Raw genomic sequence first — 55,535 nt, 5'->3', positions numbered from 1 at the left:
AGATCGCCCAAGACCTCGGCGTCATGCTCAACAGTCACGTCCTGGAGCGCGTCGAGCAGCGCGCGGACCAGCCGATCGACGTGCTCGGCGGCATCGGGGCGTTCGGCCCTCGGCTCCTGATGAACCACGCGATCCACCTGACCGACGAGGAGATCGCCGCCGTCGCGGACCACGACGTACGGCTGGCGCACTGCCCGTTGAGCAACATGCGGCTCGCCTCGGGAGTCATGCGATTGCCGGAGCTCGGCCGGCGGGGCGTCAAGGTGGGGCTCGGCCAGGACGGCGGCACCAACGACAGTTCGGACTTCTTCGCCCTCATGAAGAGCGCCGTCGGCCTCCAACGCGCCCGCTCGCAGGACGCCGGGGTGTACCCGGGGGTCGAGGACGTGCTGCGGGCCGCCACGCTCGGCGGGGCCCAGGCGATCGGCATGGCCGACCGGATCGGGTCGCTGACCCCGGGCAAGCGGGCCGACGTCATCGTGATCGACCCTGCCACGCTCAACTTCGCGCCGCGGTTCGATCGGGTCAATCAGATCGTCTTCAACGGTCGGCCGGAGAACGTCCACGCGGTTTTCGTGGACGGCCGACCACTCGTCCTCGAAGGCCGACTGCTCGACGTGGACACCCGGAGTGTCGTGCGCGAGGCCGAGGAAGCCGCCTCCCGACTCCGATCCGCCGACTGACCCGGTTCGGTCGTCCCCCTCGCGCAACACGATCCACACAGAACATATTTGACTGATCGTTTCAGAATGTCCTAGGCTGCCCGACGTGGCCAGGACCAAGGAATTCGATCCGGACGTCGCGTTGCAGGCAGCCCTGGAGCTGTTCTGGCGGCGTGGCTACGAGGCGACGTCGATGGCGGATCTCGTCGAGTGCCTCGGGGTGGGACGGGCGAGCATCTACGCCACTTTCGGCAACAAGCACGCGCTGTACCTGAAGGCGTTGGACCGTTACGCGGAGAACCGTGACCCGGTACTCCTGTCGGAACTGTCCCGGCCGGGACCGGCCTTGCCGGCCGTGCGTGCGGTCGTGCGCCGCTTCGCCGACGAGGCCGGATCCGACGACGGACGCCTGGACGGCTGCTTCATCGTCAATGCCGCCGCCGAGTTGGGGGCGCGCGACGCGGGGGCCGCCCGCCGGGTCGAGGCGAGCTGGGCTCACTTCGAGACCCTGCTGCACTCGGCGCTCACCCGAGCCCGCGCCCAGGGCGAACTGCCCGAGGAGCGCGATCCGCGCGCGCTCGCCCGGATGCTCCTGGTGCTGATGCAGGGCTTGCGCGTGGTGGGCAAGGTCTCGGGTGATCCCGCCCGGGTGCGGGAGGCTGCCGAGCAGGCGCTGGAGTTGCTCGACTGAGGGGCTGCCCCGGATCGCGTCCACCCCCGCCTTCATTCTGGAACGTTCGGTCGAATGACAATCGACCCATCACTCGACAGGGAGCCTCACTCGATGCCCACACCCATGCCTACGCCCATGCCCGCACCCGTCTCCACGCGCTTCGTCGACAAGACCGTGCTCGTCACCGGCGCCGGCTCCGGCATAGGCCGGACCGTCGCCCTCGCCTTCGCCGCCGAGGGAGCCTCCGTGGTCGTGGCCGGCCGCACGGCCGCCTCGTTGGACGAAACCGTCGCGCTCATCGAGAAGCGGGGAGGCACGGCCGTCGCCGTCACCGCGGACGTGACCCGCGCCGAAGACGTCCGGGCCCTGGTCGACCGTACGGTCGAACGCTTCGGCAGCCTCGACGTCGCCGTCAACAACGCGGGGGTCTTCCGGGGTGGAACGCCCGTCGCCGACCTGCCCGAGGAAGAGTGGCGCACCATGCTCGACGTCAACGTGACCGGTGTGCTCCTGGGCCTCCAGGCCGAGGTCGCCCAGATGCGTCGTCAGTCGACCGGCGGGGCGATCGTCAACATCTCCTCCAATCTGGGCGCACACGCCCGCGTCCAGGGCGCGGCCGGATACATCGCGACGAAGGCGGCCGTATCCGCCCTGACCCGTGCCGCGGCCCTCGACCACATCGCCGACGGGGTGCGCGTGAACGCGGTCAGCCCCGGCCCGTCGGCCACCGGAATGTCCCTGGAGCCGGGCGAGAGCGACGAGGGCCGCGCACTTCGCATGAAGGACGAGTCGCCCCTGGGCCGGGTGTCCTCCACGGAGGAGATCGCGGCGGCCGTGCTGTACCTGGCCTCGCGGGACGCCGCTTCCGTGGTCGGCGCCGACCTCGTGGTCGACGGTGGTGCCTCCGCCTGAACCGTACGAAGCCCCGCCGGGTGTGCTGTTCGGCGCCTGGCGGGGCGGGTGGGGGAGCGCGCGAGAGGGTCAGTCCACGTCGAGGTGGTACACGCCCGCCTTGGCGTCGGCGAAGAGGGTGAACCGCACCTCGGGAGCCGTGTCGCCGCCCCGGGAGAGGACCGAGTCCGAGGAGTCGGCGGGGTACGAGGGGTCGTCGAGGTCCGTGAGGTCCGCGAGGTCGACCTCGACGGGTTCGGCGTCGACCAGGACGAACTCGCCGTAGGCGTCGAAGTCGCCCGGCGCGTCCGCCACGCCGACGTGGATCGGGGTGTCGTCGGGGAGTCCCGCGAGGACGGACCGGAGGCGCCCGGCGGTCCAGACCTGAGGTGTGTGCTCGAACGTGTCTGCCATGAGCCGAGGGTAGTGGCGCCGCCGCGGCGCCCCCGGTACCGCCGCGCCGAGCCCCCCGGTCGGGCGGGAGTGACACGGTGGCGCGCGTACGGTTCATCCGGCCCCGTGCGTGGCCGGCGCACCGCGCTCGACCGCCCGGGTCCGGGGGTTCACGATCACCGGGCAGGAGTTCCACAGGTCCACCCCGGCGGCCAGGAGCCCCCGTACCGCCCCTGCCTCGTCGGAAGTCCAGGTGGAGCACTCGCCCGCGAACAACTTCTCGTACGCGCCGTCGTGGATCGCCTCCTGCCGGGGCAGCCGATCGACGGCGCCCAGGCCGCGGGCCAGATCCTCGAAGAAGTTCCACGCCTCCAACACCGCACCCGACGGCGCCGCGCGACCCGCCGGATCGTCCAGCCATCGCTGAACCCGCGCCAGGTCCAGCAGACCGACCTCGTGGGCAGCCGCGAGCCCGCTTCCCCGCCGCTCCGCGTACGTCCTCGCCCGCCGGGCCGTCACGAACACCGGCAGGCGGCGGTGTCCGGCCGCCGGCAGGGCGAACACCCGGTCGGGGGTGTCGCCCCGTCCGCCGATCCACAGCACCACCGCGCCGCGTTCACGTCCGCGCACGCGGTACGCGTACGGCCGGCCGGCCCAGCGGTCCTGTTCGAACGTGCCCGGCCCGTCACCCTCGATCTCCGTCATCCGCCCACCCTGGCAGGTTCCGCCGAGGAACGGCACGGCGTCACCGAGGCGCCCACCTTCCGCTCCCTACCGCTCGATTCCTTCGAGAACAGCGCGTGACCAGGGCGTTTCCAAGCGGAATGCGGCCATTCAGGTGCTCACCCACACTGTGAGGATGAGGCGTACTCGCACGGTATTGCTCTCCCTCGCCGGCCTGCTCGCCGCGGTCGTTCCGGCCGGGACCGCCACGTCGGTCTCCACCGCCACCGCGCCGCGGGGTTGCACCGCCTCGCCGGGCCCCGCCCAGGGCCAAGCGCGGCAGGTTCTCGCCATCGCCGAGCGGGCGCGGCGCGAGTTCGATCTGAACTCGGTGATCCTGCGCGTCACCTCCGGCGACCAGGACGTGCTCACCACGGCCCTCGGCGAGTCGATGACGGGCGTCCCCGCCCGACCGGCGATGCACTTCCGCACGGGATCCGTGGGCATCGTCTACATGGCGACCGTCCTGCTCCAACTCGTCGAACAGGGCAAAGTCGCACTGGACGATCCGGTCTCCCGGTGGTTGCCCGACCTGCCGCACGGTTCGGAGATCACCCTGCGGATGCTCGGCGCCTCCACGTCGGGCCTCCACGACTACGTCACCGACCCGAAGTTCCTCGCCGCCCTCGAAGCCGCCCCCTTCCGCGAGTGGACGGCGAACGACGTGAACGAGTACGCCACCTCGCAGCCGCTCCTCTACGAGCCCGGCACCAACTGGAGCTACTCGCACGCCAACTTCCAACTGCTCGGCGCGGCACTGGAGAAGATCAGCGGCATTCCGTTGCAGCGCCTGCTCGCCGAACGCGTCTTCGGCCCCCTCGGCCTGAACCAGACCGGCAACCAGTACACCCCGGAGATACCGGCCCCCGTACTGCACGCCTTCACCTCTGAGCGCGGCAGGTACGAGGAATCCACCTTCTGGAACCCGTCGTGGACCACGGCCCGCGGCGCCGTCCTCACCGGCGACATCTGCGACCTGGCCCGGTCGGCCCGGGGCATCGGCACCGGTGAGTTGCTGTCCGCGCGGTCCTTCAAGACCCAACTCGACCCGGGCACGATCGGCTTGGGCCGCGCCACGGCCGACTGCCCGGCCACGGTCTGCCTGACGAACACCCCCGCCACGCACTTCGGATTCGGCGTCCTGGTCATCAACGGCTGGATCATGACGAACCCGTCGTTCTCGGGATACGCGGCGATCCAGGCCTACCTGCCGGCCGACCGCCTCTCCATCGCGGTCTCGACCACCAAGGGCTCCAAGAGCCCCGAGGGCAACCAGGCCGAGGAGATCGCCGAGCGCATCGCCGCGGTTCTCACACCCGAGCACCCCCTCAAGGCCAATTGACGCCCCCTCACACTGGTGGAGCAGCACTCTAGAGCGGTACTCTGGCGGTCATGACGGGTTCCGACACGTGTGAACGCATCCTCACCGCCGCGCTGGACTGCTTCCTTGAGAACGGTGTCCGGCGCACGACGGTGGAACAGGTCCGCAAGCGCGCGGACGTCAGCAACGGCAGCTTCTTCCACCACTTCCGCACCAAGAACGAACTCGCCGAGGCGGTCTACCTCCAAGGCCTCGAACTGCACCAGGCCGAACTGTCGGCCGTGTTGACCCCCACGGCCGGGCTGCGCGCCGGAGTGGAAGGGGTCGTGCGCCGCCACCTCGCGTGGGTCGAGGCCAACCCGAGGCACGCCGCGTTCCTGTTGGCGCCACCCGACTGGAGCGCGCCCCGCGACGCGCCCGTGATCATGGCCCACAGCCGGGAGTTCTTCCTGATCGTCGCCCGCTGGCTGCGGGCCCGAGGCTGGGAGGACACACCCGCACTCGGCGTGCTCGTCGCCGTGTGGATCGGCCCCGCGCACGCGTACACGCGCGACCGGCTGCCCGACGAGCCCGCCACACCCGCGATGGAGGCGACGGCGCTGGCCGAGGCCGCCTGGCACGCCCTGAGCCCGCACTTCCCGACATCCGGCCCGCAAGGCGGCCCGCAGGACGGCCCGCAAGGCCGCCCGGAGGACTCTCGATGAACCCGACCATCGCCCGGTACCGGAGGGCTCTGGACGGCGTCGGCGACGTCCTGCGCCGTATCCCGGCCGATCGCCTGCGCAGCCCCTCGCCCTGCCCCGGATGGACCACCCTGCACGTGCTGGGACACGTCATCGACGGGCAGCGGCAGATCGCGGCCCTGCTCACCGGGGACGGGCCGCGCGCGCCCCGACCGGATCCGCTCGAACTCGTCACGGGGGACCCGGAGGCGGACTGGCGCGCCGCGTACACGTCCATGCGGGAGTTGCTCGAGGTCACCGACCCCAACGGGCTCGTTCCCTCGCACCACGGCGAGGTGTCGGCCCAGTGGGTGCTCGCGACCGCCGTCATCGAGCCGCTCGTCCACACCTGGGACCTCGCGCGGGCCGGAGGCGTCGAGGTCTCCCTGGACGACGAGGCGGTGGACGCGTGCCTGGCGGCCGTCACCCCGATGGCGGGGCGGTTCGCCGCCACGGGCATGTACGCGCCCGCCGTGTTCCTCCCCGGGCACACGAGTCCTCGACAGCGGCTCCTGGGACTGTTGGGACGCCAGGACGACGTCTGATCCGACACCCCGGGCGCCACGGGAACGTGCGCGCCCGGGCTCCTACGGGGCGTCCAGGGGGTCGGGGCCTAGCAGTTGGAGTCCGGTGTCCTCGCCGAAGAGGCCCTCCACCCAGTTGGTCTGGTAGATCGTGTCGAGGTAACGCTCGCCGAGGTCCGGGGCGATGGCGACCGCGGTGAGGCCCGCGGTGTCGTGCCGGGCCAGCCACTGCGTCGCGCCGCCCACCACCGTGCCGGTCGAGCCGCCGAACAGGAAACCCCGTCGGGCGAGGAGGCGGCAGGTGCGGATGGTGTCCTTCTCCTCGACGCACACCGCCTCGTCCACGAAGGACTCGTCGAGCAGGGGAGGGCGAACGCTCATCCCCAGGCCGGGAATCATGCGGCGCCCGGGCGCTCCGCCGAACGTCACGGACCCGACGCTGTCCACCGCGACGACGGTCACCGGTCGGTGCCACCGGCTGAACCAGCGGGCACAGCCCATGAGCGTGCCGGTGGTTCCGGTCCCCACGAACAGGACGTCCAGGTTGGGGAAGGCGCGGGCGATGGCCGGAGCCGTCCGGTTGTAGTGGGCCCTCCAGTTGGCCGGGTTGGTGTACTGGCTCAGCCACACGTACCGCGGGTCCCGCGCGCACAGCCGGCGCACGTAGTCGAGCCGTGCCGTCAGGAAGCTGCCGTTGTCCTCGTGGCCGGTGATGATGTGGACCTCACTGCCCAGCGCCTCCATCATCAACCGGGTCGCCAGGTTGCAGCGGGAGTCCGTCACGCAGACGAACCGGTAGCCCTTGCTCGCCGCGATCACGCTCAGCGCCACGCCCAGGTTTCCGGAGGAGGACTCCACGAGTGTCGAGCCGGGTGTCAGGATCCCCTCTCGCTCGGCGGACTCCACCATCTCGGTCGCGGCCTTCAACTTGACCGAGCCGGCGAAGTTGAAGCCCTCGCACTTCAGGAACAGCGGGCATCCGAGGGTCGGTCGGAGGTCCACGTACAACTCTTCCTCGTTGAACGCCTGGGGGACGGATATGACGTGCACGATGGCCTCCTCTATCCGTACCTGCGCACTTCGTGGAAGAAGTGGTCGATGACCTGGAGTTCTCCGGACCGGTACACCTCGTCGTAGACGTACTTGCCGACGGCCAGGTCGAGCACGCCGAGGCCGAACGGGGAGAACACGGTCGGCCGATCCCCGGCCACCGTCACCCGACCGGCCATCACGTCGTCCAACGTCCCGCGGATGAAACGGCGGTCGCCCGTGAGCTGTTCGGTCAGATGCGGGGACGTGGCGGCCCGGAGACAGTGATCGACGTCGTCCACGATGTTGGTCGAGGCCAGCAGGACCCGCGGCGCGAGGTCGCGCAGCGAGATGTGCAGCACCACCGGAGCGTGGGCGAACCACGCGGGGTCCTCCACGTGCGGCCGGTCGGCGACGGTCGCGAAGACCACCAGGTCACTGAGACGGATCAGGTCCTCCGGGTCGTCGTGGACGGTGATCCGGCCCGGCACGCCGGACTGTTCCAGGTACAGCCGGAAGCCCGCGCAACTGCGGGCGCTGAGGTCGTGGACCCCGATCTCGTCGAAGGTCCAGCCCGTGGCCGCCAGGAACGTGTGCACGTAGCGCGCGATCAGTCCCGTGCCGAAGAACCCGACGCGCGGCGGCCGGGGCCGCCCGCGGGTGAGCCAGTCGGCTGCCAGGGCGGCGGAGGCCGCGGTTCTGCTCGCGCTGATGATGGAGCTCTCCAGACAGGCGAACGGGTAGCCGGTGACGGGGTCGTTGAGGATCAGTACGGCCGAGGCCCTGGGCAGGTCGGCCGACACGTTCCCCGGGAAGCTGGAGATCCACTTCAGCCCGTCCACGGGGTCCGCTCCGCCGATGGAGGCGGGCAGCGCGATCATGCGGGACGTCGGGCGGTCAGTGAAGCGCAGGAACGTGGAGGGCGGGTTCACCGATCGGCCGGCGCCGTGCAACCGGTACGTCTCCTCGACCACCTTCACCAGGTGTTCCTCGCGCCCCTGGAGGGCTCGCTGAACCTGCTCTCCCGGGATCACGGCGAACGGGGGGACGGAGAGCGGCTCGGGCGACGCGCCCCGGCGAGCCACCGGTGTCGGGGCCGGTGTCGGTGTCGGTGTCGCGTGCGCCGCCGGACTCCGAGCCGGAGCCCGGGTCGGTGTCGCCGTCGCGTGGGCGTCGATGGTGGTCATGGGACGGTCACCTCCATGGTCGGCGCGCAGTCCGGCAGCCGCAGCGGACCGGCCATGGCCACGACCACGTTCCTCGGACCCCGGAAGGGTTCCCTGGCGTGAGCGGTGCGGAGGTTGTCCAGCAGCAGCAGGTCCCCTGTCTGCCAGGGCCGACGGACGGTGTGGGCCTCGTACACCGAGTTGATCCGCCGGACGGTGTCCTCGGTGAGGGGTTCGCCGTTGCCGTGAAGGGTGTTGAAGGGAAGTCCGTCGGCGCCGTACTCGTCGGCGAGGTACTCGCGGATCTCGGGGTCGAGCGTCCACTCGTTGAGGAAGGCGATCTGGTTGAACCAGCACCGTTGCCCGCCGATCGGATGGCGCACCACGGCACTGCGACGCTGTGTGGTGCGCAGCGTGCCGTCCGGCAGCCAGTCGAAGTCGATCGCGTTGTCCCGGCAGTGGCGTGCGATCACGTCCCGGTCCTCGGTGCCGAAGGCCTCCGCGACGGAGGCTCCGATCTCGTCGTTGTAGCTGCGGGTGAGGAGCCAACCCTCCCGTTCGAACCGGTCCGTCAGTTCGCCGGGCAGGGCTTCGAGGACCGCCGTCGAGTCGGCCACCGTGGTGGCCCCGCCCTCCTCGGGCGCCTGGACGCATCCGAAGAGCATCAGGGACGGGAACGCGTACGCGTAGCTGAGCTCGTGGTGCATGCACATGGGTTGGTTCGTGGGCCACTTCGTCGAGGAGTAGACGCCTTCCGCGTACGTGTGACGGGGGGCGAAGGCCTCCCTCTCGGTCACCGGCGGGGCGCCGAGCCGGTGCAGGATCGTGCCGACCCGCGCCGCGTCGTCGATGTCCAGACCGCGCACCAGGACGGCTCCGTGGTCGACGGTCGCCGCGCGCAGCGCGTCCCGGTGACGGGCCACCCATGCGGCGGGGTCGGCGGTCTCGACGCGGAGGATGGGGACCTCGTCCGGTCGGGGGCGGGTGTCGAGGAGCGTGGACGGGAGGGTGGCGGTCATCGGATTCTCCTGTCGATCGCGTCGGGCCGCCGTTCGGCCGGCGGTTCGGGGTGCGGTTCGGCCGAGGGGTCGGGGCTCGCGGTGCGGCTTTCGACCAGCCGGGCCAGGTCGGCGAGTACCGGGTGTCGGGTCAGGTCCTTGAGGGAGATCGTCCGGTCCAGGGAGACGGCGACCCTGAGGGCGGCCAGTGAGGTCCCACCGAGGTCGAAGAACCCGTCCTGGCGGCCGATCCGATCCGCCGGGATGCCCATGGCGCCGGCCCACGCGGCGGCGACCCGCCGTTCCGTGGGCGTGCCGGGTGTCCGGTGCCGGTCCTCGACCATCGGGTCGTGCGCGGACGCCAGGGCGATCAGGGCCCGCTTGTCGATCTTGCCATGAGGGGTCAACGGCAGGTCCGGACGCCACTGGATCACCGACGGGACCATGTACGCGGGGAGCCTCGCGCCCAGCCGGTCCCGCACCTCGCCCGCCGCGAGCGGGGCGCGCCCCGTGTAGTAGGCCGCCAGGTACCGGCCGCGGCCCGGGCGCCCCGCGGCCACCACCGCACCGTCGCGGATCCCGGGCACCCGCAGAAGGGCGTCGTCGATCTCGTCCATCTCGACGCGGAAACCGCTGATCTTCACCTGGTGGTCGCGGCGCCCGAGGAACTCCAGTTCCCCGCCCGGCAGCCAGCGGCCGTGGTCGCCGCTGCGGTAGAGGCGGTTGCCCGGCCGGTGCGGGTCGGCGCCGAAGGCGAGCCGGGTGCGCTCCGGGTCGTTGACGTACCCGCGGCCCACGCAGACGCCCGAGAACACGATCTCGCCGGGTGCGCCGAGCGGCACGGGTGCCAGGTCGGCGTCGACGACGTACACGCGCACGTTGTTCACGGGCCGGCCGAGGGGGACGCGAGCGGAGTCCGGTGCCCGGTCCATGACGTGGTGGTTGGTGTCGTCGGAGGTCTCGGTGAGCCCGTACGCGTTGACCAGCCGTACACCGGGACCGGTGACGAACCAGCGCTCGACGAGTTCTCGCTTCACCGCCTCGCCCGTGACGGACACGCAGCGCAGGTCCGGCAGTTCGCGGGGGGCACGCTCCAGACACGACAGGACCGCGTCGAGGTAGGAGGGCACCACCTGGAGCACATTGACCCGACCCAGGACGAGGGTGTCGAGGAAGCGCGGGACGTCCAGCACGGCCTCCTGTTCCACCAGCAGCGTCCGTCCACCCGTGAGCAGCGCGGAGAGCAGTTGCCACAGGGAGATGTCGAAACACTGGGGCGCGCTCTGGGCGACGACCGTCTCCCGGTCGATCCCCAAGTCGTCGATCTTGGCGTAGAGGTGGTTGAGCAGCCCGGCGTGCTCGCACATCGCGCCCTTGGGTTCGCCGGTGGAGCCCGAGGTGAAGTAGATGTAGGCCGCGGAATCCGGGGGGACGTGCACGCCGGGGTCCGTGGCGTCCAGGCTCTCGTCGCCCGCCGCCTCGATGGGCAGCAGCCGGACCTCCGCCATCGAGGCCAGCGCACGGTCGAGCGGGTCGGTGTCACCGGACCCGACCAGGGCGAACCGGCACGCGGCCCGGCCGAGCATCGCGGCGACGCGGTCGGCCGGGAAGCGCGGCTCGACGGGCAGGTAGACGCCGCCCGCCTTGAGGACCCCGAGGACGGCTGCCGTCCAGCCGAGGTCGCGCTCGCTGACGACGGCCACCACGTCTTGCGCGCGCAGGCCTCGGGCCAGCAGGGCGCGGGCCAGCCGGTTGGCGCGTGCGTCGAGTTCCCCGTACGTCCACCGTCGGTCGCCCCGTACGACGGCGACCGCGTTCGGGTGCGCCCTCGCCCGTTGCGCGAAGACCTCGTGCGCCCGCAGCGGCGGCAGGTCCCGCGGGGGTCCGGCGAGCTCCTCGATCTGGTGGTGGAGTTCGGCCGCGCCCAGGAGGCTCTGTGGCCCCGGGGCGGCGTCCGGGTCGGCGGTGAGCAGTTCCAGCGCGGTGCGGTGGTATCCCGCGATCCGTGCGGCGCAGTCGTGGTCGTACGCGTCCGTCCGGTGGCGCAGCCGCCACACCCGCCGACCGCCTTCCCGGCGCGTCACCGACATCCGCAGGGGCGGCCCGTCGTCGGGGCGGCCGGCGGGCCCGTCGTCCTCACCGTACGGATCGAACACGATCACCGGCACGTCGACGGCGATCCCCGGCACGGAACCGGGGACGCGCGCACGGGGTCCGTCGCGGTCGACGGACGGCTCGCGGCGGGCGGCCGGCGTACCGGGCATCGCGGACAGCGTCCGACGCACGTCGAGCACCAACGTCCGCCAGGAATCGGTCGTGATGGTCACACGGCAGGGCAGCGGGTCGCCGCCCGGGGCGGCGACGCAGGCCCCGACGACCTCGGACTCCCCGGACAGTGCGCCGAGGACCTTGAGGTGCGCGGCCGTCAGCACCGACGCCGGGCCCACGCCGAGGCGGTCGGCGAGGCGGTCGAGGTCGGCCAGCAGGCCGTCGGGGATCGGCAAGCGGTACTCGGCCGTGCCGGGTTCCGGCGCCCGCGTCCATCGCGGGACGGTCGTGAACCCTCCCGCCGAGCCCGTGCCCGTGCTCGCGGCCGTGTCGGCGTTCATGCCCGTGGGGTCGGGGAACCGCTCGTCCGTCGTCCCGGTCCTTCCCATCACTCCCACCTCCGCTGCTGCCCGTCGTCGTCCGGGCCGATCTGCCGGGCCGGGTTCCCGCCCCAGTACGCGTACGGCGGCACCGACTCGCCCTTCATGACGAAGGAATCGGGAGCGAGCACCGCACCCTCGCCGAGCGTCACGCCGTAGTGCACCAGGGCGCCGACGCCGAGCGTGCAGTGCGAACCGAGCGTGGTGGCGTCCGACTTGAAGGCGCCGTCCTCCTGTGAGTGGCACTGGACCACGCTGCCGGCGTTGAGCGTGCAGTGGTCCCCGAGGGTGACCATCGGCCGTTCGCTCAGACCGCAGCCGTCGTCGAAGAGTTCGCGGCCGATCCGCGCGCCCAGCAGACGCCACAGCGGGCCCTTGAACGGAGTGCCGTTGTAGAGCCGCAGGTACGCGTCCGACGGCACCTTCCAGTACCGTTCGCGCCGCCAGAACCGAACGTCGTAGATCGAGCAGAACAGCGGGCCGGGGGAGTGCAACGCCGTGACGGCCCGCTCGACGAGCACGAAGTACACCGTGCCGAGGAGCACGACGAGCACGTTGGCCAGCGCGATCACCACCGCGCCGAGCACGTCGTAGAGTTCCGCCGCGACCGCGAAGAGCAGGGTGACCAGGAAGAAGTACAGCCACCGCACGCCGAGGTACCACGCCATGGTGGCGGCGTTGTGCCGGTTCTTGGCGGGCAGCAGACGACGCAGGTCCGCTCCGCTCCGCAACTCGTCGAAGCCGCTGTCCCGCAGTACCGATCGGGGAATCTCGAAGCTCGGCGAGCCCAGCAGACCCACGCCCTCCCGGACCGCCCCGTCGACGGGCACCATGACCTTCGTCGCGAGCAGGCAGTTGTCGCCCGTCCTGCCCCCGGCGGGGTAGGCGATCCTGTTCCCGAGGAAGTTGCGGGGGCCGATCGCCACCCGGGACACGCGGAACGAACTGCCCGAGTATTCGGCGTTGTTGATCGACAGACCGTCGGCGACCATGGTCCCGCTGCCCACGGAACTGAGGTACGGGGAGTCCTGCTTCACCTCCGTGCCGAAGTTCGATCCGGTCTGCACGACGCGCGAGAGGTCGTACCCGAGGCACCACCGCAGATGATGGACGACGGCGGAACTGTCGCCGAAGAGTCGGTTCAGGAAACGCCTGTTGGTCATCAGCGTGATCACCCGGTGCACCCCGTGGTGGAACCCGTACAGCCGGTACACCCGACCCGCGGTGAGGGCGCGGCTCAGCAGCCGGGGAACGACGGCGATCACCAGGAGACCCAGGGGAACGGCTCCGAAGAAGACCACCACCGAGGCGGTCAGCGCCTCCGCGTAGAACGTCCAGGTGGACAGCGCGGTGGGACCCGGCGCCAGGACCGAGGCGAGCTGCGGTGCCTCGGCCAGCAGGAGGCCCACACCGCCGAACGTCAGCGGCAGGTAGACGAGCAGCACGGCCAGGACCTGGAGGACGCCGTGCAGCGCCCGGCGCCAGGTGCCGCAGTCGGCCGGACCGACCGTCCGGAAGTCCGCCGGGGCGGGCAGCGCGGGGGAGCCGTGCCAGTGCGCGCCGGCCGGCACCGTCTGCCCGCTGTGCAGGCTGGAGGCGTGGCCGAGCCGGGCGCGGTCGCCCAGAGCGGTCGCGATGTCCAGGACGGTCGCGTCGCCGACCACCGAGTCCGCGCCGATCGTGACGGGACCCGTCTGGATCAGACCGCGGTGGGCCCGGTAGCAGGTGAAGTAGGCGTCCTTGCGGACCACCGCTCCGGCACCGATCGTCAGCAGGTCCGTGCACACGGGCACGATCCGGGAGAAGACCGCGACGCCGGGGCCGATCCGTGCGCCCAGCGCCCTGAGGTAGAGGACGTAGAGCGGCGAGCCGACGAACAGCACCAACGGATCGGAGCGGACCAGCGTCTTGACCATCCAGAAGCGGACGTAGCGCACGCTCCAGACGCGGACCTGGGACGGTCGCCACCTGCCGATGAGCACCCACTTCACCAGGATCGGAAAGCCGCACAGCCACACGAGGACGACCAGGCCGAACAACACCGACCGCAGGTACACCCCGACGACTCCCGACCCCGCCGAGACCCACTCGTAGCCCAGGACACCCGCGAGGGCGACGAGGTAGGAGTAGCCGAGGAAGGCCAGCACCTGGAGTCCGCCGCAGAGCAGGTGACGCGGCACGCCGAGCGGGGGAGGGAGCACCGGTGGCCTCGGCTGGACGGACTCGAACGACCCGACGGGGGTATCGGGAGCGGGCGCCGAGAGCGCCGTCGCGAGGCTTCGGATCGTCGGATTGCGGTAGATGTCCTTCATCGACACGGGGGGCAGCCCCTCGGACTTGCGGACCCGCGCGCAGAAGTGCGCCATCACCATCGAGTCGGCGCCCAACTCGTCGAAGAAGTGGCTACGCACCGGTACCCGCTCGACGTGGGTGACGTCCGCCAGGATCGAGGCGAGCATCCCCTCGACGTCGGCGTGCGGGGCGAGGGGATCGCCCCGGGCGGACGCCCGGTCCTCTCGATCGGGGGTCAACGCCTCGGTGGGCCTTCCCGTCATGGTGGGCTCCCTCGGTTTCCGACGGCCACGGTCCGGTGCTCCTGGCATCCGGCCGGCGCGCTCATCGGGCTCCGGTGGACCGCGTCACGCGGTTCGCACTCACGGGCGGCTCATCGGGGACGGACCGGCTTCGCGGGCTCCGCTCCCCGTACGGGCCACAGCCCGACGTCATGCCCCTTATTCGATGCCGACGGGAGAAAAGATGGCGCGCATCGGGAATTGGCACGCATCCGTATCAAAGTGCGCGGAAAGCAGACTCTCCGTGGTCGCCCGCGCACACCCCGCAGCGGCTCACCCGACACCCGGATCGGGCGTCGTGTGAGCCGCTGCGCGGCGTGGGTGTGTGGGTGGGTGCGTGCGTACGGAGGCGGTGGGCGCGTGGCGGGTCAGGTGGCGGTGACGAACACGCTGTGCCACCCGCTGGCGCCGTCGGGGATGGTCCGGGCGCGCTGTTCCGTCTGCACCTGACCGGTGCCGTCGGTGGCGCGGACGGTGAGGTTGTGACCACCGGGTGTGGTCTTCCAGGGGTAGGACCACTGGCGCCAGGTGTCGGTGGTGTCCTGCTCCGCGAGCTGCGCATCCTGCCACGGGCCGTCGTCGACCCGGACCTCCACCCGCTCGATGCCCCGGTGCTGGGCCCAGGCGACACCGGCGACCATGACGGTGCCCGCCCCGGTCTGCGCGAAGGGCTTGGGGGTGTCGATGCGCGCCTGCGTCTTGATCGGCGCCTTCCGTGCCCACTTCCGCTTGACCCAGTACGGGTCGTAGGAGTCGAAGGTGGTCAGCTCGATGTCCACGATCCACTTGCAGGCGGAGACGTAGCCGTACAGTCCCGGGACGACCATGCGCACGGGGAAACCGTGGTCGAACGGCAACGGTTCGCCGTTCATCCCGACCGCGAGCATCGCGTCCCGTCCGTCCAACAGATCCTCGACCGGCGTGCCCAGGGTCATGCCGTCCACGGACCGGGCCACCAACTGATCGGCGGGGCCCCCCTTCGACGGCGCCTTGACCCCCGCCTCCCTCAACAGGTCGGCGAGGCGTACGCCGAGCCAGCGGGCGCTGCCCACGTACGGGCCACCCACCTCGTTCGACACGCACGTCAAGGTGATGTTCCGCTCGATGAGGGGTCGGTCCAGCAGGTCCTGGAAGGTGTAGGTGCGCGGGCGCGGCACGCCCTTGCCGTGGATCCGCAACCGCCAGGTGTCCGCGTCCACCTTCGGGACGACCAGAGCGGTGTCCACGCGGTAGAAGTCCTTGTTCGGGGTGGTGAAGGCGCTGATCCCGGGGATCCGCAGCGTCGCGCGGGCCGGGGTCGCGGCGGCCGGCGAGGCCGGGGAGGGGAGCTTCACGGCCGCCCGGGAGGCGGCCGCCCCCTGACCGCTGCGGCCGGTCAGCGTCCGGCCGAGGGCTCCCGCTCCGGTGGAGGCCAGAGCGGTGATGCCCGCGGTGATCAGGAAGCCGCGCCGGTTCCATCCAGGGCCTTGCGCGGCGGCCCGGCCGTCGGGGTCCGCATCCGTGGAGGGGGCTCCGTCCGGTCCGTTCAGCTTGCCGATCAGTACGTACAGGACGAGCGCCCCGGCCAGGGCGCCCAGCAGCGAGGGCAGGACGTCGCCCGCTCCGGCCGCGTCGGGCCGGGTCAGCGCGGCGCCGGCGCCGACGAGCCCGAACAACAGGACGCCGACCGATCCCGTACGCCGATGCCCCAGGGCGAACAGGCCCAGCAGGGCGGCCAGGAGGCCGATGGTCGCCAGGATCCCGAGCTGGAGCACCAGCTTGTCGTTCTGTCCGAACGTGCGGATCGCATAGTCCTTGAGCCACGCCGGTGTCCGATCGATGGCGGCTCCGCCGACCACGGTGACGGGGCCGGCCTGGGGCCGTACCAGGGAGGCGGCCAGTTCGCCCACGGCCAGAGCCGTGTAGCCGGCGAGTAGCCCGCTTGCCGCGGCGAGCACGCCGCGTTTGACGGTCCTTCGGTAGATCCTCACGACCTCCATTCGAGGCCGTGGCTCCCACGGATGGGTTTGCACGCGGATGCACCGTCCGGGGCACGCGCACCGATTCCGGCCAATCCGTGCGGGATCCGGCGCCGAACAAGCAGCGAGACGCCGGACCGGACGTCGTCCGAGGAGGGAGCCCCGGCAGTGACGTTTCCTCCCGTCTTCGCGCCGGTACGAACCGGATGCCCGACGAACCGGATGCCCGAAGAACCGTATCCACCGAGCGACCGCATGGGGGTGACCACGTGAAACATGACGACGAGCTGCACGCCCTCATCGGCGCCTACGCCCTCGACGCACTCACCGGTGACGAACACGACCGCTTCACCCGACACCTGCGGGACTGCGAGGCGTGCCGCACCGAACTACCCGGTTTTCTGGACACGGCCGGTCGCCTCGCGACGGCCGTCGCACACACCCCTCCCGAACATCTCAAGGAGGCGGTGCTCCACCGGATCGACTCGGTCCGCCGGCTTCCCCCTCGGGTACCGGAACCCGTCACGCCCACGGGGGCCTTCGCCCTCGCCCGGGGCAAGGCCTGGGGCTACGGGATCGCCGCGGGCATCGCCGCCGCGGCCGTTCTCGGGGGCGTCACGGTGTGGGAGGGCCGGCAGGCGGAGCAGGCCCACGAACAGGCGCTGCGACTGGACTCCCGCAACCGCGACCTGAGCGCGGTCATCACCGCGTCCGACGCCCGTACCGTGCGCGGCGCTCTCGGCACCGGGGCCACCGCCACGCTCGTGACCTCCCGGGAACGCGGTCGAGCCGTCGTGATCGCCGATCGGCTGCCCCCGCCCCCGCAGGGCAGGACGTACCAACTCTGGTTCTCCGACGGGGGAACCATGCGGCCGGCCGGACACATCGACCGCAGCGGCGCCGTCCTGTTGACGGGCGACATCGGCGCGGCCACCGCCGTCGGCGTCACCCTGGAACCCGCGGGCGGATCCCCGCGACCCACCGGCAGTCCGCTGCTCCTGCTGAGCCTCCCCGCCTGAGGGAAACAAGCGGAAAGCAACAACCGGAGCGTCCGTACCAATCCGCTCCGGCGGGGCCTCCGAAGAACGGAAGAAACTCCCCCCGACCCGTCCGCACCCGCGAAGGCCTCCCATGACGACCTCGACGCCCCGCCCCACCACATTCGTCCGCGGCACCGCGCCCGCTCACCCCACGACGACGTCCGCCACGGGCCGGCCCGCGGCGGACGTCCCGCAGCACCGACCGGGCGAACCCTCCCTCTGGCCGGACGTCCACCGTCTGCCACCGGCCTCGGCCGCGCGCACAGCCGTGGCCAAGGCCCTGTTGCGCCGCGCGTTCGATCGCATGCCCCTCTCCCTGAGGAGCGACACCTCCCCGACGAGCGATGCCCACGCCCCCCGGGGACCGGAGCCCTCCCTCGTCCTGCACGACCCGGACGCCTTTCACCGCCGGATCGGCGCCGACGGACTCATCGGATTCGGCGAGTCCTACATGGCCGGTGAATGGGACAGCGACGATCTCGTCGCGGCACTGACCGTGCTCGCCTCACACGTCGACGCACTGGTGCCCGCCCCCCTGGCGGAGTTGCGCCGCGCGTGGATACGTCGCCGCCCCCACGCACACCGCAACACCCCCGTGGGCGCCCGCCGGAACATCCAGCGGCACTACGACCTCTCCAACGACCTCTTCGAACTCTTCCTCGACCCGAGCATGACCTACTCCTCGGCCCTCTTCACCGCGTTCCCCGCGCGGCAGGAATCGCTGGAGGACGCCCAACACCGCAAGATCGACCGCCTGCTCGACCTCGCGTCGGTCGGCCCCGGGACCCGCCTGCTGGAGATCGGCACCGGCTGGGGCGAACTCGCCCTGCGGGCCGCCGCCCGGGGCGCCGACGTCGTGACGATCACCCTCTCCACCGAGCAGCGCGAACTCGCCCGCCGCCGCGTCGCCGCCGCCGGCCACTCGAACCGCGTCAGCGTCGAACTGTGCGACTACCGCGACGTCCGGGGCACGTACGACGCCATCGTGAGCGTCGAGATGATCGAGGCCGTAGGCGCCGAGTACTGGCCCGCGTACTTCGACACCCTGCGCTCGGCACTGGCCCCCGGAGGCCGCATCGCGCTCCAGGCCATCACCATGGCCCACGACCGGATGCTCGCCACCGCCCAGAGCCACACCTGGATCAGCAAGTACATCTTCCCCGGCGGCCTCATCCCCTCCCGCGAGGCCATCCGCACCGAAGCGGCGCGGGCGGGCCTGAGCGTCACCGCCGACCACGGTTTCGGCGAGCACTACGCCGAAACCCTGAGGCTGTGGCGCGAACGGTTCACCAGCCACGGCACCCGGGTCACGGAACTCGGCTTCGACCACGTCTTCCAGCGCATGTGGGAGCTCTATCTCGCCTACTCCGAGGCCGGGTTCCGCTCGCGCTACCTCGACGTACGGCACATCCTCCTCACCGAGGACGGCGCCCACTGACCGGCCCCACTGACCGGCCTGCGCGACATCGGCGCCACGTCGCCGTGCCCCGGGCCCTTCCGCGCCCCGGTCGACACCCCGGGGGACGCGGAGGACGATGAGGGAGACGGGTGCCTCACCGCCCGGTACGCCGGCCGCACGCACACGCTGTCGCCGGTGTACGCCGGTCGCGACGGCCGGCGAGCACGAGCGGGCGAGTGGGAAGCGGGCGAGGACGGGTGCCGGACGTACGGCGCCGTCCCGTCGGCCGCGGCACCCTGCCGAGGGGGTCATGCACGACGTTCCCTGACACCGCGGGAGAACCAACGATGAAATGCGCAGCGAAGAAGAGGAGCCGTGCCCGGGCCTGCCGTTCGCTCCTCGCGGCCCTGGTGTTGTCGGGTGGTGCGCTGGCCGGCGCGGGATCGGCCGTGGCCGCCGACCAGGCGACGCCTCAACGTGCCCCCGCCGCACAGTGCAAGGGCGGACAGCTGACGGTCAGCGCGACCTCGGGAACCGGTCAGGCACGGGTCACCGTCGTCAACAAGGGCCCCAAGGCGTGCGTGCTCTCGGGCTTCCCCACCATCGCTCTCGCCGGCCAGGGCGCACCCGACCGGAACAAGCCCCTCAACGTCTCCCGGACCGGCAGCGCGAAGCCCGTACAACTCGCGGTCGGCGGCCGGGCCGCGTCCCAACTCACCTTCCCACCGGTCCTCGGCGAGGCCGACGGCTACTGCGCCTCCGGCGCCAAGCCGTTCGCCGCGCCCACGATGGTCGTCGGCGTCGCCGGCGCCAAGACCCAGATCGCCCCGAGCGACGGCGGCAACTTCGCGATCTGCGGCAACAGCGTCCGCGCCACCGCCTTCCGCGCGGCCTGACGCAGAGCCGCCCACCCGCCCACGCTTCCCCCGCCCACGCCCCGAACGGCCGCGGGCGGGGGAAGCCCGTGCGTGCCCGTGAACGCGGGCGCGGTCAGGGTCTGTCGTGCCAGGAGAGCGCCGAGATCCGCCAGCCCGCCGGGGTGCGGACGAACTGGAGGGTCTTGGTACCCCCACCCTCGAACGGTTCGCCGTCCAGGATCCCGGACTTGCGGTACTCCCCGAACCGCGACGCGATGTCACCGGTGATCTCGGTCCGTTCGGAGGTCTCCCATTCGGAGAACTCCACCAACCGCCCGCCGCCCAGCAGTCTGCGGCGGGGTGCGATGAACTCCTCGACGGTGTAGACGGTGAACTCGGGACCGGTCTTCACGATCACACCGCCCGGGAGGACGAGCCGACGGATCCGCTCCACGTCGGCGGGCTTGCCGCCCCGGTTGTCGAAGGCGCCGAAGAACTCGGCTGTCAGCAGGTCGATCTCGATGCGCGACACGGTGCGACGGTAACAAGCAACAGCCCCCGCGCACAGGGGCCGTGCCCCCGACGATCCGCGCGCACGAAGCGCCGTCCCGGCCTGCCGGGAGGAGGCCGTCGACTCGCCGGGGGTGGGGCCGGTGGTGCGGTGGGTGCTTCCGGCCCCGGCGCCCCGGGTCGGTCCTCCCACCGTCGGGTGGGGCCTCAGAGCGAGCCGACGACCTTGCGCGGGGTCACGCGGAGGACCACGCGCGGGGCGTCGTCCTTGGAGGCCGGGTTGAAATCGGCGTACTCCTTGCCCGTGTACTTGCGGGAGAGCGCGTCGATCAGTTCCTGCCCGCCTTCGGTGGTGAGGGAGACGGTGCCCCGCACCTCGGCGTACGTGTAGGGGGCGTTGGGCGGGTTGATGATGACCGTGGCTCGCGGGTCGCGGCGAAGGTTCGCCTCCTTGCGACGGCCGACGGTGGTGGAGATCAACAGGTCGTCGCCGTCACGGGCCAACCAGGTGACGGAGAGCTGCGGGCTGCCGTCGGGCTGGATCGTGGCCACCGTCGCGAAGACCGGGGTGTCGTCGATCAGCTTCTTGAGGTCGTCGGAGAGTGCTTCTGACACGGGACGGGTTCCTTTCCCACGGTGAGCGCTGTCGTCGAAGATCAGCGAGAACAGCCTGCGGACGCCTGTGGTCCGCGGCAAGCCGGGCGGCGGCCGTGAAAGGCCGGTTGCCGGGTACGTGACGGGCGGTCGCCGGGCGGGTGACGGCCACGATCGCGCCCCGGGACCGGGCGGAGCCGTACGGGCCGGCGGACGCGCGCTGTTGCCCGGCATCCGCCGTGTTCACTCGGACGAGTGAGCGGCCCGCCGCCCCGAGGGACGCGGGCCGCCACCGCTCACGCCTGGATCAGCTGGGCGACGTTGTGCGGGTCCAGGCCGGTGAGCTGGACGATCCGGGGCGCGGGAATGCCGGCGGTCAGGGCCCGGTGGACGAGCGCTTCCCAGTCCTCGGTCGTGTGCTTGTACTCCAACAGCTCGGCTTCCATGTGCGTGACCGACGGGGACGCGCATTCCTGGTGCACGCGCGCCGTCTCGTCCTCGCTCAGCGGGACGGGAAGCCGCTCCGCGTCCTCGGGAATGAGCACGTCCGACCCGGCCGGCAGGATCCTGACGTGCTCCGAGGACTCCGACGTGCCGTGGGCCTGCAGCCATCCGTGGACGGCGGGAGTCTCGGCGCACTCCAGGGGCATGACGGCGGCCAGGGCCGCCCCGAGCCGCGGGTGTCGCTCGGGGAGCAGGAACAGGTAGGCGTCATCGGCCATTTCGCAATCTCGCTTTACTCTCGATCCGGCATACCGGGAAACGGGGGGAAACGGGGGAGCGACCTCGGACCTCGTGGTCACAGGGGCAGGACGGCGAGGATGGTCTTTCCCTCCCCCGGCACGAGGGTGACGGCCAGGGTGCGGCAGTAGTGGCGGACCATGTGCCAGCCGAAACCGCCTGTGCGTCCGGCGAAGTCGGGGGTGCGCTCCTGGGGGAGTTCGGAGCTGTTGTCACTCACCGCGACGCTCACACTGTCAGGCCCCGAACTCAGCTGGAGGGTGTAGTGGCCGCCACCGTGCCGCAGGGCGTTGGTGGTGAGTTCGGAGACCACGAGCTGGAGGGCGTCCGAGGTGTCCGCCGGCGCGGCGGGATCGAGACTGGCGGCGTAGACGCGGGCGACGTCGCGGGCCCGGGCGATCCCGGCCGCGCTGTCGTCCTCGATCACCAGATCAGCGGGGACTGACGTGTCTGTCGCCTTCATGTCGTTCATGCGCGCACACCCACCTTGTCGGTTCGACCGTCGGACCCTACGTGTTCCCCGAGTGAGATCCTTTACACACAGTGACGTCGGATTGCCGAACCGGATCGTTCACGGAACCACTGACCGCGGGGAGACGCGGAACCGACCGCCGGGGGTCGGGGCCGGTGGCCGACCGCACACGAAGTCTGCGTCCTGGCATCGTCCCGCCACCGGCCGGCGGTGTCGAACGGGCCCCGGGAAGCCGGAAGCCCCGCGACGCCGGTCGTTCGGCGACCGCGGGGCTCCCGGCGGGCTCGGTGTGCTCGGGGCTCGTCGTGCTCGGAGCCGGTGTGCTCGGAGTCGGTGTGCTCAGAGTCGGTCGAGCACGCTTCCCAGGTCCACGAACTTGAAGCCGGTGGCCTCCCGCTCCGTGTCCGCCGGGGTGTCCCGGCCGTCCTGGACGACGAGCAGACCGCGCGGGAAGCGCCTGCCCAGGGGGGCGTTGAGCGCCGCCGCCCCGTCACACTGCTCCGAGCCGTCGAGCGTGGCGTTCGCCGCCGACACGCGGAAGCCGCCCTCGTACGCGTTGTGCTCGTCGACCTCCCGGTCGTAGACCGCGAAGGTGTCGTCGCCCTGGCTGGACGCGAGCAGGTGGCCGTCGCCTCCGCGCCCCGTGACCAGGGTCAGTCCCTCGACGTCCGCGGCGAGCCGGCGGCCGCCGAAGCCCGGGTCGGCGCCTGCGACGCACTCCTCGGACTTTTCGTCGTACACCCCGGGGACGCCGTACTCGCGGACCTTGTCGATCAGCTTCGGCGTGCCGGTGAGGTCGGCGGGCAGCCGCCAGATGCCCACGTCCTCCTGGCCCGCGTACAGGACCCCGTTGGCCGGGTCGACGACCATGCCCTCGACCTGGGGGAGTTCCCCGGGCTCGGCGCAGGGGCTCCATGCCTTGCCGTTCGGCAGCCGGAACGTGGAGGGCAGGTCGAGCGTGCGGACCGTGCGGTAGGTAACGGTGCCGGCAGCCGTCGGGGTGAGTTCCAGGAGGGCGAGCCGGGTCTGGTTGCGGCGGCTGACCAGCGCGTACGAGCGACCGGTGCGGGCATCGGTCCAGGTGGCGAGACCGTAGGCGGTCCGCTGCTCGTTGATGTCGGCCTGATCCGTGGAGAACACCGGCGGGGCGCTCGGATCGGTCACGTCGACCAGCGGGCCGCCGGGCCGGCCGGCCCGCACCCGGTACACCCGCAGCCGGTCGTTCCCGCGGTCCGTGGTCACGGCCACGTCGGCCCGGCCGCCGGACAGGCGCAGGCCGTGCACGAGGTCGACGTTGTTGAAACGCCCGGGGGCGTCGCCCGGCGCGCCCGTGGAGGGCGCGGCGACCGCCTGGACCTGGCGGGCGTCGAGGTCGTAGACGCGCAGCCCGCCCTCCTTCGCGGTGGCGATGACCAGGCTCCGATCAGGATCGGCGGGGTTGCGCCAGATCGCGGGATCGTCGGCGTTGGCATTGCCGCCGGCCTCGTCGTCGTACAGGGTGGCCGTCTCCGACCGCGGGGTGACGGAGGGCAGGGGGCGCGCGGCCTGTGCCTGCTGCGGCGCCGCCGCGGTCAGGACGACGAGCGCGGCAGCGACGACGGATGCCGCGTGCAGACGGCGCGGAGGGGTCACGGGAACTCCAGACTGTCAGGTACATGAACAGGGTGAGGGTCGAACGGCCACACGACCTCGCGGCCTACGCGACCCGGCCGCCGGGCGTCCGCGCGGTGAACACGGCACGGCGTCCCCGACGGTCCCGCACACCACCGGATGACGGCGCTCCCAGCGGGTAGACGCCGGGGCGGAGGCCTACGACCGTGAAGCTCAGTGACTGGATGATCACCGCCGGTGAACGCGGCAACCCCGCGACCCGGCTCGACGCACGCCACCCCGACGGAGCCGCCTGGACCCGCGGGAACCAGGTACGCCCCCTGGTGCACGGCGCCACCTACTTCGCCGAACTGCTGGCAGGGATCCGGGCCCAGCGCGCGGGCGACCTGCTGCTGTTCACGGACTGGCGCGGCGACCCCGACGAGCGGCTCGACGGCCCCGGCACGGAGATCGGCACCGTACTGGGCGAGGCCGCGCGGCGCGGTGTCATCGTCAAAGGGCTGATCTGGCGCTCCCACCTGGACGGGCTCCAGTTCAGCGAGACCGAGAACCGACACCTCGGCGAGGAGATCGAGGAGGCCGGCGGCGAGTGCCTGCTCGACATGCGGGTACGTCCCGGGGGATCCCACCACCAGAAACTCGTCGTCCTGCGCCACCCCGGGCGCCCCCACCTCGACGTCGCGTACGTCGGCGGCATCGACCTCTGCCACGGCCGCAACGACGACGCTTCGCACGGCGGCGACCCCCAGGCGCCGCCCTTCGCCTCCGCGTACGGCGCCCGCCCGCCGTGGCACGACGTGCAACTGGCCGTCCGGGGCCCCGCCGTCGGCGACATCGAGGCCGGGTTCCGGGAACGTTGGTGCGACCCCGGACCCCTCAGCCGCAGCCCGACGGTCAGGCTGCGCGCGCTCCTCAACCGAGAGGACACGGTGGCGGACCGCCTCCCCCCTCAACTGCCCGACCCCCGACCGTGCGGAACCCAGGCCGTACAGATCCTGCGCACCTACCCCAACCGCCTCTGGCGGGGCTACCCCTTCGCGCCCGACGGCGAACGCAGCATCGCCCGCAGCTACCTCAAGGCACTGCGGCGGGCGCGGGCACTGATCTACCTGGAGGACCAGTACCTGTGGTCCCCGAAGGTGGTCGAGTCCTTCGCCCAGGCGCTGCGCGACAACCCGGAACTGCGCCTGATCGCCGTGATCCCCACGGTCCCCGAGCAGGACGGACGGGTCACGCTGCCGATGAACCTCGTCGGACGGCTCACCGCGCTGGAGGCGCTGCGAAGCGCGAGCGCCGACCGCGTCGCGGTCTACGGACTGGAGAACCACGCCGGGACTCCCGTGTACGTGCACGCCAAGGTCTGCGTGATCGACGACGTCTGGGCCTCGGTCGGATCGGACAACGTGAACCTCCGCTCCTGGACGCACGACTCCGAACTCAACTGCGCCGTGCTGGACGAGACCGCCGACGTCCGCCCGCCGCTCGACCCCGGAGGCCTCGGGGACGGTGCCCGCCGCCACGCCAGGGACCTGCGGCTGGAACTCTCGCTCGAACACCTCGACGCCGCGGCCCCCGACTCACGGTACTCGGCCGACCTCGTGTGTGACCCGGTCGCCGCCTTCGACGCGTTCGCTTCGAGCGCCGCCGCACTCGACGCGTGGCACGACGGCGGTGGCCGGGGCCCCCGGCCGGCGGGCCGCCTGCGGGCCTACCGCCCGCCCGACCTGTCGCGCACCACGCGTGGGGGCGTCATGCCGTTGTACCGCCTGTTCGTCGACCCCGACGGCCGTCCGTTCGGGCTCAGGCGCCGCAACGCGTACTGAGGGCGAAATGGCCCGAAGGCCGGCCTCAGACGCCCCGCGGCGTCCCCGACCCGGTGAGTGCGGCGTGGACCGCTTCCGGGTCCTCCTGGGCGCGGTATCGCAAGTGCCAGGTCAGGGCGTCGTCGTACGGGCGCCCGTGTCGTCGCCCATCGCGACGCCCGCCCGGGGCAGGACCACCTTCATGACGCCGCCCCCTCGGACCCGGCGCGCAGGCCGGTGGCCAGGCCCGGGTAGTGGCGGACCAGACCCTCGGCGTCGAACTCCACGTCGGCGGTGAACGAGCCGGAGGCGTAACGGACCCGGTGGCCGCCCAGCGGCGTGTACACCTGCTGCGACGGCGTCACGACGAGATCGGGAACGGACACCCAGGCCATCAGGAACGGCCGCTCCGGGGCGCCCGCGTCCGTGAGGTGGAGCCCGTGCCGCAGCACGGGCATGGTGTTCGTCAGCGGACACAGGCCGAGATCGCAGTCGAGGGCGCCGTCGAACTCCTCCCGCGGCTGCCCGTCGACCGTCCATCTCCCGGCCTCGTCCCGGCGCAGGTCGAGTTCACGCGTCGCGGCACCGGGACCGGGGCCGTCGACGGTGACGTGGAGCGCCCGGGTGACGAAGCGGGGACCGGTCACGAGCCGGTACGTGACCCAGTACGGCCCCTCCACCAGTCCCAGCGCCCGGCCCCGCGCCCGGAGGCGGTCCGCCTCGAACCGCCCCCACACGGTGTCGTATCCGCCGGAGGCGGTGACCTGCCAGGTGCGAGTGAAGTGTGCGGATTCGTCCATGGGGAAGATCCTCGCGCACGCCGCGACCGCGGTGCCAGGGCACCACGCGCGCGCCGGCCGAACCCCTTCCCGGCGGGGGAGGGTCCGGCCGGGGGAGTCCGTTCCGTTCCCTCACAGGGCGCCGGCCGAGGCGTGGGCCGGGGGAGGGGAGCCGCCGGGCGAGGCCGCGGCCTGCGCGTGCGGGAGGTCGAGTTGGGCTTCCATGTCGTCGAGCGCGCCGCGCATCGCCGCGATCCGCAGCCGCAGTGCATCGGCCGGCTCCGCCCCCGCGGCGCCGATCCCGACCGGTGGGCTCGACGCGTCGGCCGTGTGCGCGGCGCTCTCCCGCAGGGCCTCGGCCGCCTCCATCTCGCGTGCTTCCTCAAGGGAGTTGAGGACGACTCCGATCAGCACGTTGACGAGCACGAACGAGGCGAGCAGGACGTAGGAGGCGTAGTACAGGATGCTGAAGGGGGAGACGGCCAACCCGGCGTGCACGGCGTCGCCCAGACCCTCCAGCGTCATCAGGAGGAAGAGGGTCAGCCCGGCGCGGCCGAGGGAGCCGTAGTGCTGGGGGTCGTGCCCGGCGAAGCAGATCCAGCCGATCATCGCGTACACGTAGAGGATCAGCGCACCGACGAACAGGAAGCTGACGGTGCCGGGCAGGCTGCGGCCCACGGCGACCAACAGGACGCGCAACTGCGGCATGAACCGTGCGGTGCGCAGTACGCGCGCCAGCCGCAGGAGCCTCAGCAGGGTGGTGTTCTCCCTGAGGAACGGCACGAAGGCGGAGGAGACGACCAGCAGGTCGAACACGTTCCAGGGGTCACGGAAGAAAGCTTTCGGTCGATCGGCGTGCGCACCCAGGCGGACCAGCATCTCGAGGGTGAACGCGATCACGCAGAACTGTTCGGCCAAATGGAGTACGGGCCCGTAGTCGACGGAGAGGCCGCTGTACGTCTCGACGCCCAGCAGCGCGGCGTTGAGGAGGATCACCGCGAACACGCCGATCGAGAACGGCGGCGCCTCGCACACCTCACGGCACCGCGCGGCCAGTCTCCTGCGTCCCGCGTCCACCGCGGTGGGGTCGGTCATCGTGCTCCTCGTGCAATCCGGCGGCGCCCCGGCCGGCCGCCGCTTCGCGTCGCGACGAACGCCGGGGCGATGATCATGTTCCGGCTCGTGTAACGCCGGCCGGCCTGAATCGAGACGCCTTGGGGCGGCACATCGCCCGATCGGGGTGCGCGGGCCACTGCTCGGCGGTGGAGGTCACACCCAACCCGGGGCCGGGATCGGCCTGATGCGGGGCGGCGCCGGAGTCGTACGGGTTTGGCCCGGCGGTATGGGGTGAGACGAGAGGGGACCCCAGGAGAAAGGGAAGCGCAATGAGTGTGGTGGCTCTTCTGGTCGCACCGATGATCCTTGCCGCCGTCCTGGCCTACCAGGGCGGCAGTCGGGCCCGGCACCGGGCCCGCTGAGTTCCCCGGGTCGGCGCCGCGCCGTGCGTGGACCGCCCGATGTCCCATCGGTTCACCGCCGGCGCGTGAGACCTCAGGCCTTCGCGCGGCCGGCGGTGAACACCTTGGCCGACGCCGTCAGGCGAAGGCCTTCCAACGTGTCGATCTGTTCCTGGGCCCGGTCCAGCAGCCCCTGCAGTCGGTCCTCGTCGAGTCCGGGCTGCCCCGGCGCCACCACGAGGAGCGTCGCCCACAGGCAGGCCTTGCCCTCGGTGCCCAGCCTCAACGCCTCCACCTCGACCAGCCTGCTCAGGCCCGAGCGCCGCACCAGGCGCCCGTTGAGCTTCAGCCGCGCGACCCGCTCTCCCGCCCAGCCCGCGAGGACCTTGTGGCGGCGGGGTGCGTGACCGAGCGCGTGCATGATGGCCAGGAGGTCGTGCCGGTCCTGGGCGATCTCGTTCGCGAGCCGCGCCAGCTCCGCCCCGCGGGGCGAGCGCCGATGCGCGCGGGCGATGCGTCGGGCGAGCCCGACGCCGGCCGTGGAGCCCGCCAGGTGGTCGTTGAGGTAGATCCCGAGCATCTGCCCGTGCATGCGTGGTGCTCCTTCGGTCCGGGAACGGCCACGGCGATGCATGCCCACTGCGGCGGCCCGCGCAGCGCGGTACTGCGCCACCCGGTGCCGCTTCCACTCGAACGGCGGTCCGGTCGGAGCGCCGACCGGACCGCCCTCAGGCGTCGAGGTGTGACGCGGTCGGACCTATTTCCCCAGTTCACGCAGGGCCGCGGCCGGGGTGGCGCGCTCCGGGCCACCCTCTGTCGTGTGGCGCTGCCGCCAGTACGGATTGTCGTGCGGCAGCTTGCTGGAGACCCGCCCGTACATCCCGAACGTCATGATCAGCAGTCCCATGAGGAAGCTGAACACGACATTGCTCATGCCGAAGCCGAGCACGTTGGCCGGCTTGTCGAGCACGAAGAGGTGGGCGAAGCCGCTCAGCACGAACAGGCCGCCGACGATCATGTTCAGGATCGAGGCGAAGTTTCCCCCGATGAGGGCGCCCACGACCAGTGCCAGCCCCACGGCCAGCGAGATCGCGCTGAGCGTGGCGTTCGTCGTCATGCCGGCGATCCGCCCGCCCGAGGTGTCGAACGGACTCAGCGCGTCCGCGAAGCCGAGGGCGCTGAAGGCCAGCAGGATCAGACCACAGACGAGCGCGCCGTAGCGGTAGACCCCGGCGAGTTTGTGATCCACGGGTAGTTCGTCCTTGAGCTGCATGGTTCTCGCCTCTCGCGTGCGGGGAGCCGTGCGGGGGAGATGCCGACGGTCGGCAGTGGTCCCGAAACGTCTGTGCCTCAGCCTGGACCCCATGCGGCCGGCTGTCCACTTGCATCGATTTTGCCTAGGTTTGTTCGACCAGGCATGCCCATGACCCGCGCCGGCGCAGGGCCGTGCGGGGCACACGGGAAGCCGGATGACCGGCAGGGGTGGGATCAGAATCCGGCGATGCGGGCGGCGAAGAACGCCGCGAAGAGCACCGCCCCGAAGGCGATGAGGGCCAACAGGGCCCGCGGGTGCTCGAAGATGCCGCCGTCGGCCCGTTCCTGGTGGGCCTCGGCGATGGAACCCTCGCCGGGAGGGGTCTCTCCCGGGGGGACGCGTCGATCGGACATGGTGTCTTCCTGTCCAGGTGAGGACGGACCGGTGACTGAGGTCCCGGCTGTCGTCCTTGTCTCCACCATGGACGCCCGGGCCCCACCCCGCACACCGCGTCGATCGTGCAGCGGTTGAACCGACCGCAGGCCGGTGGCGCCGGGGCGGAAACAGTCCGGCCCCCCGACGCGAACGTCGAGGGGCCGGACCTTTCGTAGCGGGGACAGGATTTGAACCTGCGACCTCTGGGTTATGAGCCCAGCGAGCTACCGAGCTGCTCCACCCCGCGTCGGTGAACCCCACTGTACGCGACGCACGGCCCGCCCCCCGCCACGGTGCACCGCGGCAGCGGCGTCGTGTGCGGGACAGGCCGTGTTCCCGGGTGCCGGCGTCGGGTGGGGCGGACGGCGTGCCGCCGTCCCGTCCGTGCCCGGGGGCCGCTGGTTCGGACAGTGGCCGCCGGGGGCTTGGCCGAACTCCGGACGGGGGGAACACCCGGAGCCCGGCGCCGCGTGCGACGGGACGGCGGCATCGCGCCGGTCGGCGGGCGCGCGGCCGGGGGGACGGGCACGCGCGCCTACCGATCTCGACGGGTTGCCGCACCACTCGAGCGGCAACCCGCCGCACCACGCGTATGACCCGTCCGGCATGAGGTAAACCCGCTCGTGGGGCAAACACGTTCTCCCGCCCCCCACTTGACGGCCAGAGCGGCAGGAGCCGACCGACACGTGCCCGCCACCGGGACCGGACACCGCGACCCGGCAAACCCTCCCGGCCACAGCACTGGTGACGACGGGACGACGGGCATCGTCGAGCACGTCATCGCCGAGGACGCGGAACCGTCGCAGGTGATCGTCACCCGGACCCTGCTGTACTGACCGGACGCACCGCACTGATCGGACACCTCGCGGCGGCGCGCCCCCGGGCCGGGTCGCGCACGACGCCCACCCCGCCGGGCCGCGTTGACAGCCGACCGGGTGGCGTGCGACAAAGATCCCTGGTCGTGGACCCGGCAGACGCTCCGTCGCGCACCGCTCCACCCGCCGTGCGCGCCCTGTCCGCCCGAGCTGACAGAACGCGCGCAATCCACTGTGCCGACAGGCCCGGACACGGGAATGATTACCCCGACCGACTTCACCGCATCACCGAACGGACGTCTGACTTGACGATCATTCCCGGCTCGCGCGTCCCCGGTAGAACCTGGACGATCCGCCTCACCGGCCACGCCGACCACACCGTCACCCTCACCTGCAGCACCCCCACCTGCCGCATGCCTCCCCGGTCCCGGGACACCAACGCCATGCGCCGCTTCGCCGCCGAGCACGCCCGGGCGCACGCCCGGCTGGTCACCGTCCAGCCGCAGGCCGACTGCGCCTGCCGCGCGGCCGAGTGCTCGCTCCACGAGGACACCCGGGCGAGCTGTTTCGGCGCCCCCATGCTGTTGCTCGTCCACAACCCGGCCATCGGTCAGGTCTGGACGCTGGCCGAGATCTGCCAGGCCTGCGCACCCCTCATCTCCCATGTCGCCGTCCTCGGGCGGGCCGAGCGCCCCCTGACCGCAGCGGCCACCCCCGCGACCGCTCCTCCCGGCCCCGCGCCGACCCGGCCCGTCGTGCCGGGGGGATTCTCCAACCCGGAGCCGGCACCCGAATCGACCGCGAAGCGCCGCCGCCCCCGCTACGGCGGCCCCACCCGACTCCCGCGCTGACCGGCCGGCGCGCTCCGCCCGCCCGGGAGAGGCAGTACGCGCGTCTCGACCGGAACGACACCGCGCCGGCGCCGGACACCGATCGACGGCGCCGGAGATCCGACCGGCGCCCACGGAGCGCATGACTCGGCCCCGCCGGGTAACACGGCGTCAATGAGGAACGAACGCGGCGCTGCCGCCAGACGCGGCGGCATCCTGCTGCTTCTCCCCGTGCAAGTCGCCCTGATGACGGGCCTGGGCCTGCTCATCACCGTTCCGTTGGCAGGCCGGTGGCCGCTGTCGGCGGAGGACGGCGTCAACCGCGCCCTCGCCTCGCATCGCGGCGAACCCGCCACGGAGCTCTCGGAGTGGCTCTCCCTGCTGGCCAGTACCCAGAGCGTGATCGGTCTGAGCCTCCTGTGCGTCGCGGCACTGCTGTTGCTGCCCCGTGTGGCGTGGCGGAGGGAAGCGGCGTTCCTGGCCCTGTCCGTCGCGGCGCAATCGGCCGTCTTTCTCCTCGTCACGCTCGTCGTCGAGCGCTCCCGTCCCGACGTGCCCCATCTGGATCCGGCTCCGCCGACGTCCAGTTTCCCTTCCGGTCACGTCGGGGCCGCCACCGCGCTGTTCGGAGGACTGGCCACGATCGCGGCCACCCGGCTGCACGGCATCCGACGCGTCCTCGCGGTCGGCGCACTGGCCTTGATCCCCGTCGCCGTGGCCCTCTCCCGGCTGTACCGGGGGATGCACCATCCCTCCGACGTACTGGGCGGCCTGCTCAACGGCGCCTGCACGCTGTTCGTCGTGGGATACGCGCTGCTCCTCCCCGCCCACACCCGACGGCACGACGCGCCCCGCTCGGGTACGGCCCGCGGTGCCGCGCTCCCCGCGACCCGCACTCCGGCCGACGCCGCCATCGACACCGACACCGACGCCGAGGGTCTCGGGGCGGGGCGGGTCGTGGTGGTCCGCCATCCGCACTCCTGCGACGAGGAGTTGGCCGAGCGGGTGCGTTCCGTCCTGAGTCACCGGGGCCACGACGACCAGGTGTGGACACCGACTTCGGCCGACGACCCCAGTGGTGGGCTCGCCGCGCGGATCGGCGACACCGGGACGACCCTGGTCGTGGCCTGCGGTGGCGACGGCACCGTCCGCGCCTGCGCCGAGGTGCTCGCCGGTACGGACATCGCGTTGGCCGTCGTCCCCTGCGGAACCGGCAACCTCCTCGCCCGCAACCTGCGGCTCCCCGCGGATCCGGCGGAGGCACTGGACGCCGCCCTGTCCGGGAGGACCGCCCGCATCGACATGGGCAGGCTGAGCGGCGACGGGCTCGAACCCGCCCGCTTCACGGTGATGGCGGGCGCCGGCCTGGACGCGGCCATGGTCCGGGACGCCTCGGACCGGCTCAAGGAGCGGGTGGGCTGGGCCGCGTACGTGGTGTCGGCCTTCGGCCACCTCCGCGACCCCAGGATGCGCCTCTCGATTCGGCTCGACGACGGCGCCGAGCTGGAGCGACGGGCCCGCATGGTCGTCATCGGCAACGTCGGCACCCTTCAGGGCGGGCTGCCGCTCCTGCCGGACGCCCGCCCCGACAGCGGTCGCCTGGACATGGTGCTGCTCGACCCGCGCGGAGCCGCCGGATGGCTCGTCGCGGCCGGGCACGTCCTGTTCCGCACCCTGCCCGGCCGGGCATCCACCGTGACCCGCACACCCGCCGGCGCCGTGGCCGGCGGCGCCCTGGAGTACTTCAACGCCGCGCGGATCGACATCCGTTTCAGCAAGCCGCAACCGCGCGAGCTCGACGGCGACACCGTCGCCTCGGGTGCCCACCTGACCGCCGAGGTGGAACCGGGCGCGCTGCGGCTGTGCCTGCCGACACCGCGACCGCGCGTCGCCGCGAGCGTCTCGGAAGGCAGCGCCGTCACCACGGCCGGCTGAGCATGCGCGCGAGACGAAGACCTACGGACCTGCAACGGGGGGTTGGGACAGCATGGGCACAGCGACTCGGGTACCACAGCGCCGCGACGTGATGGCGGTGGAGGCGGAGCTGCGGATGGAGGGCGAGGAATTGTCCGCGGAGGAGGCGTGGGCCGCGTTGCGCCGCCACGGCGGATGGCGACTCGTACGGGACGCCTTCATGAGGTTCCGCTACGCCGACGGGTTCAGCCATTCCCGGGCGCTCGCGCTGCAGACCGTACTGTCGATCGTCCCCCTGGCCATCGCCGTCATAGGCCTCTCCAGCGTGCTGCACACCGAGGACATGGGTCGGATCGCCGAACTGACGATCCGGCGGCTCGCGAGCGGCCCCAGCCAGGACGTCGTGGACGACGCCCTGCTGCAGAGCCGCCGACAGGTCGGCGACGGCAGCCAGGCGGCGCTCTGGCTCGGACTGCTGTTCTCGGTGGTCAACATCACCACCAGCCTGTGCCAGGTGGAACGCGGGGCCAACCGCATCTACGGGGTGGAACGCGACCGCCCGTTCCTGCGCAAGTACACCCGGGGGCTGATGATGGCGGTACTGGCGGGACTGCCCCTCGGACTGAGCTTCGCCGTCACCGTCCTCGGCGCCGACCTCACCCGGGCCGTCGCGGAGGTCTACCAACTGAGTCCGACCACCACCCGGGTGTGGGAGATCCTGCGCTGGCCCGTCGGCGTCCTGCTGGCCGTGATCGCCACCAGCGCCATCTTCCGCCGCTCGCCGCGGCGCACCCAGCCCGGCTACACGTGGCTGGCCTTCGGCGCCGGCGTCTACCTGGCGCTGTGGCTGGCGGCGACCTGGGGACTGAGCCTCTACGTCGGGGCCAGCGGCTCCTTCAGCAACGTGTACGGACCCCTCAGCGCCTTCATGTCGCTGCTGCTCTGGTCCTACCTCACCTCGCTCGCCCTCTTCCTGGGCCTCGCTTTCGCCGCCCAACTGGAAGCGGTACGGGCCGGGGTGGCGGCCCCGGTCACGGACGACCCCGGGGTCTGACGAGATCACCCGCCACGCTTCCCGCACGGAAAGGAAACACCCCGACGATGGTTCAGCGCACCGGCCGAATGCGGCGACTTCTGGAGGGACTCACGTCCCGCCACTTCGGACCCGACACGAGATTCGGCGTGCGGCTGGTGGCGACGGTGGTCGTCACCACCGTGGTGGCCGTGCCCTTCGCCGTCGCCCTGGTCCTCGTCGAGTCAGGCTGGGCGCCCCTGTACCGCCTGGACCAGGCCACGGCCGAACGGCTCCACGACTCCGCGCTCGGCCGTCCCGGATGGGTGCGGGTGCTCGACTTCCTCACGAACGTCGTGTGGGGGCCGTTGACGATGCGTCTGTCGGTGGCCGTCCTGGTGGTGTGGCTCCTCCTGCGGGGCGCCCGGCGGCTGGCCGTGTGGGCGGCCGTCACCGCCATCGGGAGCGGCCTGTTGGGCCTGCTCACGAAGAACGTCGTCGAACGCGCGCGCCCCCACCTGCCCGACCCCGTCGCCGACGCGCCCGGCTTCTCCTTCCCCTCCGGGCACGCCATGACGGCGATGACCTCCTGCGCCGTGTTGCTGCTGGCCCTCCTCCCCCTGGTGCCCCGCAGGTGGCGGCCGCTGCCGTGGTTGCTCGCCGGCCTCACGGTGCTGGGCGTCGGCTACACGCGGGTCGCCCTCGGCGTGCACTGGGTGAGTGACGTGCTGGGGGGCTGGCTGCTGGGTCTGGCCGTGGTCACGGCGACCACGCTGGCCTTCGAGGCCTGGCGCTCCGACGTCGGTCGCGACCGCACCACGCCCGCGGAGGGCCTGGAACCCGAGATCGTCGGCGCCGACCCCGAACCGCCCGTGGACGTCCGACGGTTCTGAACGGGAGGCCCCGGGGACGCGCGTCGGCCCCGCCCGGGCGTTCCGGGCGGGGCCGAGCAGGACGGGCCGTACCGATGAGGGGCAGGCAGATGGGGTCAGGCCACGACAGCGGGGTCGCCCACGCCGTACGCCGTGTCCCACGGCGCCGGACCCGTGCCGGCCGACCAGTCGTCGAGCGCCTGCCGGTCGAAGCAGAGAATCCCGCACTGCTCGGCGTACTCGACGGCGGGCTGGGTGTACTCGCTCGTGGTCACCACAGCCGCGAGCTGGGCCTCGTGCACGGCGTAGCAGGTGCCGCCGAAGCGCTGCATGTCCTGGGAGCCGACCTTGTTGGTGGGGCCGTAGCGCTTGCACTGGATGACGACGCGGCGGCCGTCGGGGGCGGTGGCGAGGACATCGGCCCCCAGGTCCCCGGCCCCGCCCACGACCTGGACGTCTTGACACCCGTCCCGCTCGCAGAGGTCGGCGACGGCCTGCTCGAACTCGTACGCGTCCAGCAGGCCGTAGTCGACCCCGCGGACCTCGTACACCCGGGCCTGCGCGGCTGCCGCTTCCGCCGCCGCGGCGGCTTCGGCCTCGGCTGCCGCTGCCGCCGCTTCGGCCTCCGCCGTCTCGGCCGTCTCGACGGCGGTGGCGGCGGCGCACCGCAGGGTGCGCGCGGTGCGCCGTGCCGCCCTGCGGATCCGCAGGCGGCGCCGCGCGGGAGCCGAGCACCCGGCCACCGCCATGAAGGCGAGGACGACCAGTGCGGCGGCGAGGGGGTGCTCCCGGGCGGCGTCGGCCAGCACCCGCACGGTGAGGCCCGCGCCGCACACCGTCAGCGCGGCGATGACGAACCATCGGGCGGTGGACCGCGTGCTGAACCGGTACCGAGGTCTGGCGGTGCACTCGGGTCGGACGGGTATGGTCATCGGCGCGCGCCCCCTGGTCGTGGTCAAGATCGTTGGTGGCGTCTGCCCCACCCGCACCGCTTCAAGCGCGGGCCGGCCGCGATCACCGAGCGGGGGTCGAGGTCGGACCTGGTGCCGACACGGGCGGCGCGAGCCGCCATACTGGGGCGACTTTTAGGAGCATGGACATGACGGATCGAGATCTGGCACAGCACCCCGGCGGCGCGGACGTGGCGGGCCCGGACGTGGCGGACCCCGCCTCCCTCGCCGACCGGCGGATTCGTCGCATCCGCAGGCGCCTGGAGCGCCTCATCGGCGTGGCCGCGACCGAGGGGAACAGCGTGCTTCCCCTGCGCAACGGGGACGAGATCTTCACCGCGATGCTGGATCGGGTCGACTCGGCCCGCCACACGGTGGACATGATGACGTTCGTCTACTGGAAGGGCGACATCGCGCGCCGCTTCGCCGAGGCGCTCGCCGGCCGGGCCCGCGCGGGCGTCCGGGTGCGCCTGCTGCTGGACGGCTTCGGCAGCCGCCTCATAGAGGGCGAGCTGCTGGAGCGGATGAGCGATGCAGGCGTCGAGGTCGCCTGGTTCCGCAAGCCGCTCTACCTCTCGCCGCTGAAGCAGAACCACCGCTGCCACCGCAAGGTGCTGGTGGTGGACGAGGAGGTGGCCTTCACCGGGGGCGTCGGCATCGCCGAGGAGTGGTGCGGCGACGCGCGCAACCCGAAGGAGTGGCGCGACACCCACGTGGAACTCCGCGGACCGGCCGTCGACGGGATCGCGGCCGCCTTCGCCCAGAACTGGGCGGAGTGCCACGACGACCTCTTCGACGACCGTGACCGGTTCGTGGACCACAAGCCCGCCGGTGAGGCCATCGTCCAGGTGGTCCGCGGCTCGGCCAGCTTCGGCTGGCAGGACATGCAGACGCTGATGCGCGTCGTCCTGGAGTCGGCGGAGGAGCGGGTGCGTCTGGCCACCGCCTACTTCGCCCCCGACACCTATTTCGTGGAACTGCTGTGCGCGACGGCACACAGGGGTGTGGCGGTCCAGATCCTGCTGCCCGGGTCCCACACGGACAAGCGGGTGTGCCAGTTGGCGGGACAGCACCACTACGAGGCCCTGACCGCCGCGGGCGTGGAGATCTTCCAGTACCAACCGACGATGATGCACGCCAAGGTCATGACCATGGACGGCGTCGTCTCCCTGGTGGGATCGACGAACTTCAACCGACGCTCCCTCGACCACGACGAGGAGGTCATGCTCGCGGTGATGGACGTCGAGTTCACGAGTGTGCTCGACGCCCACTACGACCAGGACCTTGAGGTCAGTGACCGGATCAAGGCCGGCCGGTGGAAGCGGCGCTCGCTGCGTCAGCGCGCCCGCGAGACCGCCGTGCTGCCCATCCGCCGCTTCCTCTGACCCCGTCCTCGACGGCGGGGCCGGGCGGCGAGCGACGCCCTCTCGTCGTGAACGTCCGATCGGCGGGGGTCGGGTCCGCCCGGCCCCGCGCCGCCCGGCCCCTGTACCGTCCCGCCCCTACGTCGTCACGGCCCGACGCTCGGCGGCCACGATCGCGTCGAGGAGGCCGGGGAAGGCCTCGTCCGTCTCCGCGCGCCTCAGGGCGTTCATCCGTGAGGTGCCGGCGTAGTACTGCCGGATGAGGCCCGCCTCGCGCAGGATCCGAAAGTGGTGCGTGGCGGTGGACTTGGTCACGGGAAGGTCGAACGCCCCGCACTTGATGTCGGTGGGGGAGTCGCGCAGTTGTATGAGGATGCTCCGCCGTACGGGTTCGACGAGGGCTTCGAGCACCTGCTGCAGGGTGATCGTCCGCAGGTCGGGGTGGGGCGGGACGCGGTCGGTGTCCATGCCCCCATCGTACGACGGTCATAAAAGTTTGACAGTCATCGCACTTTGGGATGGGGTGCATCACGACCCTTCCCCAGGTGTGAGAGGACAACCCGATGACGGACCCGATGACCAGGACGGTGCTGTTCCACGAACTCGGCGGGCCCGAGGTGTTGAGATTGGAGAACACGCGAGTCGGCGAACCGGGACCCGGTGAGGTGCGGATCCGTGTGGACGCCATCGGCTTGAACCGGGCGGAGGCCCTGTTCCGCAGCGGCCTGTACATCGAGCCGGTGAAGCGCTTCCCCGCGCGCCTGGGTTCCGAGGCCGCCGGAGTCGTGGAGGCGGTCGGCGAGGGTGTCACCGGATTACGGCCCGGACAGTCGGTGAGCACCGTTCCCGGTTTCTCGCAGAACGACCACGGGGTCTACGCGGAGCGGGCCGTCGTGCCCGCCTCGGCGGTGTTGCGCCGCCCCGAGGGAATCGGAGCCGTCGAGGGCGCCGCGGTGTGGATGCCCTACGTGACGGCCTACGGCGCGCTCGTGGAGGTCGGTGGTATGCGGCCCGGTGACACGGTCGTGCTGAACGCGGCGTCCAGCAGCGTGGGCCTCGCGGCCATTCAAGTGGCCGAGCGCATCGGTGCCACGTCGATCGCCCTCACCCGCACCGCCGCCAAGCGGGAAGCCCTGCTCGAACAGGGCGCGGCGGAGGTGATCGTCACCGATGAGGAGGACGTGGTCGAGCGGGTGCTCGCGGCGACCGACGGTCGGGGCGCCGAGTACGTCTTCGACGCGGTCGCCGGTCCCGGCGTACGGGAACTGGGGAAGGTGGTCGCAGCAGACGGCATGCTCCTGGTGTACGGCGCCCTGAGTGGCCTGCCGACTCCCTACCCGGGCATCGACCTGGGCATGCCCGCGCTGAACATGCGGACGTACACCATGCTGGAGACGACCTCCCGGACCGAACGACTGCGACGGGCGGAGGCCTTCGTCGCCTCCGGCCTGCGCTCGGGCGCGTTCCGACCCGTGGTGGACCGGACGTTCGAACTGGACGAGATCGTCGAGGCCCACAGGTACCTGGAGTCGAACGCCCAGATCGGCAAGATCGTGGTCACCGTCTCCCACTGACTCACTGACCCGCTGACCCACTGACCCGCCTACGGGGATGCAGTTGGGTATCGGGGCGCCGGCGATCCCCTCTCACGGGTGAACTCCGCCAACGCCGTACACGGCCGCGACCGTGGTCCGCTCACCGCCGACCACGCTCGCGCCGCCGGCTCGTGGGTGCCCGTCCCGCGGTGGTGAACGCGGCCAACACGGCGGCCCGACAGACGACTTGGCGGCGCCGGCGGCCCCCGACGGCGCTCCCCGCGAGAGCGGGACGATGAGTGGTGCGGCCCCGCGCGGTGTCCCCTCAGTCGAACGGGACGTCGGCGTAGGGCGTTCGAGAACGGGTAGCAGTCAACCGGTCTCAGGTCAGCGGAATTGCCCACACCAACACACTTCACAGGCAGCGTGGGTAGAGTCCGCACCACACACATCGATCGAGGAGCCCTCATGCCCACGCAGGAGATTCCCACTCTCAAGTCCCAGTACGCCGACAAGGTCACCGCAGACCTTGATCTGAACACCGCCGAACAGGACCGCATCCGAGGGGAGATCACCTCCCTGCAGGAACGTCTGGCCGGCCTGGAGCAGGACCACGAACTCCTTGTCGGAATGCGTGCCGCGCTCGGCGACAACGCCCTGGCGGTGCCCGGTCCGCGCACCGGCAAGAAGCCCGCGGCGGTCACCGCGCCCACGAGGAAGCAGACAGGAGCGAAGACCGCGGCCACCGGCTCCGCGAAGAAGTCGACGGCGACGAAGACGTCGTCCGCGCCGAAGTCCACGGCGACCAAGTCCACCGCGACCAAGTCCACCGCGCCGAAGTCCGCGACGACCAAGGCCGCCGCGCCGAAGTCGACGGAGACGAAGGCCGCCGCCGTGGTGGCCGAGCCGAAGCAGTCCGCCGCCAAGCAGTCCGCCGCCAAGCCGGCCGCCGCGAAGAAGCCCGTGGCCAAGAAGGCGGCCTCGTCGGACAAGAACCAGGTTCCCCTGACGGAACTGATCCACCAGCACCTGACCGGTCAGACGGAGCCGAAGACGGCCGCCGAGATCTCCCAGGCCTTGGCGGTCGCGCACCCGGACCGCAGCCTCAACGACAACCTGGTGCGTACGAGCACCGAGCGTCTGGTCGCCCGTAGCCTGGCCGAGCGCGCCAAGCAGGGCTCCACGGTCTACTACACGGCCACCCGGCCCGACGCCGTGGCCGCCGTGACGCCGGCGGCGCCCGCCGACAAGGCAGTGGCGGCGGCCACCGTCTGATCCGAACCAGGCGTGGTGCGTCGGGGCTGTTTCCACCGGCAAGGCGGAGCCCGGCCGGGAGAACAGCCCCTCGCGCACGTGGACGCGCGGGACGTCGACGTGCGACCCGTGTGACCGGACGTGTCGTCAGACGGTGCCGGTGCGAGTCCGTGCGTGTTCGACGGCAGCCGCGGCGAATCCGCTGATCAGCGGGTGGGCGCGGGTGCCGTCGCCGTCGAGTTCGGGCTGGAAGAGCGTGGCCAGGAAGAAAGGGTGCGTGGACAGTTCGACGATGCGGACCTCACCGGACTCGTCGGTGCCCGGAAAGGTCAGCCCGTGTGCCCGCAGGAGTTCCAGGTGGTACGGATTGGGTCCGTAGGCACACTGGTAGCGCGCCCGGGTCCGGGCGGCCCCCAGCAACTGGGCCGCGCGCGAGTCCGGCGCCACCCTCACGGTCCCCTCGTGGCCCACCAGTGAACAGGACAGGGGGACGACGACGGCGTCCTCGGGTGCGGCCGTCGGATCGTTCTCGGTGTGTCGGGCGCGCTCCAGACCGCAGACGTCGCGGGCGAACTCCAACAGCGCGTGCTGGAAACCGCCGCAGGTGCCCAGGAAGGGAACGTCGTTCTCGCGTGCCGAACGGATCGCCTTCAGGACACCGCTCTCGCTGCGGTACGGGCTGCCGGGCAGGACCCAGACCGCGTCGAAGCCGTCCGTCCCCAGCCCGGCCTCCTCGGTGGGGATCCAGTAGGCGTCCAGGTCCAGCCCGTCCCGCAGGCGCAGCGCCTCGATCAAGCCGGGGACGCGAACGTGGGAGTGGACGGAGTCGGAACGGTCGCCCACGAGGGCGACGCGTGCGGTGGGGTTCATGGCAGCCATCCTGCTGAACAACCGGTCATCAGGTCCAACGATGATGTGCGGTACGCGCATCAGTGATACTGATGTGCATGGATCCGCATCTGCTGCGCACCTTCGTCGCGGTCCTCGACCACCGCTCCTTCTCCACCGCCGCCTCGGCCCTCGGCTACACCCAGTCCGCGGTGTCCCAGCACATCGCCGCACTCGAGACCGACTTGGGCACCAGACTGGTCGAACGCCGGCCCGTGGCGCCCACACCGGCCGGTGCCCGGCTGATGGAACACGTTCCCGCCCTGTTGCTGCGACTCGACGCCGCCCGTGCCGACATCGCCCGGCTGAACCAGGTCCCCACCAGCCGACTCGCCCTCGCCTGCTCGCCCGCCGCCCTCGGTACGGTGGTGGCTCGGGCTCTCGCCCGACTGCGGGCCGGCACCCGCGTGGACGTGGAGGTGCGCGTCCTGAGCCGGGAAGCGGTCATCGGGGACGTACTCACCGCACGGGCCGACCTCGGGCTGATCGACGGCATCACCGCCCCCAGCGACCCCCTGCCACTGCCGGACCTCGGCCCCACCACCACCACCCTTGCCGCGGCCGAGGAGCCCCTGGCGGTGATCCTTCCCCTCGACCACCCGCTGGCGGAGCGCCGATCGCTGCGGCTGCCCGACCTCACCCAGGCCCAGTGGATCGACGCCCCCGACAGCGCCGTACCGCTCGAGCGGCTGCGCACCGTGTGCCGCGCCGACGGATTCACTTCGCGGATCCGCCACCGCGGAACCGACCTGTTCGGCCTCGCCGCGCTCGCCGCGGCCGGCCACGGACTCGCGGCACTGCCCCTGTCCTCGGCCACCGCCCTGCCGGCCGTCGCGGCGGTCCGGATCGGCGCACCACGCCTGATCCACCGCACCGAACTCGTACACCCCGCCAACCCCACCGCTCCCGTGAGGCAGTTGATCGACCTCATCCTCGGGACCTCGCCGATCACGTGACGTGAGAGTGGAGAACGTGGAGGACGCCCACAGCAATGGGTACGCCACCTCAGGAGACGGCGTACCACTGGCTGGCCCAGCCGGTATTGATCGTGCTGGTGGATTGCTCGGCGAGGTTCACGGTGGCCGGGAGCGAGGTCTGCCCGGTCAGTACGGTGCTGTAGCGGAGGTTCGGCGGGGTCAGTCCCGCGTTCACCGAGATCCCGGCTCCCGTCGACTTGAGGGTGAGGCCGTTGGTGGCCCAATTCCCGTTGAGGAGCAGGGCCACGAAGTAGGTGCCGGGTTCGGCGGTGAAGGGCTTGGACAGGGGCAGCGGTTTGGCTATCGCGTCGGTCATGAGCTGCGGCGAGATGTCCGCGGTGGACGCGCGCAGGGCCCCGCGGGCGTCGTAGACACCGAGGTAGCAGTCGGAGAGTCGGGCGTTGGGGTCGACGCCGGCCAGCCCCAACCAGATGTTGGACCACGGCGTCCGCTCGCGCAGCACGATCCGCACCAGTGTGACCCGTCCGGCCACGCCCGCGACGGACTGCGCCGTCACGTGCCCCGCGTCGTTGGGGTCACCGGTCCAGGCCAGCAGATTCTGGTCCTGCGGCCGGGGACCCTCGTACCCTCCGGCGCCGCCCGGCACGGTGGACGCCCCGGGAGGGGGAGTGGCGGCGCCGCTCCCGCCCCCGCGGGGGCTCCCGTCGGGCGAGGTGCAACCGGCCAGGACGAGCAACGCCGCGAGGGCGGTGGCGAGGCCGGTCGAGACGGCGGTGGTACGGGTGCGCATGGTCCCCCCATGAGGTGCTGATGTGCCGAAGTGCCATGGTCACACGGCACCCTTCGCTCCCCGCGCCGCCCCCGGGCCCGGTACCGGGGCGTGCGTCGTCTCGGGCCGCCCCTCGTCGTCCGTCAACCGCCCGGCGCGGTGGAGGACGTCCGCGCCCAGCACGGCGGGCATGCGTGGCCGGTGCGGAGCGAGCACCAGGTCCCAGTAGCCCTCGTCGAGGTGACAGTGGTGGGTCCCTCCCGGGTCATGCTCGACCGACACCCCGGCCCGACGAAGGTGGCGGCATCTGCCGAGTCCCCGCCCTTCCCCGACGGCTCCTTCGACGCGGCCATGGCGGTCACGGCCCTCCACGCACACGGCCCCGCGTGGGCCGAACCAGACCTACCGTGCCGGGGCCCTACCGGGTCCGCCCCCGCTGCTCGGCGTACTCGGATCGGTCGGGCCGCTCGGAGCCGCCGACGGTCGCGCCGGCGGGACGGGCCAGACGTGGTCGGGCGTCACGATGGAGGTGACCGCGTTCCCGATCATCGAGGACAGGTTCTCGCCCTTGTAGTCGATGTCGGTGTTGATCAGTACCACGAGGGTCGCGTCCTCGGCCGGGAGCTGCGCGGCGATGGACTCGTAGCCGGGCAGCTCCCCGTTGTGGCCGAGCCAGCCGTTGAAGTCGAGGATGCCGAGGCCGTAAGCGGCTCCGGGAACGCCGACCGATCGGGTCTTCATCCGTTCGGCCTGTGTTTCCTCGGTGAGGAGCGTGCCGTTCGCCAGCGCGGGAGCCCAGGTGTGCAGGTCGTCGAGGTCGGAGATGGCCGCGCCGGCGGCCCAGCCCCACGAGGGATTCCAGTTGGTGGCGTCGGTGACGCTGTCGTCCGGCGTGAAGTCCGTGTACCCGTGGGCGTGCGGGTCGGGGATGGCGCTGTTGTCGGGCAGCGAGGTGTCGTTCAACTTCAGCGGCGCGAAGACGTGTTCCTCGAGGTAGTCACCGAGGTTCTGCCCGCTGACCTTCTCGATCATCATGCCGAGCAGCACGGTGTTGGTGTTGCTGTACTGCCACTTGGTGCCGGGGGCGAAGTTCGGCGGGTGACTGAAGGCGATGTCCAGGAGCTCGCGCGGGGTGTAGGCCCGATGCGGGTCGGCGCGCAGTCGCGCCAACCACGCCTTGTCCTCGGTGTAGTTGAAGAGGCCGCTGCGCATCCCCGCCAGTTGGCGCAGGGTGATGGAGTCACCGCCGGGGACACCGGTGACGTACCGGGAGATCGGGTCGTCGAGCGCGACCTTGCCCGCGTCGACCAACTGGAGGACGCCCGTGACGGTGAACGTCTTCGTGATGCTTCCGATCCTCGTGTAGAGGTCGGACTTCATGGGAGTCCCGGTCTTCGTGTTCGCGACACCGAAGGACTTCTCGTACGTCCCGCGCCGGGGGATCCACAGGCCGACGTTGAGACCCGGTACGTGGGCCTCGTCCATGATCTTCGTGATCGCCGCGTCCAGTTTCCCCACGGTCGCGGGATCGAGGTCCTGCCGCGCGGAGGCGACCGCCCGGTCCGGCGTGGTCCCCGCGCACAGGGCGGCGAGCAGGACGGCCGCCACGGCGGGTATGGCGGCCCGGATGGAGCGCCGAGCATGCGACGGGCGATACCTGCCCATGGTCGTTCACCTCTGGTCCGGGTCGATCGGACAAGCGTTTCCCGAGCCCCCGACGGTGTCTTCCACCATGGTAGGAGCGGCCCACCCGCCACGCGCGACGTCGAACCGACCACCGGACGCGCCGCCCGCCCCGTGCGCCCGCCCCGCGCGTTCACCGTCGGACCCCCGGGGCCCCCATCACGGCCTTCGGGCCGCAGCCTCGGGCCCGGGCCCCCGTGGTCGGACCACGTCGTTTTGGCCGCCGCGCCGCCGCAGACAGGAGCAGCGGGCCCGTACGTCCGGTGCGGCGCCGGACGAGGGCCGTATTGATCCGGTCTATCCGGCTGATGCCCGGCAGTTCCGCCAACTCGACGGCCGGGACCCGATCGGTTCGGTCGGGGCCGGTCGGCGCTGCCTGCTCCCTTCCATTCGGGGCTACAGCACACCCTTGCGGGTGATGGTTCGGAATGGTGTGCGGATATGTGCGGGGTGGGCGTGCGAGGTTCTCTCCCGGACAGGGCCATGGCCCACATCGTGGACGGAGACCTCGGCCTCCCGACACGGGTCGGCAGTCGGCGCGCGGATCGGGCGTCGGTCGCCCCTGTCCACGAACGCCTGCCCTCGCGTCATCGGAGGGCGGGCTCGCACTCACCGGAAGGAAACACATGAGGAAGCTCGCTTGGGCTGCACGCGGTGTCGCGGCAGTATCGGGGGCCATGCTCCTGGGAGCGCTGGCAGTGCCGTCCGCGGTCGCCGACGGCCCGGAATCCAAGGGCGCCCCGGCCTCGCCCGACAGCCGCAAGTGTCAGACGGACCGTGACGTCAGCTCGGCCGTGGTCGACTACCGCGGGAGTGTTCTGTTCGAGACCGTGTTCCGCGCGGCGACCGACCGTCAGGGCCACGCGTTCCTCAACGACAGCCGCAACCCGGGTGTCTGGATCAACCTCGGTCTGCTCGACGGCGCGCCCAAGTGCGCCCGCGGCACCGCCGTCTCGGTCACCGAGGAGGACCCCGGCCACCTCTACATCACCCTGCTGGGCGGCAACGGGAGGCTGCACCAGGCCCGCTGCGTCACCAGCAGCACGACGCCGTTCACCCCCGCGACCCTCCCCGCGGCGTGCGCCCCGGGCTTCACGACCCTCGCGGGCACGCCCGTCTAACCACTGCGCCCGGTCCTGCCCGTCAGCGCACCGGACCTGAGTGGATGTCCGCCGTCACGGCCGGCCGCACCGCGCGGTCGGCCGTGACGCGTGTGCGGCCATGATGTGTGTGCGGCCGTGGCCGTCCTTCCGCCGTGGTCAGACCGTCCCGAGGTCCGAGCTCACCCACCGCTGCGGGCGCATGTGGAACACGAGTTGCGCACCGTGGTCCTTCCAGGCGAAGTCGACGTAGCCGTCCACCTTCTCCGCCGGCAGGTACCGTGAGGCGATCTCCACGAGCTGTTCGCGTCGGGCCGGCGCCGTCGAGATGACCGGTCCCTCGACGGACACGTACCGGATCGTCGGCTCCAGGCGGTCCACCATGAGCGTGAACCGGCCTGCGGACCCGATCAGTTCGGCCTTTCGGGAGTCCCGGCCGGTCATGATCCAGAGGTCGCCGCCGGGAGCGTACTGGTACCAGATGGGGACGGTCAGCGGCGCGCGCCCACCGTCCGTGCCCGCGCTCACCGCGAAGGCGGCGACATGGGGCTCGGCGAGGAACTGCTCACGCTCGGTACGGGACAGGGCCACGGCACACTCCTTCGGTGGGGAAGACCTTCCATGAGAGGAATCTGCCCCGCTGCGCCCGCGTTCCCCGCTTCTCACCCGCATGGCGCAGGGGCCCACCCGAATCCCCGGCACCGGTCGCCGCGCGACGGACCCTCCGACAGCGGGACCTCTGTGTGGGTCTCGGTCGTGGCCCTGCTCGGCGCGGCGCGGCACGGCGCGGCACGGCCTTCGGCGGGGGAGACCTGACCAGGTCGCCCCCGCCGAAGGCCGTGAGATGGTGATCCGCCGAGGTCAGCGCGCGGCGCCGAAGTCCTGCGTCCAGTAGGAGTTCGGCTCCGCGAGGCCGACACCGATCTCCTTGAACGCGCAGTTGAGGATGTTCTCCCGGTGCCCGGGGCTGTTCATCCAGCCGTTCATGACCTGCTCGGGCGTGCTGTATCCGTAGGCGACGTTCTCGCCGTAGGTCATCCAGCTGTAGCCGGCACGGGTGATGCGCGCGCCCGGGTCCGAGCCGTCGGAGCCGGTGTGCGACATGTTGGAGTGCGCGGCCATGTCCTTGCTGTGGTTCAGCGCGGCGGTCGTCAGCTTCGCATTGACGGTGAGCGCCGAGCACCCGGCCTTGGCGCGCTCCTGGTTGACGAGGGCCACCACCTCGGCGGCCGGACCGGAGGACGGCACGGTCGGGCTGGTCGGCTGCGTCGTGGCGACGGGGGCCGTCGGGGGGGCCGGATACGGCTCCGACGGCCTCACGGGCTTCGTCGCCGTGGGGGGCTTCTTCGCGCCGGTCGACGGCTTCGTCTTGTGCGGACGGTGCGTGACCGGGGCCGGCGGCGCGGACGCCGTGGACGGTTCGACCGTCGCGATCGGGGTGCTCGCGTCGCCCGCCAGGTTCTGGAGCGATGCGTCGGGGGTGGGGGCACTGGTGGTGGGGACACTGTGGGAGGGGCGCACGTGCCGGCCGGTGGCGGTCGCCGCACCGGACTCCTGGGTGTCCAGGCACGCCATGGCGGCGGTGGGTATGCCCACGATGCCCAGGGTGACGGCGGCGATCGATATTTTCTTGTAGTGCGTCCTCTTGCGGTGCTTCATGCGTGACCTCACTTGGTTTCTGCGAAGCGTCCTGCGCCTGAGCTGCTGGAGCGCCGGGCGGGCCGCCATTCTTAGAAGCCTCGGAAGGGGCTGGCAAGTCTCGGCGTCGACTCGCGCGCCGGCGCCGCTCACCGGGCTTGAAATGGGCGGGGAGTCGTGCTGACCGGCCGGCCGACATGATCCGTGAGACGCGTGATGCTCCATCAGGAACCCATGGGGCAGGCCTGATCGCCTCGGTTCGTCTCATTCCCCGAGACGCCCATTTCGGTGGAGAGGGGAATGTCGATCCCCAACGGACAAATCTCTATATGTCCGGGAGCCGGTAGTGGACGTAATGGTTCCGTGATCTCTCGACGCCCCGTGACTCATGTCACTGTTTCGAGCGGAACCATGCGCCGTTCGGCGGCCGTGCGCCGCGTTCGCGCCCGGGTGCGTCGACCTGATCGTCGGACCGGCCGAAACGACCTTCGGGGGAGTCCCGCTCAGGCGTCGACGGACGTCCCAAGGGTCGAGGGCCGGCGATCTCCGCCCGCCCGCCCGCGCGGCAGGCCGCGACCACACCCCCGAATGTCCCCAACTTGCCCTGAGTTTCAACGTGTTGTGTGCCGCGGCGGCCGGTGAACACCTGTTGCCGGGACCCTTGCTGTGCCGTCGAGGTTCGCCAATGATGCTCCCGGCGCGCCGACCGACACGGTCGGGAACCACGCGTCACCCCCGAAATCGAACGGCCGGAGGCCTGTTGTGCGGACCAGTCATCACATCCGGAGATCATCCGTCGTCGTCGGCACCGCCCTCGCACTGGTCGTCGCCGTCGCCCAGACGGCCTTCGCGGCTCCGCCCCCGGCGCTCCCCACCAACGCCGATGCCGTCGAGCTGACCTTCCAACCGGCCTTCGACTACGACACGGACGGCTGCTACCCGACACCCGCCATCGGGCCGACCGGAGTCCTGAACGGCGGTCTCAAACCCAGCGGGGCCCTGAACGGCAACTGCCGCGATGCCTCGGACCTCGCCAACACCAACAGCTACTCCCGCGCCAAGTGCAACAACGGGTGGTGCGCCGTGGTGTACGCGCTGTACTTCGAGAAGGACCAGGCCATACCCGGCATCGGGCTCGGCGGCCATCGCCACGACTGGGAACACGTCGTGGTGTGGATCCAAGGGAACGAGGCGAAGTACGTCGCCACCTCCGCCCACGGTGACTTCAACCTCCACGCGCGCGACCGGATCCGCTGGGACGGCACGCACGCCAAGGTCGTCTACCACAAGGACGGCGTCGGAACGCACTGCTTCCGCGCGGCGAACACGAACGACGAGCCGCCCGAGAACCACCGCGGCACCTGGCAGTTCCCCGCGCTCGTGGGCTGGTCGGGCTACCCGGCGACGCTGCGGGACAAGCTCAGCCAGGCCGACTTCGGCAGTGCGCACTTCGGCCTGAAGGACGACTCCTTCTCGTCCCACCTCGCGAAGGCCAAACCGGCGGGCATCCCCTTCGACCCGTACCAGTAGACGCGACCCAAGGCGCCCGGCCACGAGGACCGGGGCGGGGCCGACGAGGGAGACCCGAGCGGGTCCGGCCGGGCCCCGGTCGTCACGGCCGCGGTGTCGGCACGCGGCGTGGAGCCGGCTCCCCCGGGATGCCCACCGGCGGGCCGGAGCGGCTGCGGGCCGGGACGCCCCGGTCGAAGCCGACGGACGTGAAGCGCCCGCGCAACGCGCGGTCGAGGACCACGAGCGACGAGGCTTCGGCCAGCCCGTGCGGGACCGGCACGGGCTCTCCCGGCCTCGGCGGCAGCCGCCGGGGCGCCTCCAGCCCCAGGAGCAGCCGCTCCAGCCGTCGGTGGTGGCGGGCGAAGACCCGCGCCGGTGCCCACCGGCCGCGGGCCTCCTGGCCCGCGAGCGCGTCCGCGGCGGACACGGCCAGCATCACCACGTGGAGTTCCCGGCCGTGTCGCGCCGCCGACCTCGCCAGCCAGCGGCGGATCCAGGGCCGGCTCCCGCAGTCGTGGACCAGCAGCGGCCTGCCCGTGCCGAGGGCCTCGCGCAGTCTCCGTACGTACTCGATCCGGGCCCACGGCCGGTACACCGCGTAGGGCAGTCGGGCCGGCACCCGGGCCCGGCAGGACTCGCGGACGTCGCGGGGATCGACCGTGAGCGTGCCGGGGGACCAGGCCCGCAACAGGGTGCTCTTGCCGCTGCCCGGCAGCCCCGATATGACCACCACCGCACCCGGGGGATAGGACAGGCGGTCCGCCCCCACGTCACGTCCCCGCAGGTCCACGAGACCGCGCGGCCGCAATGCCGCCGGGTCTGCCTGTTCCATGCCGCTCATGTGGGCCCGCCCCTCGCTCCGTACGACGCCCCCGTCGGCCCGCGGGCCGACGGCGGGCAGGACACTGCCCGCGACGTCGCGCGGTCGCCTTCGGTCGACGGAGCCGTGGAAGTCGACGGTGCCGTGGAAGAACGTCAGGACGGGGATACACCGGCAGACGCTACCCCGGTGCCGAACCGGACCCGGCGGGGGGATCGACAAGCAGGTGCGCCCCGCGGGCCGTTCCGTCACGACGGAACGGCCCGCGGGGCGCACCTCCCGTCGGCCGGCACCGCGAGGCGCCGGCCGACGGGACGCGTCAGGCGTCGCCTTCGTGCGTGGCCGCGCCGACGAGTTCCTCCAGGAGGTCCTCCATGGTGACGAAGCCGAGGACATCGCCCTCGTCGCCGGTGACGGCGGCCAGGTGGGTTCCGGCATCCCGCATGGCGGTCATCGTGTCGTCCATCGGGGTACCGAGGGAGACCTTGACGATCGGGTGCAGGGCGCCGCGGGGGAACGGCGCCGCACGGTCGTGGGCCGCGAGGGCGTCCTTGATGTGGAGGTAGCCGAGGATCGTCCCGCCGGGGCCGGTGACGGGCAGGCGGGAGTAGCCGCACTCGGCCGCGATGCGCTCCAGCCCGCGCGGGGTGATCTCGTGCCCCACGGTGACCGTGTCGCCGAGCGGCACCATCACCTCGCCGACGGCCCGCCTTCCGAGCTCGAGGGCGTCGCGTAGGCGTTCGCCGTCCTCGGGGTCGATGAGGCCGGCGGCGCTGGAGTCCTTGATCAGCCGGGCGAGCTCGTCGTCGTTGAACACGGAGGCGATCTCGTCCTTCGGCTCGACCTTGAGCAGCCGCAGCAGTGTGTTGGCGAAGGCGTTGATGCCGAAGACGAACGGACGCAGCGCCCGGGTGAGGGTGACGAGGGGCGGCCCGAGCAGGAGCGCCGTCGGGGCGGGCGAGGCGAGCGCGATGTTCTTGGGGACCATCTCGCCGATCAGCATGTGCAGGTACGTCGCCGCGGTCAGCGCGACGACGAACGCGATCGGATGGATCAGCCCCTCGGGGATGCCGATCGCCTCGAAAGGGGGCTCCAGCAGGTGCGCGATGGCGGGCTCGGCGACCGCGCCGAGGACCAGCGACGAGACCGTGATGCCGAGTTGGGCGGTGGCCATCATCGCCGAGAGGTGTTCGAGCGCCCACAGGGTGCTCTTCGCCCGCCGGTCGCCCTTGAGCGCCGCCGGTTCGATCTGACTGCGGCGCACCGAGATCAGCGCGAACTCGGCCCCGACGAAGAAGGCGTTGGTGACGAGGGTGAACGCGCCGATCAACAACTGGATCGCGGTCATCGGCTCTGCTCCCGGTCGACGACGGAATCGGCGGGGGCGACGATCGAGACCCGGTCCGCCCGGTGGTGGTCTATGTCGAGGACGGACAGCTCCCAGCCGTCCAACCTCACGTTGTCGCCCTCGACGGGGATGCGCTCCAAGACGGAGGCGAGGAGACCGGCGACCGTCTCGTAGGGGCCTTCGGGGACGTCGAAGCCGATCTCCTGGAGTTCGTCTACGCGGATGCCGCCGTCGACCTCCCAGGTGCGTCGGCCGTCCTCGTCCGGTCCCTCGATGAGGGCGGGGACCTCGACGGGGTCGTGCTCGTCGCGGACCTCGCCGACGACCTCCTCGACGATGTCCTCGACCGTCGCGACGCCCGCGGTGCCGCCGTACTCGTCGATGATCACGGCCATGGTGCGGGCCCTGCGCAGCCGTCCCAGGAGCGTGTCGACCGGGAGGGAGTGCGGCACGAGCAGCGCGGAGGTCATCAGGTCCGTGACCGGTGTCCTGCCGCGCTCGTCCTCGTCCAACGCCAGCACGTCACGGATGTGGAGCGTGCCGATGACCTCGTCCAGCGTGTCGCGGTAGACGGGGAACCGGGAGATGCCGGTGGTCAGGGTCAGGTGCGCGGCGTCGGTGGCCGTCGCGCGGGCCTCCAGCGCCCGGACGTCCACGCGCGGGGTCATCACGTTCTCCGCGGTCAGCTCGGCCAGGTGCAGGGTCTTGACGAACAGCTCGGCCGAGTCGGCCTCGATCGCGCCCGCCCGGGCGGAGTGCTGGACCAGTGCGACCAGTTCCTCCGGAGTGCGGGCGGAGGCCAACTCCTCGGCGGGCTCCAGGCCGAAGCGCCGTACGAGCCGGTTCGCGGCGTTGTTCAGGTGCCGGATGAGCGGGGCGAACGCGGCGGTGAACGCGCGCTGGGGGCCGGCGACGACCTTCGCGACGGCGAGCGGCCGGGCGATGGCCCAGTTCTTCGGTACGAGTTCGCCGACCACCATCAGCACCACCGTCGACAGGGCCACGCCCAGCAGGGTCGCGGTGGTCGACACGGCGCCGGCGGGCAGGCCGGCCGCTTCGAGCGGCCCGCGCAGCAGCGCGGAGACGGCGGGCTCGGCCAGCATGCCGATGACCAGCGAGGTCACCGTGATGCCGAGCTGGGCCCCGGAGAGCTGGAAGGTGAGGCGCTTGGCGGCCTTCAACGCGCTCTCGGCGCCGCGCTCGCCCGCCGCGACGGCGCGGTCGAGCTCACTGCGCTCGACGGTGGTCAGAGAGAACTCGGCGGCGACGAACACCGCGCACGCCAGCGTCAGCGCGAGCGCCAGGAGCAGCAGCAGGACCTGGGTCACCGTGCCACCCCCGCTCCCGGGCTGAGGATCCGCGGGCAGGACGTGGCACGGCTCGGACTGGGAGGTTCACCCATCGCGGGTCTGCTGCTCCTTCTTCTTCATCGGTCTTCAACGGGGTCTGATCGGTCTTCATCGGGGGTCATGCGGTCGGACTGCTCGCGGTGATCCGCGAGCGAGGCCACCCGGCGCGGACACCCGGCGGGGACACCCGGCCTCCATGGTAAAGGATCGGCAAAGGGGTCGGTCCGGGTGTCCCGCGCCCCATGTTTCTACAGCTCTGTAGAAAATGCGAGGGGTGATCGAGGGGTGATCGGAGGGGTGAGCGCCGGATCATGCCCCGACGTGCCCGCCAGGGGTCGGCTCGTCCTTGCGGTGGGAGGAGGTCACGCGGAACAGTCGCGGCTGGATGTCGGTCGCGAGGGCGGACGCCGCCTTCATGTGGGCGCGGGCCTCGGGGTCGGCCAGCACCGCGTGATAGTGCTCCTCGGACTCCCACTGGGCGTAGTTGATCACACGTCGCCCGTCCTGGCTGGCGTGGAAGGTGGCGCTGACGAAGCCCGGCTGGTGCTTCATCGTCTCCTCGGTGGCGCGTGCCAGCAGATCGGTCAGCTCCTGCTGGTGCTCGGGGGCGACCGTGAAGACGTTGATCAGCGTCGTCACGGGACGGGTCGAGTCGATGGTCGCGATAACGGTCATGGAGCCATCTTCCGTGCGGGGAGCCTTTGTTGCCTCCCGTCGCGCGCGTTTCCCCGATCGAATGCCGCGGCGGTCCACCGGCGCTCCCCGTCGAACCGACGTCACCGGCCGCCCGCGGCCAGCCGCGCCGCCGCGCTCTCCAGCAGCATCTCCAGCGCCACCGGATACGCACTGTCCGCCATCCGCGCCGCCAGCAGCCCCGCCGTGGCCGCGATGTGCGGGTAGCGGTCCGCGGGCAGGGCCGCGTACGTCGTCTCCCACATGGCCTCGTCCGCGGAGCGGTCCTCCTCGGCCAGCGCCAGGGCCCCGGCGTCCAGCGCGGAGAAGGCCAGGCTCTGGTCGATGAACGCGTGATAGATCCGCACGGCCGCCGGATCCTCGAAACCGGCCGTCCGCAGCACCCCCAGCACGGCCTCGTCCGCGGCGATCTCCCGGGGCCGTCCGCTCACCCGGCTCGCCGTCAGCACCGCCGCCTGCGGATGCGCCAGATACGCCCGGTGGATCCGCAGCCCCAGCTCGCGCAGGTCGGCCCGCCAGTCCCCACCCGCGGCCCAGCCGTCCAGTGCCCGCCCGATCAGCTCCTCGCCGATCGCCCGGGTCAGCTCGTCCATCCCCGCGAAGTACCGGTACAAGGTGCTGGGATCGGCGCCGAGCGCGGCCCCCAACCTGCGCGCGCTCAGCCCCGCGCTGCCGTGCTCGCGCAGCATCCGCAGCGCCGTCTCGACGATCAGCCGCTCCGACAGCACCGTTCCCGTGCGTGTCGGCCGCCGTCGCCTGCGCCCCTCCTCGGGCACCACCTGCTTCGCCATGATCGCCCCTCCATCCCACTCGCACCCTTACGCCAACACCATTGACCTTAACTCGGCGGCGCGGGTTTGATCCCCCGAGGGAAGGCCTTCCGGGCTTCCCCTGTTACCCCGCTCCCACCCGTACGAAGGGTCTGACCATGCGCGTCCTCCTGATGGGTGCCGGCGGCGTCGGCACCGCGATATCCCGGATCGCCGCCCGCCGCACGTTCCTCACCCACGTCACCGTCGCCGACTACGACCTCTCCCGCGCCGAGGCGGCCGTCCATGCGCTCGGTCCGGCCGAGACCCGTTTCGACGCCGTCCGGGCCGATGCCTCCGACGAGGCCGCCGTGACCGCCCTGCTCTCCTCCGGCGGCTACGACGTCCTGCTCAACGCCACCGATCCGCGGTTCGTGATGCCCCTGTTCCGGGCGGCCCTCGGCGCCGGCACGCACTACCTCGACATGGCCATGTCCCTCTCCTACCCGGACCCGGACCGCCCCTACGAGCAGTGCGGCGTACGGCTCGGTGACGCCCAGTTCGAGCTGGCCGACGCGTGGCGCGCGGCGGACCGCCTCGCGCTGGTCGGCATGGGCGTCGAACCCGGCCTGTCGGACGTCTTCGCCCGCCACGCCGCGGACGAGCTCTTCGACGAGATCGAGGAAATCGGGGTCCGCGACGGCGCGAACCTCACCGTCGACGGATACGAGTTCGCCCCCTCCTTCAACATCTGGACCACCATCGAGGAATGTCTCAACCCGCCCGTGGTGTACGAGGAGGGACGCGGCTGGTTCACCACCGAGCCGTTCAGCGAGCCCGAGGTATTCGACTTCCCCGAGGGCATCGGCCCCGTCGAGTGCGTCAACGTCGAACACGAGGAGGTGCTGCTGATGCCCCGATGGCTCCGGGCCCGGCGGGTCACCTTCAAGTACGGCCTGGGCGAGGACTTCATCGGCAAGCTCGAGACCCTCCACGCGCTCGGTCTGGACAGCACCGAACCGGTGACCGTGCCCGGCCCGGACGGCCCGGTCCGCGTGTCCCCCCGGGACGTGGTCGCCGCCTGCCTGCCCGACCCGGCGACCCTCGGCGACCGCATGTCCGGCAAGACCTGCGCCGGCACCTGGGTGAAGGGCGTGAAGGACGGCGCGCCGCGCGAGGTGTACCTGTACCACGTGGTCGACAACGAGTGGTCCATGAGCGAGTACGGCTCCCAGGCCGTGGTCTGGCAGACCGCCGTCAACCCCGTCGTGGCCCTGGAACTCCTGGCCACGGGCGCCTGGAAGGGCGCCGGTGTGCTGGGCCCCGAGGCCCTGCCCGCCCGCCCCTTCCTGGACCTGCTCACCGCCTACGGATCCCCGTGGGGCATGCGCGAGCAGTGACGGGTCCGAGCGCTACCGCGCAGACCCTCGACAAGCACCACCCGCCCCACGTCTCCGCATGGGCGCGCCGCTCCAGGGCACAGGACGCCCAAAGCCGTTGTAGGACAACAGGGTTGGGGGAGACGCGTGAGAGCGTTGAACAAGTGGTTGGCCGCTCACCTGTGGGCTCAGGCGTTGTTCATGGTCGCGATCGGTGCGGGGGTGATCCTGCTGCTCAGTCCCGGGCAGTCCCCGGTGGAGGCCGTCGTGCGTGCCGCGGTGGGCGCCGTCGGGGCGCTGGGCGTCCTGCTCCTCGTCCGCCGCCGCGAGCGCCGGGCGGCGGGTGGCGTCTCCAACGAGGAGTACGTGTCACTGGACGACCGTCTGCGCCACAACCAGGTCCCGGAATCCGCCGACGAGCGGGCCACCATGGGACGCCTGGTACAGGAGAGGCTGCGGGCGACTCGACACCGTCGCGCGGCGCTGGTGTTCCTGGCCCTGATGTTCACGGCCATCGTGGTGCTGGTGGGGTTCACGGCCAGTGGCCTCCAGACCGTGGTCTTCGCCCTCTTCGCGGCGGGCTTCATGGGGTGGATGACATGGACCGCCGCTCGGCAGCACCGCGTTCTGCTGCGGATGGCGGCCACCCTCGGCGTCCGACCTCGATGAGGGGGAGCCGCGAGGCCGTTTTCCCCTCGACGGAAAAAAGACGTGAGCGCGGGGTGTGAGAACGCGTCGCATGGGCAGACGGGCCCTGCAAGTCATCCGTCCAGGGGAGGAACGGTTCCATGTCTTACGCCGCCGCAGTTGTCAGCCCTTCTCTCGATGTGCGGGTCGCGCCGTGTGTCGCGCCGCCGGTGGGGTCGGTGGTCGGGGGGTCGGGTTCGTCG

General features: G+C 71.7%; 54 protein-coding genes and 1 tRNA gene (1 of these 55 running past the window's edge). 23 read left to right on the top strand and 32 right to left on the bottom strand.

All coding sequences use genetic code 11. From position 1 onward, the window contains the following. From ACFYW3_RS22090 to ACFYW3_RS22080, 3 genes are all read left to right on the top strand, one after another. Positions 1-683 carry the 3' end of an amidohydrolase family protein gene (locus ACFYW3_RS22090; RefSeq protein WP_389387050.1) on the top strand. Its footprint begins 805 nt before the window's first position, so only the last 683 of its 1,488 coding nucleotides appear in the window; the start codon falls outside the window, past its left edge; it ends in the stop codon at positions 681-683. A gap of 85 nt (positions 684-768) precedes the next feature. Further along, positions 769-1,353: a TetR family transcriptional regulator C-terminal domain-containing protein gene (locus ACFYW3_RS22085; protein ID WP_351370990.1), complete on the top strand. Its 585-nt coding sequence runs from the start codon at positions 769-771 to the stop codon at positions 1,351-1,353. 93 nt (positions 1,354-1,446) lie between these two features. Further along, positions 1,447-2,247, top strand: coding sequence for an SDR family NAD(P)-dependent oxidoreductase (locus tag ACFYW3_RS22080; protein WP_389387049.1), 801 nt, complete (start codon positions 1,447-1,449; stop codon positions 2,245-2,247). Between the two features lie 69 nt (positions 2,248-2,316). Here the strand turns inward: ACFYW3_RS22080 and ACFYW3_RS22075 are convergent, their stop codons facing one another. Together ACFYW3_RS22075 and ACFYW3_RS22070 are read right to left on the bottom strand one after the other, a co-directional pair. After that, complete coding sequence (locus ACFYW3_RS22075) at positions 2,317-2,640, bottom strand: DUF6225 family protein (protein ID WP_389387048.1); 324 nt, start codon at positions 2,638-2,640, stop codon at positions 2,317-2,319. A gap of 93 nt (positions 2,641-2,733) precedes the next feature. Then, positions 2,734-3,324 (bottom strand): hypothetical protein, encoded by a 591-nt coding sequence (locus ACFYW3_RS22070; RefSeq protein ID WP_389387047.1) that lies wholly within the window; start codon positions 3,322-3,324, stop codon positions 2,734-2,736. Between the two features lie 154 nt (positions 3,325-3,478). On the opposite strand from ACFYW3_RS22070, the gene ACFYW3_RS22065 reads away from it, so the two are divergent. The 3 genes from ACFYW3_RS22065 to ACFYW3_RS22055 are packed head-to-tail and all read left to right on the top strand — an operon-like array spanning position 3,479 to position 5,930. Continuing rightward, complete coding sequence (locus ACFYW3_RS22065; protein WP_389387046.1) at positions 3,479-4,684, top strand: serine hydrolase domain-containing protein; 1,206 nt, start codon at positions 3,479-3,481, stop codon at positions 4,682-4,684. Between the two features lie 50 nt (positions 4,685-4,734). Then, the gene (locus ACFYW3_RS22060; protein WP_389387045.1) at positions 4,735-5,367 is read left to right on the top strand and encodes a TetR/AcrR family transcriptional regulator; all 633 of its coding nucleotides are present in this window, start codon (positions 4,735-4,737) and stop codon (positions 5,365-5,367) included. Beyond that, positions 5,364-5,930 carry a TIGR03086 family metal-binding protein gene (locus tag ACFYW3_RS22055; protein ID WP_389387044.1) on the top strand — a complete coding sequence of 189 codons (567 nt, stop codon included), beginning with the start codon at positions 5,364-5,366 and terminating at the stop codon, positions 5,928-5,930. The genes ACFYW3_RS22060 and ACFYW3_RS22055 overlap by 4 nt, the downstream gene beginning before the upstream one ends. A gap of 42 nt (positions 5,931-5,972) precedes the next feature. On the opposite strand, the gene sbnA is transcribed toward ACFYW3_RS22055, so the two are convergent. The 6 genes from sbnA to ACFYW3_RS22025 all read right to left on the bottom strand — a co-directional run bounded on the left by sbnA (position 5,973) and on the right by ACFYW3_RS22025 (position 16,302). Further along, positions 5,973-6,959, bottom strand: coding sequence for a 2,3-diaminopropionate biosynthesis protein SbnA (gene sbnA, locus ACFYW3_RS22050; RefSeq protein WP_389387043.1), 987 nt, complete (start codon positions 6,957-6,959; stop codon positions 5,973-5,975). A gap of 11 nt (positions 6,960-6,970) precedes the next feature. Beyond that, positions 6,971-8,125 (bottom strand): 2,3-diaminopropionate biosynthesis protein SbnB, encoded by a 1,155-nt coding sequence (gene sbnB, locus ACFYW3_RS22045; protein ID WP_389387042.1) that lies wholly within the window; start codon positions 8,123-8,125, stop codon positions 6,971-6,973. Beyond that, entirely contained in the window at positions 8,122-9,123 is a 1,002-nt protein-coding gene (locus ACFYW3_RS22040; protein ID WP_389387041.1) for a TauD/TfdA family dioxygenase, read from the bottom strand. Before ACFYW3_RS22040 ends, sbnB begins: the two co-directional genes overlap by 4 nt. After that, entirely contained in the window at positions 9,120-11,759 is a 2,640-nt protein-coding gene (locus tag ACFYW3_RS22035; RefSeq protein ID WP_389387040.1) for an amino acid adenylation domain-containing protein, read from the bottom strand. Before ACFYW3_RS22035 ends, ACFYW3_RS22040 begins: the two co-directional genes overlap by 4 nt. Further along, entirely contained in the window at positions 11,759-14,305 is a 2,547-nt protein-coding gene (locus ACFYW3_RS22030) for a Pls/PosA family non-ribosomal peptide synthetase (RefSeq protein WP_389387039.1), read from the bottom strand. The genes ACFYW3_RS22035 and ACFYW3_RS22030 overlap by 1 nt, the downstream gene beginning before the upstream one ends. Positions 14,306-14,691: 386 nt before the next feature. After that, positions 14,692-16,302, bottom strand: a complete 1,611-nt coding sequence (locus tag ACFYW3_RS22025) for a molybdopterin-dependent oxidoreductase (protein WP_389387038.1) — start codon at positions 16,300-16,302, stop codon at positions 14,692-14,694. A 248-nt stretch (positions 16,303-16,550) separates the two neighbouring features. Here ACFYW3_RS22025 and ACFYW3_RS22020 point away from each other — a divergent pair, with 248 nt between their 5' ends. The 3 genes from ACFYW3_RS22020 (at position 16,551) to ACFYW3_RS22010 (ending at position 19,616) form a co-directional block, all read left to right on the top strand. Then, a complete protein-coding gene (locus tag ACFYW3_RS22020) occupies positions 16,551-17,300 on the top strand; it encodes an anti-sigma factor domain-containing protein (protein WP_389387037.1) in 750 nt (249 codons plus the stop codon). Between the two features lie 112 nt (positions 17,301-17,412). Then, complete coding sequence (locus tag ACFYW3_RS22015; protein ID WP_389387036.1) at positions 17,413-18,759, top strand: class I SAM-dependent methyltransferase; 1,347 nt, start codon at positions 17,413-17,415, stop codon at positions 18,757-18,759. A 308-nt stretch (positions 18,760-19,067) separates the two neighbouring features. Continuing rightward, the gene (locus ACFYW3_RS22010) at positions 19,068-19,616 is read left to right on the top strand and encodes a DUF4232 domain-containing protein (RefSeq protein ID WP_351759241.1); all 549 of its coding nucleotides are present in this window, start codon (positions 19,068-19,070) and stop codon (positions 19,614-19,616) included. A gap of 94 nt (positions 19,617-19,710) precedes the next feature. Here the strand turns inward: ACFYW3_RS22010 and ACFYW3_RS22005 are convergent, their stop codons facing one another. The 5 genes from ACFYW3_RS22005 to ACFYW3_RS21985 all read right to left on the bottom strand — a co-directional run bounded on the left by ACFYW3_RS22005 (position 19,711) and on the right by ACFYW3_RS21985 (position 23,526). Continuing rightward, the gene (locus ACFYW3_RS22005; RefSeq protein ID WP_389387035.1) at positions 19,711-20,109 is read right to left on the bottom strand and encodes a DUF4440 domain-containing protein; all 399 of its coding nucleotides are present in this window, start codon (positions 20,107-20,109) and stop codon (positions 19,711-19,713) included. Positions 20,110-20,294: 185 nt separating this feature from the next. Further along, positions 20,295-20,702 (bottom strand): PPOX class F420-dependent oxidoreductase, encoded by a 408-nt coding sequence (locus tag ACFYW3_RS22000; protein ID WP_267800538.1) that lies wholly within the window; start codon positions 20,700-20,702, stop codon positions 20,295-20,297. Positions 20,703-20,977: 275 nt separating this feature from the next. Next, positions 20,978-21,403: a DUF6003 family protein gene (locus ACFYW3_RS21995; protein WP_351759235.1), complete on the bottom strand. Its 426-nt coding sequence runs from the start codon at positions 21,401-21,403 to the stop codon at positions 20,978-20,980. Positions 21,404-21,480: 77 nt separating this feature from the next. After that, positions 21,481-21,894: an ATP-binding protein gene (locus ACFYW3_RS21990; RefSeq protein ID WP_351759232.1), complete on the bottom strand. Its 414-nt coding sequence runs from the start codon at positions 21,892-21,894 to the stop codon at positions 21,481-21,483. Between the two features lie 339 nt (positions 21,895-22,233). Then, the gene (locus ACFYW3_RS21985; RefSeq protein WP_389387034.1) at positions 22,234-23,526 is read right to left on the bottom strand and encodes a phytase; all 1,293 of its coding nucleotides are present in this window, start codon (positions 23,524-23,526) and stop codon (positions 22,234-22,236) included. 185 nt (positions 23,527-23,711) lie between these two features. On the opposite strand from ACFYW3_RS21985, the gene ACFYW3_RS21980 reads away from it, so the two are divergent. Further along, complete coding sequence (locus tag ACFYW3_RS21980) at positions 23,712-25,328, top strand: phospholipase D family protein (protein ID WP_389387033.1); 1,617 nt, start codon at positions 23,712-23,714, stop codon at positions 25,326-25,328. A 179-nt stretch (positions 25,329-25,507) separates the two neighbouring features. On the opposite strand, the gene ACFYW3_RS21975 is transcribed toward ACFYW3_RS21980, so the two are convergent. The 6 genes from ACFYW3_RS21975 to ACFYW3_RS21950 all read right to left on the bottom strand — a co-directional run bounded on the left by ACFYW3_RS21975 (position 25,508) and on the right by ACFYW3_RS21950 (position 29,480). Continuing rightward, complete coding sequence (locus tag ACFYW3_RS21975; protein WP_389387032.1) at positions 25,508-26,107, bottom strand: putative glycolipid-binding domain-containing protein; 600 nt, start codon at positions 26,105-26,107, stop codon at positions 25,508-25,510. A 111-nt stretch (positions 26,108-26,218) separates the two neighbouring features. Then, entirely contained in the window at positions 26,219-27,181 is a 963-nt protein-coding gene (locus tag ACFYW3_RS21970) for an ion transporter (RefSeq protein WP_389387031.1), read from the bottom strand. A gap of 456 nt (positions 27,182-27,637) precedes the next feature. Beyond that, positions 27,638-28,135 carry a hypothetical protein gene (locus tag ACFYW3_RS21965; protein WP_351759220.1) on the bottom strand — a complete coding sequence of 166 codons (498 nt, stop codon included), beginning with the start codon at positions 28,133-28,135 and terminating at the stop codon, positions 27,638-27,640. Between the two features lie 165 nt (positions 28,136-28,300). Continuing rightward, on the bottom strand, positions 28,301-28,816 hold the full coding sequence (locus ACFYW3_RS21960; RefSeq protein WP_389387030.1) for a DUF4383 domain-containing protein: 516 nt from the start codon (positions 28,814-28,816) through the stop codon (positions 28,301-28,303). A gap of 215 nt (positions 28,817-29,031) precedes the next feature. Next, positions 29,032-29,211, bottom strand: a complete 180-nt coding sequence (locus ACFYW3_RS21955) for a DUF6480 family protein (RefSeq protein WP_267800550.1) — start codon at positions 29,209-29,211, stop codon at positions 29,032-29,034. Between the two features lie 195 nt (positions 29,212-29,406). After that, positions 29,407-29,480: transfer RNA gene (locus ACFYW3_RS21950), tRNA-Met, on the bottom strand. Positions 29,481-29,919: 439 nt separating this feature from the next. Between ACFYW3_RS21950 and ACFYW3_RS21945 the strand changes: the two genes are divergently transcribed. The 5 genes from ACFYW3_RS21945 (at position 29,920) to ACFYW3_RS21925 (ending at position 34,697) form a co-directional block, all read left to right on the top strand. Beyond that, positions 29,920-30,069 carry a hypothetical protein gene (locus ACFYW3_RS21945; protein ID WP_389387029.1) on the top strand — a complete coding sequence of 50 codons (150 nt, stop codon included), beginning with the start codon at positions 29,920-29,922 and terminating at the stop codon, positions 30,067-30,069. A gap of 284 nt (positions 30,070-30,353) precedes the next feature. After that, positions 30,354-30,899 carry a hypothetical protein gene (locus ACFYW3_RS21940; protein ID WP_389387028.1) on the top strand — a complete coding sequence of 182 codons (546 nt, stop codon included), beginning with the start codon at positions 30,354-30,356 and terminating at the stop codon, positions 30,897-30,899. Positions 30,900-31,052: 153 nt separating this feature from the next. Beyond that, a complete protein-coding gene (locus tag ACFYW3_RS21935) occupies positions 31,053-32,813 on the top strand; it encodes a diacylglycerol kinase family protein (RefSeq protein ID WP_389387027.1) in 1,761 nt (586 codons plus the stop codon). Positions 32,814-32,865: 52 nt separating this feature from the next. Next, on the top strand, positions 32,866-33,846 hold the full coding sequence (locus ACFYW3_RS21930; RefSeq protein WP_351759205.1) for a YihY/virulence factor BrkB family protein: 981 nt from the start codon (positions 32,866-32,868) through the stop codon (positions 33,844-33,846). Between the two features lie 68 nt (positions 33,847-33,914). Beyond that, positions 33,915-34,697, top strand: coding sequence for a phosphatase PAP2 family protein (locus ACFYW3_RS21925; RefSeq protein WP_389387181.1), 783 nt, complete (start codon positions 33,915-33,917; stop codon positions 34,695-34,697). Between the two features lie 95 nt (positions 34,698-34,792). On the opposite strand, the gene ACFYW3_RS21920 is transcribed toward ACFYW3_RS21925, so the two are convergent. Beyond that, a complete protein-coding gene (locus ACFYW3_RS21920; protein ID WP_389387026.1) occupies positions 34,793-35,608 on the bottom strand; it encodes a restriction endonuclease in 816 nt (271 codons plus the stop codon). A gap of 167 nt (positions 35,609-35,775) precedes the next feature. Between ACFYW3_RS21920 and ACFYW3_RS21915 the strand changes: the two genes are divergently transcribed. Beyond that, positions 35,776-37,011: a phospholipase D-like domain-containing protein gene (locus ACFYW3_RS21915; RefSeq protein ID WP_351759197.1), complete on the top strand. Its 1,236-nt coding sequence runs from the start codon at positions 35,776-35,778 to the stop codon at positions 37,009-37,011. 117 nt (positions 37,012-37,128) lie between these two features. Here the strand turns inward: ACFYW3_RS21915 and ACFYW3_RS21910 are convergent, their stop codons facing one another. Further along, positions 37,129-37,458 (bottom strand): helix-turn-helix transcriptional regulator, encoded by a 330-nt coding sequence (locus ACFYW3_RS21910; RefSeq protein ID WP_351759194.1) that lies wholly within the window; start codon positions 37,456-37,458, stop codon positions 37,129-37,131. Between the two features lie 107 nt (positions 37,459-37,565). Between ACFYW3_RS21910 and ACFYW3_RS21905 the strand changes: the two genes are divergently transcribed. Together ACFYW3_RS21905 and ACFYW3_RS21900 are read left to right on the top strand one after the other, a co-directional pair. Beyond that, complete coding sequence (locus ACFYW3_RS21905; RefSeq protein WP_389387180.1) at positions 37,566-38,564, top strand: zinc-dependent alcohol dehydrogenase family protein; 999 nt, start codon at positions 37,566-37,568, stop codon at positions 38,562-38,564. A 429-nt stretch (positions 38,565-38,993) separates the two neighbouring features. Continuing rightward, on the top strand, positions 38,994-39,800 hold the full coding sequence (locus tag ACFYW3_RS21900) for a hypothetical protein (protein WP_389387025.1): 807 nt from the start codon (positions 38,994-38,996) through the stop codon (positions 39,798-39,800). Between the two features lie 126 nt (positions 39,801-39,926). Here ACFYW3_RS21900 and ACFYW3_RS21895 read toward each other — a convergent pair whose 3' ends face one another. Then, the gene (locus ACFYW3_RS21895; RefSeq protein WP_389387024.1) at positions 39,927-40,649 is read right to left on the bottom strand and encodes a hypothetical protein; all 723 of its coding nucleotides are present in this window, start codon (positions 40,647-40,649) and stop codon (positions 39,927-39,929) included. Between the two features lie 77 nt (positions 40,650-40,726). Between ACFYW3_RS21895 and ACFYW3_RS21890 the strand changes: the two genes are divergently transcribed. After that, positions 40,727-41,623 carry a LysR family transcriptional regulator gene (locus tag ACFYW3_RS21890; protein ID WP_389387023.1) on the top strand — a complete coding sequence of 299 codons (897 nt, stop codon included), beginning with the start codon at positions 40,727-40,729 and terminating at the stop codon, positions 41,621-41,623. 49 nt (positions 41,624-41,672) lie between these two features. On the opposite strand, the gene ACFYW3_RS21885 is transcribed toward ACFYW3_RS21890, so the two are convergent. From ACFYW3_RS21885 to ACFYW3_RS21875, 3 genes are all read right to left on the bottom strand, one after another. Beyond that, a complete protein-coding gene (locus ACFYW3_RS21885) occupies positions 41,673-42,395 on the bottom strand; it encodes a hypothetical protein (protein ID WP_389387022.1) in 723 nt (240 codons plus the stop codon). A 39-nt stretch (positions 42,396-42,434) separates the two neighbouring features. Next, positions 42,435-42,656 carry a hypothetical protein gene (locus ACFYW3_RS21880; protein ID WP_389387021.1) on the bottom strand — a complete coding sequence of 74 codons (222 nt, stop codon included), beginning with the start codon at positions 42,654-42,656 and terminating at the stop codon, positions 42,435-42,437. 120 nt (positions 42,657-42,776) lie between these two features. Beyond that, positions 42,777-44,039: a serine hydrolase domain-containing protein gene (locus tag ACFYW3_RS21875; RefSeq protein WP_389387020.1), complete on the bottom strand. Its 1,263-nt coding sequence runs from the start codon at positions 44,037-44,039 to the stop codon at positions 42,777-42,779. A gap of 644 nt (positions 44,040-44,683) precedes the next feature. Between ACFYW3_RS21875 and ACFYW3_RS21870 the strand changes: the two genes are divergently transcribed. Further along, entirely contained in the window at positions 44,684-45,178 is a 495-nt protein-coding gene (locus tag ACFYW3_RS21870; RefSeq protein WP_351759176.1) for a hypothetical protein, read from the top strand. 138 nt (positions 45,179-45,316) lie between these two features. On the opposite strand, the gene ACFYW3_RS21865 is transcribed toward ACFYW3_RS21870, so the two are convergent. Together ACFYW3_RS21865 and ACFYW3_RS21860 are read right to left on the bottom strand one after the other, a co-directional pair. Continuing rightward, positions 45,317-45,748, bottom strand: a complete 432-nt coding sequence (locus tag ACFYW3_RS21865; protein WP_389387019.1) for a pyridoxamine 5'-phosphate oxidase family protein — start codon at positions 45,746-45,748, stop codon at positions 45,317-45,319. Between the two features lie 270 nt (positions 45,749-46,018). After that, the gene (locus ACFYW3_RS21860; RefSeq protein WP_389387018.1) at positions 46,019-46,816 is read right to left on the bottom strand and encodes a CAP domain-containing protein; all 798 of its coding nucleotides are present in this window, start codon (positions 46,814-46,816) and stop codon (positions 46,019-46,021) included. Positions 46,817-47,557: 741 nt separating this feature from the next. On the opposite strand from ACFYW3_RS21860, the gene ACFYW3_RS21855 reads away from it, so the two are divergent. After that, positions 47,558-48,325, top strand: coding sequence for an NPP1 family protein (locus ACFYW3_RS21855; protein ID WP_351763763.1), 768 nt, complete (start codon positions 47,558-47,560; stop codon positions 48,323-48,325). Between the two features lie 82 nt (positions 48,326-48,407). On the opposite strand, the gene ACFYW3_RS21850 is transcribed toward ACFYW3_RS21855, so the two are convergent. The 5 genes from ACFYW3_RS21850 to ACFYW3_RS21830 form a co-directional block, all read right to left on the bottom strand. Beyond that, complete coding sequence (locus tag ACFYW3_RS21850; RefSeq protein WP_389387017.1) at positions 48,408-49,148, bottom strand: AAA family ATPase; 741 nt, start codon at positions 49,146-49,148, stop codon at positions 48,408-48,410. Between the two features lie 298 nt (positions 49,149-49,446). Then, complete coding sequence (locus ACFYW3_RS21845) at positions 49,447-50,475, bottom strand: hemolysin family protein (RefSeq protein WP_389387016.1); 1,029 nt, start codon at positions 50,473-50,475, stop codon at positions 49,447-49,449. Further along, positions 50,472-51,803: a hemolysin family protein gene (locus tag ACFYW3_RS21840; protein ID WP_351763664.1), complete on the bottom strand. Its 1,332-nt coding sequence runs from the start codon at positions 51,801-51,803 to the stop codon at positions 50,472-50,474. The genes ACFYW3_RS21845 and ACFYW3_RS21840 overlap by 4 nt, the downstream gene beginning before the upstream one ends. 330 nt (positions 51,804-52,133) lie before the next feature. Continuing rightward, complete coding sequence (locus ACFYW3_RS21835) at positions 52,134-52,499, bottom strand: antibiotic biosynthesis monooxygenase family protein (RefSeq protein ID WP_351763666.1); 366 nt, start codon at positions 52,497-52,499, stop codon at positions 52,134-52,136. A gap of 101 nt (positions 52,500-52,600) precedes the next feature. After that, a complete protein-coding gene (locus ACFYW3_RS21830; RefSeq protein ID WP_351763668.1) occupies positions 52,601-53,308 on the bottom strand; it encodes a TetR/AcrR family transcriptional regulator in 708 nt (235 codons plus the stop codon). A 137-nt stretch (positions 53,309-53,445) separates the two neighbouring features. Here ACFYW3_RS21830 and ACFYW3_RS21825 point away from each other — a divergent pair, with 137 nt between their 5' ends. Continuing rightward, complete coding sequence (locus tag ACFYW3_RS21825; RefSeq protein WP_351763670.1) at positions 53,446-54,666, top strand: saccharopine dehydrogenase C-terminal domain-containing protein; 1,221 nt, start codon at positions 53,446-53,448, stop codon at positions 54,664-54,666. Between the two features lie 126 nt (positions 54,667-54,792). Then, positions 54,793-55,314, top strand: coding sequence for a hypothetical protein (locus tag ACFYW3_RS21820; RefSeq protein WP_351763672.1), 522 nt, complete (start codon positions 54,793-54,795; stop codon positions 55,312-55,314). The last annotated feature ends 221 nt before the right edge of the window (positions 55,315-55,535 follow it).

Source organism: Streptomyces sp. NPDC002602 (assembly GCF_042889445.1).
GTDB lineage: Bacteria > Actinomycetota > Actinomycetes > Streptomycetales > Streptomycetaceae > Streptomyces.
The sequence above is the reverse complement of the archived record's forward strand: the minus strand, read 5'-3'. Positions and strand labels throughout refer to the sequence as shown.

Coding starts and splice junctions, on each gene's coding strand:
- ACFYW3_RS21975 (WP_389387032.1), bottom strand. CDS start 26,107: ATGGACGAATCCGCACACTTCACTCGCACCTGGCAGGTCACCGCCTCC.
- ACFYW3_RS21885 (WP_389387022.1), bottom strand. CDS start 42,395: ATGCGCACCCGTACCACCGCCGTCTCGACCGGCCTCGCCACCGCCCTC.
- ACFYW3_RS21900 (WP_389387025.1), top strand. CDS start 38,994: ATGCCCACGCAGGAGATTCCCACTCTCAAGTCCCAGTACGCCGACAAG.
- ACFYW3_RS22060 (WP_389387045.1), top strand. CDS start 4,735: ATGACGGGTTCCGACACGTGTGAACGCATCCTCACCGCCGCGCTGGAC.
- ACFYW3_RS21830 (WP_351763668.1), bottom strand. CDS start 53,308: ATGGCGAAGCAGGTGGTGCCCGAGGAGGGGCGCAGGCGACGGCGGCCG.
- ACFYW3_RS22075 (WP_389387048.1), bottom strand. CDS start 2,640: ATGGCAGACACGTTCGAGCACACACCTCAGGTCTGGACCGCCGGGCGC.
- ACFYW3_RS21905 (WP_389387180.1), top strand. CDS start 37,566: ATGACCAGGACGGTGCTGTTCCACGAACTCGGCGGGCCCGAGGTGTTG.
- ACFYW3_RS21930 (WP_351759205.1), top strand. CDS start 32,866: ATGGGCACAGCGACTCGGGTACCACAGCGCCGCGACGTGATGGCGGTG.
- ACFYW3_RS21955 (WP_267800550.1), bottom strand. CDS start 29,211: ATGTCCGATCGACGCGTCCCCCCGGGAGAGACCCCTCCCGGCGAGGGT.
- ACFYW3_RS22030 (WP_389387039.1), bottom strand. CDS start 14,305: ATGACGGGAAGGCCCACCGAGGCGTTGACCCCCGATCGAGAGGACCGG.
- ACFYW3_RS22035 (WP_389387040.1), bottom strand. CDS start 11,759: ATGGGAAGGACCGGGACGACGGACGAGCGGTTCCCCGACCCCACGGGC.
- ACFYW3_RS21825 (WP_351763670.1), top strand. CDS start 53,446: ATGCGCGTCCTCCTGATGGGTGCCGGCGGCGTCGGCACCGCGATATCC.
- ACFYW3_RS22080 (WP_389387049.1), top strand. CDS start 1,447: ATGCCCACACCCATGCCTACGCCCATGCCCGCACCCGTCTCCACGCGC.
- ACFYW3_RS22040 (WP_389387041.1), bottom strand. CDS start 9,123: ATGACCGCCACCCTCCCGTCCACGCTCCTCGACACCCGCCCCCGACCG.
- ACFYW3_RS22025 (WP_389387038.1), bottom strand. CDS start 16,302: ATGGAGGTCGTGAGGATCTACCGAAGGACCGTCAAACGCGGCGTGCTC.
- ACFYW3_RS21995 (WP_351759235.1), bottom strand. CDS start 21,403: ATGGCCGATGACGCCTACCTGTTCCTGCTCCCCGAGCGACACCCGCGG.
- ACFYW3_RS22010 (WP_351759241.1), top strand. CDS start 19,068: ATGAAATGCGCAGCGAAGAAGAGGAGCCGTGCCCGGGCCTGCCGTTCG.
- ACFYW3_RS21910 (WP_351759194.1), bottom strand. CDS start 37,458: ATGGACACCGACCGCGTCCCGCCCCACCCCGACCTGCGGACGATCACC.
- ACFYW3_RS21935 (WP_389387027.1), top strand. CDS start 31,053: ATGAGGAACGAACGCGGCGCTGCCGCCAGACGCGGCGGCATCCTGCTG.
- ACFYW3_RS21890 (WP_389387023.1), top strand. CDS start 40,727: ATGGATCCGCATCTGCTGCGCACCTTCGTCGCGGTCCTCGACCACCGC.
- ACFYW3_RS22015 (WP_389387036.1), top strand. CDS start 17,413: ATGACGACCTCGACGCCCCGCCCCACCACATTCGTCCGCGGCACCGCG.
- ACFYW3_RS21915 (WP_351759197.1), top strand. CDS start 35,776: ATGACGGATCGAGATCTGGCACAGCACCCCGGCGGCGCGGACGTGGCG.
- ACFYW3_RS21990 (WP_351759232.1), bottom strand. CDS start 21,894: ATGAACGACATGAAGGCGACAGACACGTCAGTCCCCGCTGATCTGGTG.
- ACFYW3_RS21845 (WP_389387016.1), bottom strand. CDS start 50,475: ATGACCGCGATCCAGTTGTTGATCGGCGCGTTCACCCTCGTCACCAAC.
- ACFYW3_RS21850 (WP_389387017.1), bottom strand. CDS start 49,148: ATGAGCGGCATGGAACAGGCAGACCCGGCGGCATTGCGGCCGCGCGGT.
- ACFYW3_RS22055 (WP_389387044.1), top strand. CDS start 5,364: ATGAACCCGACCATCGCCCGGTACCGGAGGGCTCTGGACGGCGTCGGC.
- ACFYW3_RS21920 (WP_389387026.1), bottom strand. CDS start 35,608: ATGACCATACCCGTCCGACCCGAGTGCACCGCCAGACCTCGGTACCGG.
- ACFYW3_RS22065 (WP_389387046.1), top strand. CDS start 3,479: ATGAGGCGTACTCGCACGGTATTGCTCTCCCTCGCCGGCCTGCTCGCC.
- ACFYW3_RS21835 (WP_351763666.1), bottom strand. CDS start 52,499: ATGACCGTTATCGCGACCATCGACTCGACCCGTCCCGTGACGACGCTG.
- ACFYW3_RS21875 (WP_389387020.1), bottom strand. CDS start 44,039: ATGGGCAGGTATCGCCCGTCGCATGCTCGGCGCTCCATCCGGGCCGCC.
- ACFYW3_RS21895 (WP_389387024.1), bottom strand. CDS start 40,649: ATGAACCCCACCGCACGCGTCGCCCTCGTGGGCGACCGTTCCGACTCC.
- ACFYW3_RS21960 (WP_389387030.1), bottom strand. CDS start 28,816: ATGCAGCTCAAGGACGAACTACCCGTGGATCACAAACTCGCCGGGGTC.
- ACFYW3_RS21925 (WP_389387181.1), top strand. CDS start 33,915: ATGCGGCGACTTCTGGAGGGACTCACGTCCCGCCACTTCGGACCCGAC.
- ACFYW3_RS21870 (WP_351759176.1), top strand. CDS start 44,684: ATGAGGAAGCTCGCTTGGGCTGCACGCGGTGTCGCGGCAGTATCGGGG.
- ACFYW3_RS22070 (WP_389387047.1), bottom strand. CDS start 3,324: ATGACGGAGATCGAGGGTGACGGGCCGGGCACGTTCGAACAGGACCGC.
- ACFYW3_RS21860 (WP_389387018.1), bottom strand. CDS start 46,816: ATGAAGCACCGCAAGAGGACGCACTACAAGAAAATATCGATCGCCGCC.
- ACFYW3_RS21965 (WP_351759220.1), bottom strand. CDS start 28,135: ATGCACGGGCAGATGCTCGGGATCTACCTCAACGACCACCTGGCGGGC.
- ACFYW3_RS21970 (WP_389387031.1), bottom strand. CDS start 27,181: ATGACCGACCCCACCGCGGTGGACGCGGGACGCAGGAGACTGGCCGCG.
- sbnB (WP_389387042.1), bottom strand. CDS start 8,125: ATGACCACCATCGACGCCCACGCGACGGCGACACCGACCCGGGCTCCG.